Below are 57,260 nucleotides of genomic sequence, written 5' to 3'. Positions count from 1 at the left end.
CGAGCCGGGGGCCGGCGCGGCCCTGGAGAAGTATCTCGACTCGGCCCGCATGACCTACGATCTCGCACTGCGGCGGTTCCTCTACACGAACTTCACCTCGTACCCGGCCCTGGTGCGGCGGGAGGTCGTGGCCCGCGCGGGGACGCTTCTCGCGCGGCTCGCCCAGCCGCTGCAGTCGTACGTGGCCCGCCGCTTCCGGGACCGCCGCATCCAGCAGATCCTCGGCTACCCGGCGGTGTTCCTGGGCTCCTCGCCGTACCTCGCGCCGTCGATCTATCACCTCATGAGTCACCTCGACCTGGCCGACGGGGTGCTCTACCCGCGCGGCGGTTTCGCCGAGCTCATCGCGGCCGTCCGGAGGGTGGCCGAGCAGCAGGGCGTGCGCATCCACACCGGCACCGAGGCGATCGCCCTCACGGTCTCCGACCCCGGCCCGGAAAGGCCCTCCGTGACGGGGGTCCGGGTACGTGACCGGGCAGGAGCCGAGCGGACGCTGCCGGCCGGCCTCGTCGTCGGCGCCGCGGACCTGCACCACCTCGAGACCCGGTGGCTGCCGGACCACCTCCGCACCTACCCGCAGTCCTACTGGGACCGGCGTATGCCGGGGCCCGGTGCGTTGCTCGTGCTGCTCGGCGTGCGCGGCGAGCTGCCGCAGCTGGCGCACCACACGCTGTTGTTCACCGAGCGCTGGGAGGAGGGGTTCGACGCCATCTTCGGCGACGAGCCGCACATCCCCGATCCCGCCTCCCTCTACGTCTGTAGGCCGAGCGCGACCGACACCGACCCGAATGCCGGGATCGCGCCGGAGGGTCACGAGAACCTCTTCGTCCTGGTGCCGATCCCCGCCGACCCCGCGTCGGGGCGTGGCGGTGTCGACGGTGCCGGTGACGCGACGATCGAGGCGGCCGCCGACCAGGCGATCGCGCAGATCGCCGACTGGACCGGCATCCCGGACCTCGCCGAGCGGATCGTCGTACGCCGCACCATCGCGCCGGCCGATCTCGAGGCGGATCTGGGCGCCTGGCGCGGTACCGCACTCGGCCCGGCACATACCCTGGCGCAGAGCGCGTTCTTCCGCACCCGCAACGTCAGCAGGCACGTCGACGGGCTGTTCTACGCGGGCGCCTCGACCATTCCGGGGATCGGGCTGCCGATGTGCCTCATCAGTGCGGAGTTGGTGCTCAAGCACGTGCGCGGCGACACCGGCACCGCCCCGGTGGCCGAGCCGGGCGGAGGCACGGTGTTCAGCGGGTGATCGGGCTGGCGTACCTGGCTGTCCAGGCCCTCTCGTTCGCGGGGATCCTCGTGATCGACCACCGCTGGCGTCTCGCCGCATTCCGCGCCCCGGCCGCCACCGCGCTGGCCGTCACCGCCGCAGTGGCGTTGTTCCTGACCTGGGACGTACTCGGCGTGCGCAGCGGTGTGTTCTTCCGCGGCACGACCGACTTCATGACCGGACTGCTCATCGCGCCGGAGATCCCTGTCGAAGAGGTGGTGTTCCTGGCGTTCCTGTCGTACCTGGCGCTGGTCTGTGCGACCGGGGTGACGGCCGCGGCCGAGCACCTCCGCGCACGGCGGACAGGGAACGACCCGGCCCGTACCGACGAAACGGGGGAGCACCCGTGACCGGTATCTACACGACCATCAACCTCACCATGTCGATCCCGGTGCTCGGCGCCGCGGCGATCGCCCTGTGGCGACTGCGCGGGGCCGAGCGACGGCGGTGGTTGCTCGGCGTCGGCGGCTCGCTGGTGGTGCTGCTCGTCCTCACCGCGATCTTCGACAATCTCATGATCGCCGCCGGTCTCGTGGCCTACGACGACGCCCTCACCAGCGGTCTGCGCCTCGGGCTGGCGCCGATCGAGGACTTCTCGTATGCGATCGCCGCCGCCGTGTTCGTGCCCTCGGTGTGGTCCGTACTCACGGCGCGGACGCCGGCGGCCGTGGCCGACGAACACACCTCTCCGCAGGACTCCGGGGCAGGCGTTCCGGACAGCGTTCGGGACAGCGTTCCGGATAGGCCGGCGCCGCCCGCACTGCTGACCACGCTGTTCTGGTCATCGCGTCCGGTGTCGTGGGTGAACACCGCCGCCCCGTTCGCGCTGGCCTACCTCCTGGCCACCGGCGGATTCGACCTCGTGGGGGTGATCGGCACGGTCTTCTTCCTGGTGCCGTACAACCTCGCGATGTACGGGATCAACGACGTCTTCGACTACGAGTCCGACCTACGCAATCCGCGCAAGGGCGGGGTCGAGGGCGCCGTGCTCGACCGGTCGCGGCACACGGCGACGCTCGTGGCCTCGGCCGTGACGACGGTGCCGTTCCTGGTCTACCTGGTCCTGGTGGGTTCGGCGGAATCATCTTTGTGGCTGGCGGCCAGCATGTTCGCCGTGATCGCCTACAGCGCCAGAGGAATGCGGTTCAAGGAAGTCCCGTTCCTGGACTCGATCACATCCGCATTCCACTTCGTCTCCCCGGCCATCATCGGGTGGACGATCGCCGGGGCCGAACTCACCGCGGGGGTGTGGGCGTGCCTGGTCGCGTTCATGCTGTGGGGCGCGGCGTCCCAGGCGTTCGGGGCCGTGCAGGATGTGCGTTTCGACCGCGAAGCCGACCTCAAGTCGGTCGCGACCGTGCTCGGGGCGCGGAGCACCGTCTGGTTCGCGCTGGCCTGTTACGTCGCCGCCGTCCTGGTGTTGCTGATCTGCGCGCCGTGGCCCGCGTCGGGTGCGGCGTTCGCGATCCTGCCGTACCTGGCGACGGTCGCCGCCTACCTACGGGTCGACGATTCGACCGCCGAGGCGACCAATGAGGGCTGGAAGCGCTTCCTCGTGCTCAACATGCTGGCCGGCTTCTGCGTGACCCAACTCGTCCTCTGGTCGGTTCTCGTCTGGGCCTGACCGCCGCCTCGCCGCCCGGCCCTTCCGCTCGGCCCGGACCGTGCACGTCTCTCAGCGCCGGGCGCGCTCCAGCCACCGCTGCGAGGGTGGGCTCGTGCGCCAGTTACGGAAGATCGTCCGGAACGCGCGGGAGAACCGTCTCCGCATGGCGGCCGGGTCGTCGAAGGGGCGCGCGGAGATCCCGACGCTCAGCGAGCGGTCCACGACCACGCGGTCGGCGGCGCCGAACTGGAACGACAGGTCGATGTCGTCGTGGAGTTCGGGGTCAGTCCGGTCGACACCATCGCGCGCCCGATCCCACGCACTGCGGCGCATCGCCAGGTTGGAACCGAACAGCACCGGGTGGGCCATCGCCGCGCCGACCGACAGGAAGAAGGCGTCCATGTAGAGCACCCGGGCCGCCGCAGCGCGCCATCCTTCGAGCCCGATGAACTCGCCGGGCCCGGAGAGGGCCGAAAGCGCCGCGTCCGTCTCAAAGGCCGTCTCGATCCGGGCGAGCCAGTCGGGGCCGGGGCGAGAGTCCGCGTCCAGCCGGGCGATCACATCGCCTGTTGCCGAGTCGTAGCCGGCCGCCGCCGCAGCCGGGATGCCCCTGACGGGCTCCTCGATCACCCGCGCGCCCGCGGCGAGGGCGACGGCCGCGCTGTCGTCGGAGCAGCCGTTGTCGACCACGACGATCTCGTCGGCCGGTCGTGACTGCCCGAGCAGTGCGGCGAGGCATCCGCGGAGTTCATCGACGTCGTCCAGGACGGGAACGACCACGGAGATGCGCATGCGAGCATTCTGCCACCCCCGACGGCGAGAAGCCGCCGCTCAGATCGGGGTAGGCCACCGTTGACCAGCCGATTTGTGTGCGCTCGAAGCCTGTGTGTAATCTGCTAAAGGCTTACGCACCGAGCCGAGGACGGACAGTCCGAGACTCGATGTGGCCCGCCCCCTTAGCTCAGTCGGCAGAGCGTTTCCATGGTAAGGAAAAGGTCGTCGGTTCGATTCCGACAGGGGGCTCGCACTGTGCGGGCGGCGCGATCGTCCGACTAGCAGAGCATGCCGGTGTAGCTCAGCTGGTTAGAGCGCACGACTCATAATCGTGAGGTCGGGGGATCGAGTCCCCCCACCGGTACTCCTGACGAAAGCCGTCCACGGATCCGTGGACGGCTTTCGTCTTCTCAGGCGCGGGCCCTTACCCCTTCAGCCCTCAGGGGTTGCGGAAATCGGGCGGCCGGTCACACCCCGAACGTCGAGCGCGGGTACATGGCCTCGACATCGGTGATCACGTTCACCAGGTACGGAACCCCGCTGGCGAACGCGCGGTCCAGGGCCGGGCCGATCTGCGCCGGATCGGTCACCATCTCGCCGGCCCCGCCGAGGGCGCGGACCACCTCGTCGTAGCGGGTTCCCGGGGCGAGGTCGGCGATCACGTCGTAGCCGTACAGCATCTGCATCGGACCCTTCTCCAGGCCCCACGCACCGTTGTTCCCCATCACCATCACCCCGGGCAGATTGTGCCGCACGAGCGTGTCCACGTCGATGAGGGAGAAGCCGGCGGCGCCGTCGCCGAGCAGGAGCACCACCTGGCTCGACGGGCGGGCGATGCGGGCCGCGATCGCCGCACCCAGCCCCGCGCCGAGGCAGCCGAAGGGCCCGGGGTCGAGCCAGTTGCCGGGCCGGGCGGGCTCGATGAACTTGCCGGCGTAGGACACGAAGTCCCCGCCGTCGCCGATCACCACCGCGTCCTCGGCCAGTCGCGGGAGCAGCTCGCCGTAGATCCGCCCCGGGTGGATCGGGTCCGCGCTCGCGGAGAACAGCTCCAGATCGGCGGCGTGGGTGGCGTCCGCCTTCTCCCGCAGCGAGGCCGTCCAGCTGCTCCGGTCGGGTCGCGTGGGGCGCTTCTCGACCGCCGCCAGCATCGCGTCGAAGATCCGGCCCAGGTCTCCGGCGGTCGCCACGGCCGGGGAGGCGTGGTGGCTGAGCTGGCTCTCGGAGTCCGCGATGTGGATCACGGTCGCGGGCGTCGCGTCGTCCTTGCCGCCGAACACCCCGTACCCGAGCCGGAAATCGAGCGGTGTCCCCACCACGATCACCAGATCGGCGGTGCCGAACGCCAGGCCGCGGGCCTTGGTCACCAGCAGCGGATGCCCCGCGGGCAGGATCCCGCGGCCCATGCCGTTGGGGATCGTCGGCAACCCGAGCGTCTCCACGCAGCGCAGCGCCGCCTCCTCGGCGCCGTCGGCCCACACGTCCGAGCCGATCACCACCACGGGCCGCTCGGCGCCCACGATCAGGTCGGCGATCCGGTCGACGGCGTCGGTGTCGGGGGAGCGGTCGGGCGCGGCGGCGGGGGAGCCGTCGTCGGCCGGGCCCGGGCCGGGCCGCACCGACTCGCTGCGATCGAAGAAGTGGTCCATGTGCACGTCGAGGAACGCCGGACCGCGGTGGGCGGTGCCCGCGGCGGTGAACGCGCGATGGGTGGCGGGGGCGATGTCGGCGGTGTCTCGGGCGGTCTCCGCTGACACGGTCACGGACTGCACGACCGGCACGTGGTCGAACTCCTGCAGACTGCCGGTGCCCCACCGCGCCGCCGGGGCCCGCCCGCCGATCATGACCATCGGAGCTCCCGAGAACGTCGCCTGCGCCAACGCGCTGACCCCGTTGGTGACGCCCGGACCGGCGGTCAACACCGCCAGGCCGGGGGAGCGGGTGAGTTTGCCGGTCGCCTCGGCCGCGAACGCCGCCGTCTGCTCGTGCCGCACGTCCAGGAGTGAGACGCCGTGGTCCTCTTTCTCGGCCGCGTCGTACATCGGGAAGACGTGAGCGCCGGACAGGGTGAACATGGTCCGCACCCCGTGCGCGGCGGCCACGGCCGTGGCGTGCGAGCCACCGTGCCCCCCGACGGGGGACGGCCCCGTTCCGGTGTCCCGGCGGCTCTGGTCGGTCGGACTGTTCTGGCGCACGGCTCTCTCCCTGGTCGACTCCCCTCCACCGTAGGAGTTGAGGGATGCGACATTCAGGGCTTCGGCGTATGCGGTGTCCGCAGGGCGACGACCACCGGGATCACGATGAGCACCACCCCGATCGCCTGCAGCCCCGGGGAGTCATCGGCCTCACCGAGGATCAGCCCGGCGATCCCGAGACCGATCACCGTGAGAAGGCCGATGAGGATCACCACGAAACGCGCTGCCGCCTTCATCGACCGACCTCGTTGTCGTCGTCGTTGTCGTCGTTCTGGTCTTCCTCGACCCACTCGAGCAGGTCTCCGGGTTGGCAGTCGAGCACCCGACACATGGCGTCGAGCGTGCTGAAGCGCACCGCCTTGGCCCGCCCGTTCTTGAGGACGGAGACGTTGGCCGGCGTCAGGCCCACCCGCTCCGCGAACTCGCCGACGCTCATCTTGCGTCGGGCCAGCTCAACGTCGATTCGCACCACGATGGGCATCAGATCACCGCGTCCATATCCGTACGCAGCCCGGTCGCCTGCCGCAGTAGCGCACGCATCACGACCATCAGCAACGCGGCCACCGCGATGATCGTCACCATCAGCAGGAGTAGGAGCGGCAGCCCGGGGTCGTCGGCGGTGAACCCCACCACCAGGAACACCCCGGCCAGCACCAGCCAGGCGGCGACGATCGCACCGAGGATCACGTCCACCCATTTCAACGAGGCCACCGTGAAGATCCGGTCGGCCACCACCATCCCGAGCAGCCTCCACGTCGCGACGATCACCACCTGGATGCACAGCACCCAGAAGACCGTCACGGCCGTCAGCGGCCAGCGCAGATGTGCGCTCTCAGGGTGCTCCGCGGCCATGTGGGCGAACTGGCCGGGCAGCGACATGGTCTGGAACACCAGCAGGATCGCGAACAGCAGGACCAGGAGCGCCCGAAGCGGTAGGACCGCACGAATGACGATGTTCATGCAATGAGTCTCGCTAAATACCTATCGAAAGTCAATAGGGGCACCCGGTTCGGAGAATCGGACGTGGTCGGGCCGCCGGCCGGGCGGTCATAAGGAAAAAGTTGTGCCGGGCCCACCCATCCGGCAGTCCATCCGTCGCGAAGCCCGAGAACCCGACGGAAAGGATCCTCCGTGAACCACCCCATCATCGACCGCCTGCACGGCGACGACCGTGTGCAACTCTTCGAGGCCATCACCGCGGCCGGCCAGAGCCCGTACTTCGCCGCGTCGCAGTCCGGCTGCGGCACCGTGACCACCTACGACGGCACCGAGCGGATCATGCTCGGGTCGAACAACTACCTGGGTCTGGCCCAGCATCCCGAGGTCGTCGAGGCGGCGGTCCGCGCGGTCCGGGAATTCGGCGCGGCCAGTACCGGAAGTCGCCTGCTCAACGGCACCATGGAGCTGCACGAGGAGTTCGAGGACGAGATCACCCGCTGGTTCGGCACCGAGCAGAGCCTGAGCTTCTCGACCGGCTACCAGACCAACCTCGGGACGCTGGCCGCCCTGTTGGGTCCCGACGACGCGGTGGTGGTGGACCAGTTCGCCCACGCCTCGATCCGCGACGGCATCCGGATGTCCCGCGCGACGCCCCACGTGTTCGCCCACAACGACCTCGGATCACTCGACAAGGCCCTGGTCGCGGCCCGCAGGTCGGGGGCCGACCAGATCCTGGTGGTCGTGGATTCGCTGTACTCGATGGAGGGCAGCCTGGCCCCGGTCCCGCAGATCGCGGCGTCGGCGCGCGAACACGGCGCGGCACTGATGGTCGACGAGGCCCACGCCCTCGGTCTCTACGGACAGAACCGTCGCGGCTGGGCAGAGGAATGTGAGTGCTCGGCCGACGTGGACGTGACCATGTCGTCGCTGTCCAAGGCCACCGCCTCCATCGGCGGCTTCATCACGGGCAGCCGCGAGCTGATCGCCGGGTTGCGGGTCAGTGCGCGACCGATGTTGTTCTCCACCGCGGCCGTGCCCGCGACGGTTGCCGGCGTGCTGGCGGCCGTGCGGATCATCCGCAGTGACGAGGGCGCACGTCGCGTGGAGGCTCTGCGGCACAAGGCCACGGGACTGCGTGCGGAACTCGAGCGCCGCGGCCACGAGTGCGGCTCGGGGCACGCCGGCGCCGACTGGTCGCCGATCGTGCCGGTACACGTGGGCGACGACATGTTGGCGTTCGAGGCATGGAACCGACTGATGGCGCGCGGCGTGTACACCGGCACCGCGGTCAGCCCGGCCGTCCCCGCGTCGGGCGCGATCCTGAGGGTGTGCGTGACCTCTGAGCACACCGAGGAGCAGCTGGCGCACGCCGCCGAGGCGATCGACGGCGTGCTCGCGGAACTCGTAGGGGCGCCGGCCTGATGCGGGTCGTGCTGACCGGTGCCTCCGGCGACTTCGGCACGGCGATCCTGCGACGGCTGATCACCGAGAGCCGGGTCGATTCGATAGTCGCGATCTCACGCTCGCCGCTGCGGGTGTCCGACCCGCGTATCGAGACGGTGGCGCTGGACCTGGCCACCGACCCCGTCGACCGGGTCATGGCCGGCGCCGACGCGGTGATCCACTGCGCGTTCGTCGTGGAGGAGCCCAGGGACAAGGCCGCGGCCCGCCGGGTCAACGTGGACGGCTCCGCCCGGATCCTCCGCGCGGCCGACGCGGCCGGGGCCGCGATCTGCGTGATGACCTCCAGCGTCAACGCCTACGGGCCCCGCGGTGGGCCCGAGGTCCTGGACGAATCGGCCCCGATCGGTGCGGGGCCCGAGCACTACTACCTGCACCACAAGGCCCTGGTCGAGGAGGACATCCGCCGCTGGCGCCACACGAGTGGTGGCCGGATGGCCGTGGCCGTCCTGCGCCCCACCTACATCGTGGGCCCGGACATGGACAACTCCGGACTGGCGTCGATGCGGGCCCGGGTCGTCGCCTACCCGACACCGTGGCGCTCGTACTACCAGTTCCTCCACCAGGACGATCTGGCCGACGCGTACGTCCGGGTGATCCGCGACCGGGTGGACGGCGAGTTCAACGTGGGAGCCGAGGACGCGGTCACCGTCGCGCAGATGTGCCGCTGGAACCGCTCGCTGTGCGTGCCCCTGCCGCTCGGACTCGCCGGCCGCCTGGCGGACCTGGGCTACCGACTCCGACTGCTGCCCTACTCGTCCCACTGGGTGACGCCCGGTGAACCCGTCACGACGTCCCGGCGCCTGCGCCACGCCACCGGCTGGAGACCGGCACGGACGAGCGCCGAGGCCGCCCGACTCATGCTCGCGGGCGGCTGACCGCCACCGAGCCCCGGCCGCAGGCGGTCTCTATCGGCCAGCGACGCCGATCAGCTCTGATCGCCACCCAACGAAAGGAACCCCATGACCCTGACCACCGAGTACGCCGTTCTGGACCACTACGCGCCGGGCCTGCGGGAACGACTGTCCACCGCGGGCCTGATGGCCAATGAGAGCCCCGATTCCAGCGCGATCGCCGAGTGGGCCGCCACCGATGCCACCGGGCTGATCGTTCCCGTCGAACTGGGAGGCCGTGGCGCAACAGCAGTAGAGGCGGTCCGGTTCCAGACCGCGGTCGGCGCACTGGCCCCGTCGCTGGCGGCGGCGACGACCATGCATCACCTGTCCTGCGCCACCCTCTTCGAGGCCGCCGAGGACGCGACGCCGGACGAGCGCGAGCTCATCCGCTCCCTGGTTGAGCAGCGCACCGTGATGGCGTCCGGGTTCTCCGAGGGCAAGCCCGGCGGGTCCGTGTTCCGTCCCACGATGACCGCGCGCAGGGAGGGCGACGACTACGTGCTCTCCGGTCGCAAGATGCCCTGCAGTCTGTCCCGGTCCATGTCGCTGCTCGTGGCCAGCGCTCTGGTCGACGACTCCGAGCGGGCTGTCGTCCTGGTGTTCAACGGCTCCGACGGCCTGACCCGCGAGGACTTCTGGAAGGCGCCCGTCCTGGCCGCGGCCGAGAGCGACGCGCTGGTGCTGGACGAGGTGCGGGTCGAGTCCGACATGGTGTTCCTCACCTCGGAGAACGACCCCGACGACGTCCATGAGATGACCGGCTACCTGTGGTTCGGACTGCTCATCAGCGCCGGCTACCTCGGCGTGGCCGCACGCCTGGTGGAAGCCCTCGCGGCCAGGGACACGGTGGACCCGAAGCTGTTCGCGACCGTGCTGGCCGAGGTGGAGACGATGCGCACCGCGCTGCTGGCCGTGGCGGCCGCGTTCGACTCCGGCGAGCGCGGGAGTGATCTGTCCGCCCGCCTCGCGCTCGTCCGTTGGTCGATGCGCGAGGCCCTGGTCCGCGTCCAGTCCGGGGTCCGCGAGGCCGTGGGCGGGTTCGCCTATATGCAGGATCCCGAGCTGGCGTACGCCTTCGAGGCCGTCCAGGTGTTCGGCTACCACCCGCCGTCGCGGCGTGAGACCGCCGACAAGCTCCTCGCGTGGGCGCAGGGCGAGGACTTCCGATACGTGTGACTCCGATACGTGTGACCCGGCCTCGGGCCGGTGGTAGGCCGGGCCGGCGGCGGGCCGGGGGCGGCGGCCACCCGGGCGGGACCGGCGGGACGGGCACCGATGCTCGGGTAGCGTCGCCGGGTGTGAGCACAGATAACGCTGATGACCCCGTCGTCGTCGTCGGGGATCCCGTCACGGTCACCGACGCGGTGGTCGCGCGCTTCGCCGAGGCGGTCTCCGCACCGCCCGGACAGCTTCCGGCGACCCTCGCCGCCGCGCTGACCGCCCCGGTCCAGCGCGCAGTGATGGACCACCCCGCGCTGCGCATCGACCTCTCGCGCACCCTCCACACCGCGCAATCCAGCGAGCACCACCGACCGATCCGGGTCGGCGACGTCCTCACCGCCACCGCGACGGTCACCGGCGTGCGATCGGCGCGCGGCGGGCGGATGATCGGCTTCGACACCGTCCTGCGCGACGCCCGCGGCGCGGCCGTCCAGACCCTGACCAGTGCACTGCTCACCGCGGAGGTGGAGGGATGACGACGCCGCACGACCCGACGACGACCCCGACGACGACCCCGCCCGTCGCCCCGTCCGTCGGCGACGCGTTGCCTTCCCGCGACGTGGAGATCACCCGTGCCGACCTGCGTCGCTACGCCGAGGCCTCGGGCGACCACAACCCGATCCACCTCGAGGACGGGGCGGCGCAGGCGCTCGGCCTGCCCGGCGTGGTGGCGCACGGGATGCTCACCTCCGCGCTGGCGATCGGGGTCGTGGCCGGGTGGGCCGGGGGAGCGGACCGCGTCCTGGCCACATCGATCCGGTTCGCCGGGCCCGTGGTGGTGCCGGCCGAGGAGCCCGCGGTGCTGCAGGTGTCCGGCACGGTGCGCAGAGTGGCCGAGGACGGGGCGAGCGCCGACGTCGCGCTGGCGGTGACGTGTGGCGGCGCGAAGGTGTTCGGCAAGGCGATCGTCACGGTCGCGGTGGGGGTGTGATTTCGGCGGATGGCCGCCGCTGTCGTACAGTGGGACGCCCGACCGAACGCGGTCGCGGACCACGCTGCCCGAGGCAGTAGCCGACACTGTAGAGTCGAGGCGTTCGTGCGGACCGCAGACGCGGAAGGCACGGGTGGCCGGGAGACCGGCCGAAGGGGCGTAGCTCAATTGGCAGAGCAGCGGTCTCCAAAACCGCAGGTTGCAGGTTCAAGTCCTGTCGCCCCTGCACTTCCCCGCAAGCCAGACGACCCGGAGGTAGGCGCGTGAGCAAGGATCGCGACGACGACGTCGACACCAGCGGCGCCCGCGACTCCGATGCCGCCGTCCCCACCGGGAAGGCCGGTCGTGGCGACACGACCGTCGCGAGCCGCGTCCGGACCGATGCGGACAAGCCGGAGGACACGCGGGCATCCCGCGCCAATCCGTTCCAGTACATCGCGCAGGTGGCCGAGGAACTGCGTAAGGTCATCTGGCCTACGCGCAATCAGATGGTCACCTACACCATCGTGGTGTTCCTGTTCCTCATCTTCATGACGGCGCTGGTCTCTGGCGTCGACTTCGGTGCGGGCAAGCTCGTCGAGCTCGTCTTCGACCGCTGACGACCCGCCGCACCAGGTCCGGGGCGAGAACCGGACCGACGAAACTCGAGAGGACCGCATTTCCGTGAGCGACATCGACCAGAGCCCTGAGGCCGACGGCGTCGAGGAGACCCCCGCTGCCGCCGAGCAGGCCGAGATCGAGGCCGACGCGGTGCTCGGTGACACGGGTGCGGATCCGTCGGACGCCGAGGTCCCCCCGGCTGCCGACGACGAGACCGCCGGTGACGACGCGATCGACGAGACCGCCGGTGACGAGGGGATCGTCGAGGAGATCGTCGACGGCGACGAGGCTGACCTCGAGGGCGGCGACGAGGCCGAGGCGGAGGCTGCCGCCGAGCCGGCCGCGCCGACGATCGACCCGATCATCGCGTTCAAGCGCCAGCTGCGGAAGCTGCCCGGTGACTGGTTCGTCATCCACTCTTACGCCGGGTACGAGAACAAGGTGAAGGCCAACCTCGAGACCCGCGCCGTCACCCTCGGCGCCGAGGACAAGATCTTCCAGGTCGAGGTCCCGATCGAGGAGTACACCGAGGTCAAGAACGGTCAGAAGAAGACCGCCAACCGCAAGGTCCTGCCCGGCTACGTGCTGGTGCGCATGGAGCTCGACGACGAGTCGTGGGGCGTCGTGCGCAACACCCCCGGTGTGACCGGCTTCGTCAGCGCGACCGGTGGTGCCACGGGCGCCCCGACCCCGCTGTCGCTGAGCGACGTCGCCAAGTTCCTGGCCCCCAAGCCGGAGAAGAAGGCCGCCGCCGGCGCCGCCGAGGGCGAGGGCGGTCTGGTCGCACCGGCCATCGAGGTCGAGTTCGAGGTCGGCGAGTCCGTCACCGTCATGGACGGTCCGTTCGCCACCCTCCCCGCGAGCATCTCCGAGGTCGACCCGGCCGCGCAGAAGCTCAAGGTGCTGGTGTCGATCTTCGGGCGCGAGACCCCGGTCGAGCTCGGTTTCAACCAGGTCGAGAAGATCGACTGACGCCCACGGGCTTGTCGGCGAACCCGCCCCGCGCAACACGCGCCGGGCGGGTTCGCCGTTTCCGGGGCCGGGTGCCGATTGGGTGTTGGGGCCTGATTGGACGTAGACTCTCTCAGGTTGCGCCTGTATTCCCGCATGCCCGCCAGGTGGCTGGACGTCGCGGGGGAGGCGCACACGACAGTCGGTCCCCCGCGTGTACAGCGCGGCACCGAGATCCAGTCGAAGAATCAGGAAGACGATGCCTCCGAAGAAGAAGAAGGTCTCAGGGCTCATCAAGCTCCAGATCCAGGCCGGCGCTGCAAACCCGGCCCCGCCGGTCGGCCCGGCTCTGGGTGCCCATGGTGTCAACATCATGGAGTTCTGCAAGGCCTACAACGCAGCAACCGAGAACCAGCGCGGGAACGTCGTGCCGGTCGAGATCACGGTCTACGAGGACCGGTCGTTCGACTTCAAGCTGAAGACGCCCCCGGCCGCCAAGCTCCTGCTCAAGGCCGCCGGCCTGCAGAAGGGCTCCGGCACCCCGCACTCCGACAAGGTCGGCAAGGTCTCCATGGACCAGGTCCGCGAGATCGCGCAGACCAAGATGGAGGACCTCAACGCCAACGACATCGACCAGGCGGCCAAGATCGTCGCCGGCACCGCCCGTTCCATGGGCATCACGGTCGACGGCTGACCTCCACCCCGATAGCACCTGTGGAAGGGCAGCTCAGGCCCGCACCACACCCAACCGCTGCGCAACAGGCGTGGCAGGAATGGAACTGACATGAGCAAGAACAGCAAGGCCTTCAAGGCCGCCGCAGAGAAGGTCGACCGCACCAAGCTGTACTCGCCTCTGGATGCCCTGGCCCTGGCCAAGGACACCTCCTCGACGAAGATGGATGCCACCGTCGAGGTCGCCATGCGACTTGGCGTCGACTCCCGCAAGGCGGACCAGATGGTCCGCGGCACCGTGAACCTTCCGAACGGTACCGGTAAGAACGCCCGCGTCATCGTCTTCGCCGCGGGCGAGAAGGCCACCGAGGCCGAGGCCGCCGGTGCCGACGCCGTGGGCTCCGAGGAGCTCATCGAGAAGATCCAGGGCGGCTGGCTCGACTTCGACGCCGCGATCGCCACCCCGGACCAGATGGCCAAGGTCGGCCGTGTGGCCCGCGTGCTCGGCCCGCGCGGCCTCATGCCGAACCCCAAGACCGGCACCGTCACCATGGACGTGACCAAGGCCGTGTCCGACATCAAGGGCGGCAAGGTCACCTTCCGCACCGACAAGGCCAACAACCTGCACTTCATCGTGGGTAAGGCGTCGTTCTCCACCGAGCAGCTCACGGAGAACTACCAGGCCGCGATCGACGAGGTCATGCGTCTCAAGCCGTCCTCCTCGAAGGGCCGCTACCTGCAGAAGATCACCATCTCCACCACGACCGGCCCCGGCATCCCGGTCGACACCTCCGCCGTGTCCAAGCTGCTCGAGGGCGGCTCCGGAGACGAGTGAGCTGATCCTCGACTGAGGTGAGCCCCGGCAGGGGCGAGGGCCCCGCGACCAGAATCCGGTCGCGGGGCCCTCTCGCATTTCCGCTTCCTCGCAGACGGATACGGGAGGATGTCCACATGACCACTTCGCCGAACAGCTCGACCGCCGGGTCGCCCTCGCCCGTGCACCCCGTCGCAGTGCGGGATGTGGCCCTGCGGGACGGCCTGCAGCTCACCGAGGGACGACTGAGCACCGACTCGAAGGTCGAGCTCGTCCGCACCCTCCTCCGGCTCGGGGTGCCGGAGTTGGAGGTGGGGTCGATGGCCCGCCCCGATCTCGTACCGGCGCTGGCCGACACCCTCGAGGTGATCGGCGCGCTGGACGAGGCCGAACGCGACCGCTGCTGGGTCTGGGTGGCCACCCCGGGGCACGTCCGTCGGGCCGCGGACGCCGGCGTGCGCCGCTTCCAGTACTGCCTGTCCGTGACCGACGAGCACAACACCGCGAACATCGGCCGCGACACCGAGACGTCCATGGCCGGACTGCCCGAGGCGCTCGAGGCCGCCGCGGAGGTGGATGGCACGGTCCAGCTGTGCCTGGCCACCACCTTCACGTGCCCGATCACCGGGCAGGTCGACCCGGACCGGGTCCTGGGGCTCGTCGGCGACCCGCGCGGGACGGGGACGGTCGACGTGGTCCTGGCCGACACCCTCGGCCAGGCGCACCCGCGTCAGGTGTCCGAGCTGGTCGCGGCCGCACAGGAGGCCGCTGGCGACCGCCGGATCGTCTTCCACGGACACGACACCTGGGGGATGGGCGTGGCCAACACGCTGGCCGCCGTCAGCGCGGGCGCCACCATGGTGGATGCGGCCCTCGGCGGACTCGGCGGCTGCCCTTTCGCCCCGGGTGCCTCGGGGAACACGGCCACCGAGGACGTGCTGTTCGCGCTGCGACCCGACTGGCTGGATCCGCAGCGTTTCCACGAGTTGATCGCCGCCGGTGACCGCATGCTCGCCGAGTTGGGGGAGGCCTCGCGGTCGCGGGCCTCGGCGGGAGCACACGGCAACGGCCGCGAGTTCGCCTGGACCCTGCCGCAGGGACCGCGGGCCCCGGTCGTCAGATGACGCCACGCGCGGCCAGATCGGACATGCGTGTGTCGTCCATCCCGAGCAGGTCGCGGTAGACCGCATCATTGTCGAACCCGGGCTCCGGCGCGCCGCCGCGGCCGACCTGTCCAGGGGTGTCGGTCAGGACCGGCACGACGCCGGGGCCGAGGACGGTGTCGTCCACGCCGGGTACCGCGTGCGGCACCAGCATCCCGCGGGCCCGGAACTGCTCGTCGCGCACCACGTCGGCCACTGTGTTGACCGGACCGGCCACGACGCCCGCACGGTCGAGCGTCTCGCGGATCTGCTCGGCGGTGCGGCCGGCGGCCCAGTCGGCGATGATCTCGTCGATCTCGTCCTGGTGGATGCCGCGCGCCTGATGGTCCACGAACCGGGGATCATCGGCGAGCCCGGGGCGTTCCATCGCCGAGCACAGGCGGCGGAACACGGTGTCCTGGTTGGCGGCGATGATCACCCAGAGGCCGTCCGAGGCCCGGTACAGGTTGGACGGGGCGATCCCCTCGAGCCGGGTGCCGGACGGTCCGCGGACCACCCCGGCCGCGTCGTAGTCGGGGATCACCGACTCCTGGACCGCCAGGCAGGACTCGGTGAGCGCGACGTCCACCACCTGGCCGCGGCCGCTGGTGGCGCGGGCGAGCAGCGCCGCGAGGATGCCCTGCACGGCGAACATTCCGCCCAGGGTGTCGCCGATCGACAACGCCATGCGCGGCGGCGGTTGGTCGGGGAAGCCGTTGAGGTGACGCAGGCCCGACACGCCCTCGGCGACGGAGGCGTATCCGGCGCGCTTCGCCTGCGGACCGGTCTGGCCATACCCCGAGACACGGCCGATCACCAGGCCCGGGTTGATCTCGTGCAGCTCATCAGGTCCCAGACCCCACTTCTCGAGGGTGCCGGGGCGGAAGTTCTCCACCACCACGTCCGCGCGGGACACCAGGTCGCGGAAGATCGCCGCGCCGTCGTCCGAGCGCAGATCGAGCGTGACGGATTCCTTGTTGCGGGCGTGCACCGTCCAGAAGTGTCGGCGCCCGTCCCGCTCGCCCTGCCCCCAGGTGCGCAAGGGGTCGGGGCGGCCGGGGTCCTCGATCTTGATCACGCGGGCGCCCATGTCGCCGAGCAGGCGGCCGGCGAAGGGGCCGGCTATGAGGGTGCCGAGCTCCAGCACGAGTATCCCCGCCAGCGGTCCGGTCCGGTCCTGCGTCGTCGACTCCACGTCCTGCTCCCTCCCCGCCGCGCGCCGCCCGGCTCGTGGCTCCTACATCTCTACTCAGAACCCTAGGTGGACGGTCTCGCCCTCGGCGTGGAGGAGATCCACGATGTGTTGGCGCTTCTCGTGCGCGACGACTGACCTGAGGGGTCAGTTCGGGACGCGGACCATCAACCCCCGGTGCTTGATCCGTGCCGAGAAGCCCGAAACCGTACCGCAGTCCTCCCCGTCGATCTGGAACGACGCCGGCTTCTCGAGGATCCGGGTGTGTACTCGCACGCCCTGCCGGAAGTCCACCGGGGGCGTCCGGCGCTGTTCTCGCTCGTCCGCCGGCGCCCTCGTCCCCGGGAGCGACCGGACCCGGTGTCGGACGGTGTGTTGGGCGAGAACGGCACCGGCCTCGGCCCACTCGAGCACGCCCTTGGCGCGAAGCGCCATCACGTCCAGTTGGCCGTCATCGATCACGGCGGCGGGCAGGAGCACCATCCCACCCTGCAGCATCCCGCAGTTCGCGACGAGGAGCGTCCGCGCCCTCGTCTGCACGAGTGGACCGTCGTCCAGTGAATACTCGACCTTGATCCGGTGGCCGCGCACCAGGGTGTTGGCGAACGCCCCGACGTAGGCGAGCCACCCCACGCGGGCCTTGAGATCGTCGTCGGTGCCGGCGATCATGTCGGCGTCCATGCCGGCGCCGAGCATGACGAGAAAGACATCGTCGTGCGAGGTGCCGTCGCCGTCGGTGTACCGGACCTCGCCCAGATCGATCGGGCGCGTCCGCCCGCCCATGGCCACATGCAGCGCGCGGTCGACGGCGTCGCGAGGGACGTCGAGATTGCGGGCCAACAGGTTGCCGGTACCGAGGGGGACCACGCCCATCGGTACGGAACTGCCGATGAGCCCCCGGGCGACGGAACGCACCGTTCCGTCACCACCGCAGGCGATCACCAGGCCGACGCCCTCCGCCACAGCCGCGGCGGCCTGCCCGGTTCCCGGATCGGCTTCCGTGGTCTCGTGGAACAGGGGATCGGTCCACCCGTGGCGCGCTGCCCGGATCTCGGTGCGTCGACGGATCTCGTCGCCACTGACTTTGATCGGGTTATAGACGACGGCGACACGGGACGAGGATGGGGCCACGGCACCAATCTGTCAGAATCCCGACCGGCCCGCCATTCCACCCGGCCAGGAGATTTGGTCTGTTCCTCCGATTGCCTATACTCTGGAGCAGAAGTTTGAACGCCTGGTCGCCTCGTGCAGCCGGGCAACTGATCAAGTTTCACCGAAGACCGCAGGTCGCCACTCCCGCCGGGGGTGGTCGAAGGGTCCGGGAGCGCCCGGACGGCCCGCGCAGGAGAACACCGGTCAGCGTCGGACGTGTCAGTGAACCCCCGGGTTCGCGGCCATTCCTCCACGCCCCGTGCCCCCTGCGCACGGGGCGTTCGTGTTTCTCTCGGGCGAGACGAAGCAGAAAGGAGGCGAAACATGGCAAAGCCCGCCAAGGTCCAGGCCGTCGCGGAGATCACGGAGCATTTCCAGAACTCCACGACCGCTGTGGTCACCGAGTACCGCGGACTCTCCGTTCCGCAGGTCACCGAGCTGCGTAAGGCGCTGGGTGAAGGTTCCACGTACACCGTGGCCAAGAACACCCTGGTGAAGCGCGCGGCGCAGGAAGCCGGCGTCGAGGGTCTCGACGACCTCCTGTCCGGCCCCACCGCCATCGCGTTCGTCACCGGTGAGGTCGTGGACGCCGCCAAGGCGCTCAAGAACTTCGCCAAGGACAACAAGGCGCTCGTCATCAAGGGCGGTGTCATGGACGGCCAGCCGCTGTCCGCCACCGACTTCGAGAAGATCGCCGAGCTCGAGTCCCGCGAGGTCCTGCTCGCGAAGCTCGCTGGTGCGCTCAAGGGCAACCAGACGAAGGCCGCCGGCCTGTTCAACGCGCCCGCCTCGCAGCTGGCGCGTCTGTTCGGCGCCCTCCAGGACAAGAAGAACTGACCTACCCCACATGCTTCCGGGCCGCATGACGGCGCCGGGACACAACGAAAGGACGCCACCATGGCGAAGCTCAGCAACGACGAGCTCCTTGATGCCTTCAAGGAGATGACCCTTCTCGAGCTCTCGGAGTTCGTGAAGCTGTTCGAGGACACCTTCGAGGTCACCGCCGCCGCTCCGGTCGCCGTCGCGGCCGCCGGCGCCCCGGCTGCCGGTGGCGAGGCTGCCACCGAGCAGGACGAGTTCGACGTCGTCCTCGAGTCGGCCGGCGACAAGAAGATCGGCGTGATCAAGGTCGTTCGCGAGATCGTCTCGGGCCTGGGCCTCAAGGAGGCCAAGGACCTCGTCGAGTCCGCTCCCAAGGCGCTGCTGGAGAAGGTCGACAAGGAGGCCGCCGAGGCCGCCAAGACCAAGCTCGAGGAGGCCGGTGCCTCCGTCTCGCTCAAGTGAGCTGACGCACCACCGCTCGTCAGGGGCGGTCCGGCATTCGTGCCGGGCCGCCCCTGCGGCATTTCCGGGCGACGGGCGGCAGGGGATCGACCGGGCCCGATCAGGCGCTCCACAGCGTCCGGCAAGCCACCCGGGCGGCGTGCCTTGGCGGCCGTCCACCGGTCTCGCACTACCGGTTCGATCTGATCCCGTAACGGAATCGGTGGGCATGTAACAAAGCAGTTCCTCCGAGCGGTAGTTTACAGTGACCGTGGCCACAAACGTGGGCTGAAGTGAGGAGTGCTGACGTGGGTGTCGAGGTTTCCGTCGAAGGGCTGACCAAGTCGTTCGGTTCGCAGAAGATCTGGGAGGACGTGACGTTCACCCTCCCCGAGGGAGAGGTCAGCGCGCTACTGGGCCCGTCGGGCACCGGTAAGTCCGTGTTCCTCAAGTCGCTGATCGGTCTCCTGCGGCCTGAGCGCGGCAAGATCATCATCGACGGCACGGACATCCTCCAGTGCACCGCCAAGGAGCTCTACGAGGTCCGCAAATTGTTCGGCGTCCTCTTCCAGGACGGTGCGCTGTTCGGCTCGATGGACCTCTACGACAATGTGGCGTTCCCGTTGCGGGAGCACACGCGCAAGTCGGAATCAGAGATCCGGAACATCGTCATGGAGAAGCTGGAGCTCACCGGTCTCACCGGCGCCGAGGGCAAGCTTCCCGGGGAGATCTCCGGCGGTATGCGCAAACGCGCCGGCCTGGCCCGCGCCCTCGTGTTGGACCCGGAGATCATCCTCGTCGACGAGCCCGACTCGGGACTCGACCCGGTGCGTACGACCTACCTCGCACAGCTGCTCATCGACATCAACGCGCAGATCGACGCCACGATCCTCATCGTGACGCACAACATCAACCTCGCCCGTACGGTTCCCGACAACCTCGGGATGCTGTACCGCAAGAACCTCGTCATGTTCGGCCCGCGCGAGGTGCTCCTTACAAGTGAGGAGCCGTCCGTGCGTCAGTTCCTGCGCGGATCCAAACTCGGCCCCATCGGGATGTCCGAGGAGAAGGACGACGCGCAGATGCGTGCGGAGATGGAGCAGGCCGAGGCCGGGCACAACGACGGCTCCCCGGGCGAGGACGAGCTCCGAGGCGTGCCGTCGCAGATGCAGCCGACGCCGGGTAGCCCGGTGCGACAGGGCGAGCTGCGTCGTGAGAAGCGCGTGTCGGAGATGCTCGACACCCTGCCCGCGGGCGCCCAGAACGCCATCCGCGAGGAGTGGGCCGCGCGAGGCCACGGCAACGGCAACACCGCCGGGGCCGTCCCGGCGGGTGCCGTCGCGCCGGCTTCCGGAGGTGACTCCGCCTCCGGAAGCGGCCTGGACGACCATTATGGTTCTGCTGAGAACTGAATCGGCGACGAGTCCGGAGGGAGGGTAGATGGCGGAGGGAGCAACCCAGCAGCCAGGCGAGAAGGCCGGGGTCTCGGCCGCCGAGGTCGGCGGTGGGATCCGGGACGCGGTCGGCGCGGCTGGTTCGGTGTTCCGACTCTTCCTCGAGGTGCTTCGGGGAATCTTCAGAAGGCCGTTCCAGTTCCGTGAGTTCATCGAGCAGTCCTGGTTCATCGCCTCGGTGACCATCCTGCCGTCGGCATTGGTCGCGATCCCGTTCGGTGCGGTCGTGGCGATGCAGACCGGATCGCTGGTCCAGCAGCTGGGTGCGGAGGCGTACACCGGTGCGACCGGTGTCCTCGCCGTCGTCCAGCAGGGCGCGCCCCTGGTGACCTCTCTGCTCATCGCCGGCGCCGCGGGATCCGCGGTCGCCGCCGACCTGGGGGCCCGCAGTATCCGCGAGGAACTCGACGCGATGCGGGTACTGGGAATCGACCCTGTGCAGCGCCTCGTCGTCCCCCGCGTGCTGGGGATGATGCTGGTGGCGGTCCTGCTCAACGGCTTGGTCTCGATCGTCGGGATCTCCGGTGGCTACGTGTTCAACATCCTGCTGCAGGGCGGTACCCCCGGTGCCTACCTCATGTCGTTCGGTGCGCTCGCGCAGTTGCCGGACTTCATCATGTCCTCGTTCAAGGCCCTGGTCTTCGGGCTCATCGCCGGAGTCGTGGCCTCGTACTGCGGCATGAACCCCAAGGGTGGGCCCAAGGGTGTCGGCGATGCCGTGAACCTGGGCGTGGTCCTGACCTTCCTCCTGCTGTTCTTCGCCAATCTCATCCTCACGGCGATGTACCTGCAGATCGTTCCCCCGAAGGGCTCGTAGATGGCGATCCATACCGACGTCGGGCCCACGCGGGCACGACTGCGGGCCATGATCCGTGGCCCCATTGCGTCATTCGACTCGCTGGGCGACCAGCTGGCGTTCCACCTCCGGGCCATCCGCTGGATCCCGCAGACGATCGTGCACTACCGACACGAGGTGCTGCGCCTCATCGCCGAGGTCACGTTCGGAGTGGGCGTGCTGGCGGTCCTCGGCGGCACCATCGGCGTCATCGTCATGATGAGCGGTTTCACCGGCGTGGTGGTCGGCCTGCAGGGCTACGCGGCGCTCGACCAGATCGGCAGCTCCGTCCTCACCGGCTTCCTGTCGGCCTATGTCAACACCCGCGAGGTGGCGCCGGTCGTGGCGGCGCTCGCGCTCTCGGCCACGGTGGGCTGCGGGTTCACCGCCCAGCTCGGTGCCATGCGGATCTCCGAGGAGATCGACGCCCTCGAGGTCATGGCTATCCCGAGTGTCCCGTACCTGGTCACCACCCGGATCATCGCCGGCTTCATCGCGGTGATCCCGCTCTACGTGGTCGGTCTGCTGGCGTCGTATCTGGCCACACGGGGGGTCAACACCCTGATCCAAGGCCAGTCCACAGGCTCATTCGACCACTATTTCCACCTCTTCCTGCCACCAGAAGACGTCATATATTCCTTCATCAAGGTCATCATCTTCGCGTTCGTCCTCGTGATGATCCACTGCTTCTACGGGTTCACCGCCACCGGCGGCCCGGCCGGTGTCGGCGTGGCCGTGGGGCGCGCCGTCCGGACGACGATCGTCGTGGTGGCAATCCTCAACTTCTTCGTCGGCCTCGCCCTGTGGGGCACGACCACGACTGTGCGGGTGGCCGGATGAACGAGATGTCCTCGACGAGGAAGCGACTGCTCGCAGCCCTGTTCATCGTCATCGTCATGGCCTTCGTCGCTGTCACCGTCGCCATCTACAACCGGGCGTTCACATCGTCGGACAGCGTCACCATGTACACCGACGACATGGCCTTCGCCCTGCCGAACGACGCGGACGTCAAGGCCCGGGGTGTACTGGTCGGTCGCGTCGCAGGCGTTGAGCTGGAGGGCGACCGGGTGCGCGTCGACATGGAGTTCGACCCGGCCTATATGGATCAGCTGCCCGCGAACATCAGCGGCCGGTTGCTGCCCAAGACGCTGTTCGGCGAGCGCTACGTCTCACTGGCGTTCCCCGAGCAGCCGGTCGGCACGATCGAGGCGGGTGCGACCATCGAGCAGGATTCCCGCGGTAACGCGACCGAGCTCGGTCGCGTCCTCGACGGACTGCTCCCGGTGCTGGAGGCCGTCCCGCCGGAGAAGCTCGCCGGCACGCTCGGTGCCATCAACCAGGCGCTGGCCGGCAGGGGAGACGAGATCGGCGCGGGCCTGGTCGACATCGGACAGGTCTTCGACGGCATCACCCAGGAGATGCCCGCTCTGGAGGCCGGGCTCGAGGACCTGGCGACCTTCTCACAGACCTATTCCGAGGCGCTGCCCGACCTCATCCACGCTCTCGACGCGCTCCGGACCACCGGCGACACGGTGATCCAGCGGCGCACCGACATCGCGGACGGGTTGGAGCGGATCAGCTCGGGCACCGAGGCGGCCACCGGCTTCCTCGCTGACAACCGCGACGACCTCATCGCGCTGACCATCAACTCGCGACGTTCGCTGGAGGCGCTCGCCGAGTACACGCCGGCGCTTCCCTGCACGGCCGAACTGTTCATGACCGCTCTCGAGCGTTCTGACGACATTCTCGGCGTGGGGACCTCGACCCCCGGCATCCGGGTGACCATCGAGGTCGTCAACCCCAAGGGCCGGTACGTCCCCAACCAGGACGAGCCCCGGTTCTTCGACACGCGCGGACCGCGCTGCTACGAGCCCGCCCAGGCACCGCAGAACTTCCCGATGGCACCCGGCGGTGCGATCGCGGACGGCTCCTATCAGCCGCCGTCACGTAACCCCGGGCCGGAGTTCATGCCCACCCTGCCGAATCCCCTGTTGGAAGACGGTCCCGTGCCCCCCATGCGCACTCGGGGTTCAGTTCCCGCGGCCCCCGGCCGCGCCGTCGCGGAGCAGCCGAACATGCCGTTCCCGTCGACCGTCACCGCGGGACAGGGAGCAGACGTGATGGCCATGGCCTACGCCGGATCTCCACTGGAGGCCGACACCGTCCGAACCGTGTACGGAGTCGCCACCTCGCGTAATGCCGACGAGGTCCCGGGGTGGATAGGCGCCGTCGGCGCTCCCGCGCTTCGCGGAACGGAGGTGGCCTTCAAGTGAACGCGAAACTCAGGGCATTGTTCCGCGGCGGCCTGCTGGGATCGTTCGTCAAGCTCACCGTCTTCGTGGTGGTGACGGTCCTGCTCAGTGCGGTTCTCGCCACCACGATCCGCGGTGGCACCCGTGAGGACGGGACCAAGTACTCGGCGATCTTCTCCGACGCGACCATGGTCGAGGAGGGGGACGACGTCCGTATCGCCGGTGTCGTGGTGGGGCACGTGACCGACTTCGAGGTCTACGACCGGGACAAGGCGAAGGTCTACTTCACCATGGTCGGCGACCGCACCCTTCCGGAGAACGTCCACCTGACGCTGCGTTTCCGCAACATGATCGGTCAGCGGTACATGAACATCGCCCGGGTGCCGGGCCCCGCCCAGCCGGCGATGCCGGCGGGGACGACGATCCCGCTGGACAAGACCTCGCCGGCCGTTGACCTCACCGCGCTGTTCAACGGGTTCCAACCCTTGTTCACCACGCTGCAGCCCGACGACGTCAACGCGTTGGCGGACTCGCTGGTCAAGGTCCTCCAGGGTGAGGGCGGGACCGTCGCCAACCTGGTCCAGCAGACAGGTCAGCTGACCAACCATCTGGCCGATCGCGACCAGGTGATCGGCGAGGTCATCGACAACCTCACCCAGGTGCTGCAGACCATCAACGATCGTGATGTGCAGTTCCAGCAGCTCGTGGTGACCACCCGCCAGCTCGTCGAGGGCCTGGCCCAGGAGCGTGACGCGATCGGTAGCTCGCTCGATTCGATGGCTGACCTGACCTCGTCCGCGGAGAACATCGTCACCGCGACCAGGCCCAGCGTCACCGAGTCGCTCGACCATCTCAAGAAGGTCACGGACGACGTGGTCGCGAATGAGGACAAGGTCAGCGAGGTGCTGCACAACATGCCGCTCAAGACCGACAACCTCATCCGGATGGGATCGTTCGGGTCCTGGTTCCAGTTCTATCTGTGTGGCGCGGACATCGTGTCGGGGCCGGGCAACAACGTGCCCAGCCTCCTGCCCTCCGGCGGTCCGACACTCAACCACGTGCTGTACACCAACTCCGCACCTCGGTGCCACGAAGGGGGGATCCCGTGAGCAAGCGCAAGCCGGGGGAGCCCCGGTTCTCCAACGCGATGGTCGGCGCCGTGGGCGTGCTGGTGATCCTCGTGCTCACGGCGGGATCGTTCATGCTGGACGCTCTGCCGTTTGTGGGTGCCGGGCCGAAGTACAAGGCCTATTTCTCGGAGGCCGCCGGCCTCACCGACGGCAACGAGGTGCGGGTCGCCGGCGTCAAGGTCGGGGTCGTCACCGACGTCGAACTCGAGGGCGACAAGGTCGCCGTGGGGTTCCGGGCGAAGGATGCCTGGCTCGGCGACGACACCCGCGCGAGCATCCAGATCAAGACGGTGCTGGGGCAGAAGTACCTCGCCCTCACTCCCGCGGGCAACAGTGAGCTGGACCGGTCCGAGCCCATCCCGCTCGAGCGGACGGTGGCGCCGTACGACGTCGTGACCGCGTTCTCGTCGGCCGCCGAGACCCTCGACAAGATCGACGACACCAAGCTGGCGACAAGCCTCGACACCCTCACCGACGCGATGCAGGCCTCTCCCGAGGAGTTCCGCGGCGCCGTCGACGGCGTGGCCCGCCTGTCCCAGACCATCTCCAGCCGCGACGACGAACTCCGTGCACTCCTCGAGGCCACCAAGACGAGCTCGGAGATCCTGGCCGAGCGTAACGACGACTTCCGGCGGCTCATCATCGGCACCGGGCAGCTCCTCGGAGAGCTGAACGCACGGTCGGAGAGCCTCAAGTTGGTCCTGGCGTCGACCCGCGGACTGTCCGCCGAACTCCGGCTCTTCGTGGCCGAGAACGAGGCGGAGTTCGCTCCCACCCTGGAGAGTCTGGATTCCGCGCTCGGGGTCCTGACCGACCACGAGGAGGAGCTGAAGAAGTCGATCCACAACCTCGCCCCGTTCTACCGGTTGTACGCCAACATGCTGGGCACCGGACGGTGGTTCGATTCGGTGGTCACCAACCTGATACCGCCGGGCGCGCCTGAGCCGCCGTTCTACCCGGGCGCCCGTGGCCCCGCACGACTGAGTGGGATCAACTGATGACCAAGAAACTGCCGTACTGGCTGCTCGCGCTGATCCTCGTCGTCGTCGTCGCGATCGTCGCCGTCACCTACCTGGCCGTGTCCCGCATGGGGCGGACCACCATCACCGCGACGTTCCCGTCGGCGGTCGGTATCTCCCAGGGCACCGACGTGAGGATCCTCGGCATCACCGTGGGCTCGGTGGACAAGGTGGTCCCGATGGGCGAGACGGTCGAGGTGGAGCTCCACGTCCGGCGGGGTGTCGAGGTCCCGGCCGACGCCAAGGCCGTCCAGGTGACCCCGTCGGTCATCCCGGACCGCAACATCCAGTTGGTCCCGGCCTACGCGGGTGGCCCGACCATGGAGTCAGGCGCGCACATCCCGCTGGACCGGACCGCGACACCGGTCGAGGTGGACAAGCTCTACGCCTCGGTCCAGGAGCTCACCGAGGCGCTCGGCCCCGACGGGGCCAACAAGGACGGCTCGCTCGACCGCTTCCTGGCCACGTCCGCGGACACGCTCGGCGGCAACGGCGCCGCCCTCGGACGGTCGATAGACGAGCTGTCCACGGCGGCCACGACGCTCGCCGACTCCAGCCAGGACATCAGCGACACCGTGGTCAACCTGCAGTCCTTCGTCACCATGCTGGCGGAGAACGACGCACAGGTCCGCAACTTCAACACGCAGATGGCGACCTTCAACTCGACGGTCGCCGGGCAGCGGGAGGACCTGCAGGGCGCGCTGGCCGAGCTGAGCTATGCGCTGGCCGACGTGGCCCGTCTCGTCCGGGACAACCAGGACGTGATCCGTAGCAACGCCGACCGGCTGGCCTCCCTCAGCCAGATCACGGCGGACCAGCGCGGCGACATCGAGGAGATCCTCAAGACCGCCCCGCTGGCGCTGGCCAACCTCATCAACGCCTACGACGCGGAGTCCGGGACCCTGTCGATGCGCGCGAACATCCCGGAGAAACAGAACCCCGCCGGCGTTCTCTGCACGCTCATGAAGCTGGGCCGGCTCAATCCGGGCAATGAGATGTTCCAGGAGCTCGACAACCTGCGGCGCGCCGACATCCAGGCGTGCGAGGCGCTCGCTCCGGAGCGCAACCAGGAACTCCGTGCGTCCAACCCGAACCTGCCGCTGGGCATCCTCGAGGGCGAGATGAAGCAGTCCATTCCGGTGCCCGGCACCGTTCCGGGGATCCGCGGCTGGCCGATGACCCCCGCATCCGAAGGGGGGCAGTGATGAGACACGACAGTCACGACGCCGCGACCGGGCCGACTGCAGCCGGTCGCGCCCGATCGGGTCTCGGGTTGCCCGGGATCGGCCGCGCCGGACGGGTTCTGGGCGCCACGGCGCTCGTCTCGGCGCTCGCGGCCGGGTGTTCAATGAACCTCGAGGACTACACCCTGCCCGGTGGTGCCGACGTGGGGGAGAACCCCCTGAACGTGGCGATCCAGTTCGACGACGTCCTGGACCTGGTCCTGCAGTCCTCGGTCAAGATCAACGGTCTCGACGCCGGCCGGGTCACCGGGATCTCGCTCGCCGAGGACGGGTGGACCGCCCAGGTCGAGGTGCTGATCAACGACGACGTGGACCTCCCGGAGAACGTCGAGGCGTCGATCCAGCAGACAAACCTCCTCGGTGAGAAGTTCGTCCAGCTCACCCCGCCGGAGGACGCCGAGCCCGTCGGCCAGCTCGAGTCCGGTGACGTCATCCGCACCTCCAACACGCGCACGGCCACCGATATCGAGCAGGTGCTCGGCGCCCTGTCGCTGTTGCTGAACGGCGGCGGCGTGGACCAACTGCAGCCGATCGTGGCGGAGATGCGCAAGGTCACCGACGGCCGGGAGGAGGGGCTCACCGAAACCCTGCGGTCGGCCGACGAACTCATCTCGGGTCTCAACCGGCAGCGCGACAGCATCACCGCTGCGCTCGAGGGGGTCAACCTGATGTCCGCCCGGGCGAACGACCAGCGCGCGCAGATCCAGGCGGCCCTGGACGAGTTGCCCGCGGGTGTGGCGGTGCTCGAGGAGCAGCGGCCGCAGTTCGTGGAGATGCTGCGTCGGGTGGACGCCCTGGGGCAGGTCGGTTCCGACATCCTGCTGACCAGCCGTGAGGACCTCATCGCGGATCTGCGGGCGCTGCGGCCGGTACTGCAGTACCTCGGTGAATCCACGCCGGAACTCATCGAGCTGACCGGGTTCGTCCCGACGTTCCCGTTCCCGGACGCCTCGATCCAGTCGACGATCGGTGGTTCGGCCAACGTGTTCCTGTCGATCGACGCCACGATCTCCGAGACCCTCCGTAACCTCGGCGCCAACCAGGGCAACCCTGTTCCGCTCTGGCCCACCACGACCAGCGGTCCGTACAACGTCGATCCGGGCAACCCCTGGATCGGGGACAACGGACCCGACAGGCGCACGACCATCGTGCTGCCGTTGCTTCCCGTCCCGCCGATCATGGACCGGGCAGTGAACCCCCCGCCCGCGCCCGGTACCTCGGAGTTCTCCGAGAACTACCTGCCCGAACCAGGGGAGCCCGGATACCAGTGAACAAGACCCTGAGAACGCAGCTCATCGTCTTCTGCGTGATCGCCGCAGTGGGGATCACGTATGTCGGCGCCAACTACGTGCGCCTGCCGTCGCTGTTCGGCATCGGCCAGTACAAGGTCTATCTCGACCTGCCCGACACCGGCGGCGTGTTCACCAACGCGGCCGTCAGCTACCGGGGCACCCCGGTCGGCCGCATCGGGGACCTCTCGCTCACCGAGGACGGCGTCAGGGTGGAACTGGATCTGGACTCCAGCGCGCCCGACATCCCGGCCGACACGGTCGCCGTGGTGGCCAACCGGTCGGCGATCGGTGAGCAGTTCGTCGACCTGCGACCTAACAGTCTCTCCGAGCCCTATCTGGAGGAGGGCGATGTGATCTCGGCGGGCGACGAGGCGCTGCCCGTCCGCGTGGAGGACCTGCTGCTGTCGGTCGACGAGCTGTCGCGGTCGGTTCCGCTCGACGAGCTCGAGGTGACGGTCGACGAACTAGGGAAGGCCTTCGAGGGGCGGGGTCCCCAGCTCCAGCGGCTGTCCGATTCGTTGATCACGATCTCGGACTCCGGAATCCGGACCATGCCCCAGCTTCAGGCGCTCATCCGCGACGGCGCCACGGTCCTGGACACGCAGGCGGACCAGTCGGGTGAGATCATCAGCTTCTCCAGCGACCTGCGGACTGTCACCGAGGCACTGCGTGACTCGGACTCGGATCTCGAGCGGCTGATCTCCACCGCGCCGGAGTTCGCCGACGAGACCCGCCGCCTGGTGGAGAACTCGGGCGAGCCCCTGACGCGTTCGGTGACCAATCTGTCGAACACCATGAAGACGGTCGACCCGCTGGCGCCGTCGTTCAAGGTGCTGCTGCAACTGTTGCCCGCCCTGGCCGCCGGCGGTCTGTCAGTGGCCCCGGGCGACGGGACGATCCACTTCGGTCTCGTTCTCGAGATGGACAACCCGACCCCCTGCACCATGGGCTACGAGGGGACGCAGCAGATCATCGACGAGATGAAGGCACAGGATCCCTCGTTCGACCCGCAGGAGCAGAACTTCCCGCCCAACTACGACGCGCACTGCTCGGTGCCGTTCGGCAGCCCGACCAACGTGCGTGGCGCGGAGCGGGTCGAGTACGCGTACCCGGGTGTCGTGCAGCCGTGGGACAACAAGCCCAAGATCGATCCGGACAAGCTCAACCTCTCGGTGGCCGCCGAGCAGCTCGCGGTGCTGCAGGGACTGATCCCGCGGTGACGCGGCGACCGCCCGGTGATCCGGCGCGCCGCCCGTCCGGTACCGTCGCCGCCATGAGTTCGCAGGAGACGAGCGAGAGCACGGACACCACTGCCGCTGCCGCCGGGGTGCCGCGGTGGCTGACGGCCGTGTCCCTGGTGGTGCTGGTGGTGGGGCTGTCGATCCTGGGCGTATTCGGCTGGCGCTACGCCGAGGCACGTTCGGCGCAGACCGCGGCCACGCAGCGGGACGAGGTCGCGGACGTCGCCTCGCAGGTGATCATCAACGCGTTCAGCTTCGATCATCAGAAGGTGGACGAGTCGCTCGAGCAGCTCTCCTCCATGTCGACCGGGGACTTCCTCACCGAGCAGGAGCAGTGGTCGGAGGACGTCCGCAACCGGGTCATCGAGCAGAAGGCCGTCACCACGGCCACCGTCTCGAACGCCGCGGTCGAGGAGTTGAACGTCGACGAGGGTGACGCCGCCGTGCTGGTCGTGTTCACCGCCCACTCTGAGCGCGAGGGCCAGGAGGACATCACGGGCCGTCAGGCGATGCGGGTGGACCTGACCCGGGTCGACGGCCAGTGGAAGGCCGACGCGGTCAACCAGGTGGGCGTGACGGTGCCGGTCGGCCAGTCCAGCCAGTCCGTGCAGGACCTCGAACTCCCGGACCCCGAGGACGTCGAGGACGAGGACAGCTCCGCCGGCACCGCGGGGGAGGGGTCGGCCTCCGCGCCGGCTCCCACCACCACCGCCGGACGATGAGGAAGGGCGAGGAGAGCTAGATGCCACCCATCAAGAGGAACCAGAAGCCGGCCCAGGCCCCCGCCACGCGTCGACTCGCCGGCCACTCCGGCCCCCGCCAGGGATCGACCGGGTCGCCCGAGGCAGGTACCGGACCGGTGACCACGCCCCGGGGTGTGAACAAGGTCGACGACGACAAGGCCGCCACCCGCTCCACGGCCACCGACCCGCGGACGGATGCGGGGGAGGCGGCGTCTCGTCGTCGTCCCTCCGGGCGGGCCGTCGCCTATGCCGCTCTCGCCGTGGGCGTGGTGGCCGGGGCGGCGGGCGCCTATCTCGCCACCGAGCCGGGCATCTCGGTGCCCAATCAGGCGTTCGTGGACAGGGCGGAGACCGACGAGGTCCTCACCGCGGCGTCGACCAACGTGCAGCGGCTGGTGTCGATCGATCACGAGAGCCTCGACGAGTACCACGACTCGCTGGGCGAGTTCCTCACGCCGAACCTCGTCGAGGAACTCGACGCGAACTGGCCGGCGCTTCGTGACAGCTACGAGCAGTCCGCGACCACCGTCGACGCGCAGGTCCGCGAGGCCGGCCTGTCCTACCTCGAGGGCGACCGCGCGGAGGTCCTGCTGGTCCAGGACGTCTCGATGGAGCGCGACGGCGCCGCCGCGGGCAGCACCAGCGGCACCTACCTCGTCGGTCTGGACAGGGTCGACGGCGTCTGGAAGCTGTCGAAGATCCCGGATCTGCCGTCCTGACACGCCTCGGCCGGCCGCGGATCGGACATTCTCCGGCCGGGGATCGGGGACAAGCGGCGTCAGATCCTTGACGAACGGGCTTCGACCCGTCACTCTTTAGGGGCATCGGGCGTAGAGGACTCCGCTCGGGTGCGACGTCCCGACCGGGGGCCGATGAGGCGAGAGCCACGAGGGCAACCAGCGCAGGGACGGTCGTCGCACCACGCGTGCCACAGCCTCCGGGGCTCTTCCCGTCGAGGGCTGGACTTCAGCGCCGCTATAGGCTAGATTAGGTCGTTGCGCTGGCTGCTATTTGCCTCTTGTTCCGTCATCGACGGCCCGTTCCCGGTCTGACCGGGTATTTCCGGGCCTTGAAGTTCAGTGACGGCACACGGGTGGATACCCGTCGGCGGACCGCTCGCAGATACATCTGTGGTCACCGCCCGTGGTGATCACGTGAGGTGCTGGAAGGACCCATCTTGGCAGTCTCCCGCCAGACCACGTCAGTCTCCACCGTTCCCGGTGCGCCCCGGAGAGTCTCGTTCGCGAAGCTCACCGAGCCGTTGCCGGTCCCGGGGCTGCTCGACCTCCAGACGGAGTCGTTCGAGTGGTTCATCGGTTCGGAGGAGTGGCAAGAGAGGGCCGCCTCGCGCGGCACCACGAACCTCGAGGGAGGCCTGGAGTCCATCCTCAAGGAGATCTCCCCGATCGAGGACTTCTCCGGCTCCATGTCGCTCTCGTTCTCGGAGCCGTATTTTGAAGAGGTCAAGGCGTCCCTCGAGGACTGCCGTGAGAAGGACCGCACCTACGAGGCGCCGCTCTTCGTCACCGCCGAGTTCGAGAACACCGAAACCGGTGAGATCAAGTCCCAGACCGTCTTCATGGGTGATTTCCCCATGATGACCGACAAGGGCACCTTCATCATCAACGGCACCGAGCGGGTCGTCGTCTCGCAGCTCGTCCGTTCGCCGGGCGTCTACTTCGACCGGTCGCGCGACAAGTCGACCGAGCGTGACGTCCACGCGGTCAAGGTCATCCCGTCGCGCGGTGCGTGGCTCGAGTTCGACGTGGACAAGCGCGACACGGTCGGTGTCCGCATCGACCGCAAGCGTCGCCAGTCCGTCACCGTGCTGCTGAAGGCGCTCGGCTGGACCACCACCGAGATCAAGGAGCGCTACGGCTTCTCCGAGATCATGATGTCGACCCTCGAGAAGGACACCGTCGAGGACACCGACCAGGCGCTGCTCGAGATCTACCGCAAGCTGCGTCCGGGCGAGCCCCCGACCCGCGAGTCGGCCGAGGCGCTGCTGGAGAACCTGTTCTTCAAGGAGAAGCGCTACGACCTGGCCCGCGTCGGCCGCTACAAGGTCAACCGCAAGCTCGGTCTGCCGGACCCGGAGGGCGACGCCACCACGACGCTCACCCGCGAGGACATCGCGGCCACCATCGAGTACCTGGTGCGCCTGCACGCCGGCGACGCGTCGATGCAGGTCGAGGGCGGCCGCGAGGTGCCGGTCGAGGTGGACGACATCGACCACTTCGGTAACCGTCGTCTCCGCACGGTCGGTGAGCTGATCCAGAACCAGGTCCGCGTCGGACTGTCCCGCATGGAGCGCGTCGTCCGCGAGCGCATGACCACGCAGGACTCCGAGGCGATCACCCCGCAGTCGCTGATCAACATCCGGCCCATCACCGCTGCGCTCAAGGAGTTCTTCGGAACCTCCCAGATGTCGCAGTTCATGGACCAGAACAACCCGCTGTCGGGCCTGACCCACAAGCGTCGTCTCTCCGCGCTCGGCCCCGGCGGTCTGTCGCGTGAGCGTGCCGGCCTCGAGGTGCGAGACGTCCACGCCTCGCACTACGGGCGCATGTGCCCCATCGAGACCCCCGAGGGGCCGAACATCGGCCTCATCGGATCTCTCTCGGTGTACGCGCGGGTCAACCCGTTCGGCTTCATCGAGACCCCGTACCGCCGTGTCGTCGACGGCGTCGTCACCGACCAGGTGGACTACCTGACGGCCGACGAGGAGGACCGCTACGTCGTGGCGCAGGCCAACTCCGAGCTCTCGCCGGAGATGACCTTCGTCAGCGACCGGGTGCTGGTGCGCAAGAAGCACGGCGACGTCGAGGTCGTCGAGGCCGCGGATGTCGACTACATGGACGTCTCGCCGCGTCAGATGGTCTCCGTGGCCACCGCGATGATCCCGTTCCTCGAGCATGACGACGCCAACCGTGCCCTCATGGGCGCGAACATGCAGCGTCAGGCCGTGCCGCTGGTGCGTTCCGAGGCGCCGCTCGTCGGTACCGGCATGGAGCTGCGTGCCGCCGTCGACGCCGGTGACGTGATCGTCAACACCACCCCGGGCATGGTCGAGGAGGTCTCCGCCGACTTCATCACCGTGATGGACGACGACGGGGGTCGCCAGACCTACCGCCTGTCGAAGTTCGCGCGCTCCAACCAGGGCACGTGTTCCAACCAAAAGCCGATCGTCGACGAGGGTGACCGCGTCGAGGCCGGCCAGGTTCTCGCCGACGGACCCTGCACCGAGGACGGTGAGATGGCCCTGGGCAAGAACCTGCTCGTGGCGATCATGCCGTGGGAGGGCCACAACTACGAGGACGCGATCATCCTCTCGCAGCGCCTGGTGGAGGAGGACGTCCTGACGTCCATCCACATCGAGGAGCACGAGATCGACGCCCGCGACACGAAGCTGGGCGCCGAGGAGATCACCCGCGACATCCCGAACGTCTCCGACGAGGTCCTCGCGGACCTGGACGACCGTGGCATCGTGCGCATCGGCGCCGAGGTCCGCGACGGCGACGTCCTGGTCGGCAAGGTCACGCCGAAGGGCGAGACCGAGCTCACCCCCGAGGAGCGCCTGCTGCGCGCCATCTTCGGCGAGAAGGCCCGCGAGGTCCGCGACACCTCACTCAAGGTGCCGCACGGCGAGTCCGGCAAGGTCATCGGCGTCCGCGTCTTCTCGCGTGACGACGAGGACGATCTTCCCCCCGGTGTCAACGAGCTCGTCCGCGTGTACGTGGCGCAGAAGCGCAAGATCCAGGACGGCGACAAGCTCGCCGGCCGCCACGGCAACAAGGGCGTCATCGGCAAGATCCTCCCCGCGGAGGACATGCCGTTCATGCCCGACGGCACGCCGGTGGACATCATCCTCAACACCCACGGTGTCCCGCGTCGTATGAACATCGGTCAGATCATGGAGACCCACCTGGGCTGGCTGGCCAAGGCCGGCTGGGAGGTGCCGCGTGAGGCGGACGGTTCCCTGCCCGAGTGGGCGGCCAAGCTGCCGGAGCAGATCCACCGCGTCGAGCCCGACACGAACACCGCCACCCCGGTGTTCGACGGTGCCGCGGACACGGAGATCACCGGCCTGCTCGGTCACACCCTCCCGAACCGTGACGGCGAGCGGATGGTCCAGGGCGACGGCAAGGCGACCCTCATCGATGGTCGTTCGGGTGAGCCGTTCCCGTACCCGGTGTCCGTCGGCTACATGTACATCCTGAAGCTGCACCATCTGGTGGACGACAAGATCCACGCCCGGTCGACCGGTCCGTACTCGATGATCACCCAGCAGCCGCTCGGCGGTAAGGCCCAGTTCGGTGGCCAGCGCTTCGGTGAGATGGAGTGCTGGGCCATGCAGGCCTACGGCGCGGCGTACACGCTGCAGGAGCTGCTGACCATCAAGTCCGATGACGTCGTGGGCCGCGTGAAGGTCTACGAGGCGATCGTCAAGGGCGAGAACATCCCGGAGCCCGGCATCCCGGAGTCCTTCAAGGTTCTTCTGAAGGAGCTGCAGTCGCTGTGCCTCAACGTCGAGGTGCTCTCCAGTGACGGGCAGGCCGTCTCCCTCGGCGAGGGGGACGACGACGACCTCGACCGCACCGCCGCGAACCTGGGGATCAACCTCTCGCGCGACGAGTCCTCCGCGGCCGACGAGCTGGCGCAGTAAGTAGGCGGGCGGTGCCGCCGAGAGGTCGCACCGCACCGCACCCGAAGAATTCAGTTCCACCACGGCGGGCCCCGCAAGCGGCCCCACCCCGAGCGGGGCCCGCCATCATCCCACCCGGGAAAGGACGCCTACGTGCAGGACGTCAACTACTTCGACGAGCTGGTCATCAGCCTCGCCACCGCCGAGGACATCCGTAACTGGTCCTACGGCGAGGTCAAGAAGCCGGAGACCATCAACTACCGCACCCTCAAGCCGGAGAAGGAGGGCCTGTTCTGCGAGAAGATCTTCGGCCCCACCCGGGACTGGGAGTGCTACTGCGGTAAGTACAAGCGCGTCCGCTTCAAGGGCATCATCTGTGAGCGCTGTGGCGTCGAGGTGACCCGCGCCAAGGTGCGTCGTGAGCGGATGGGCCACATCGAGCTGGCCGCGCCGGTCACGCACATCTGGTACTTCAAGGGCGTTCCGTCGCGCCTGGGCTACCTGCTCGACCTGGCGCCCAAGGATCTCGACAAGATCATCTACTTCGCCGCGTACGTCATCACCGATGTCGACACCGAGCTGCGCCACAACGAGCTCAGCACCCTCGAGGCCCAGGTCGTCGAGGAGCGCAAGATCATCGAGGACGAGCGTGACTCCGACATCGAGGCGCGCGCCAAGAAGCTCGAGGCCGACCTGGCCGAGCTCGAGGCCGAGGGCGCCAAGGCCGACCAGCGCCGCAAGGTGAAGGACGGCGGCGAGAAGGAGATGAAGAAGATCCGCGAAGCGGCCCAGCGTGAGCTGGACCGTCTCGAGGAGATCTGGACCACCTTCACCAAGCTCGACGTCAACCAGATCATCGTCGACGAGGGCATCTACCGCGAGCTCGACGACCGCTTCGGCGAGTACTTCGAGGGCGGCATGGGCGCCGAGGCGATCCAGTCGCTGCTGGAGAACTTCGACCTCGAGGCCGAGGCCGAGTCGCTCCGCGACGTCATCCGCAACGGCAAGGGGCAGAAGAAGATCCGGGCGCTCAAGCGCCTCAAGGTCGTCTCGGCGTTCCTGCAGTCGGGCAACCACCCGGCCGCGATGGTGCTCGGTGCCGTCCCGGTGATCCCGCCGGAGCTGCGCCCGATGGTCCAGCTCGACGGTGGCCGCTTCGCCACGTCGGACCTCAACGACCTGTACCGCCGTGTGATCAACCGCAACAACCGCCTCAAGCGACTGATGGACCTCGGCGCGCCCGAGATCATCGTCAACAACGAGAAGCGGATGCTGCAGGAGTCCGTCGACGCACTGTTCGACAACGGTCGTCGCGGCCGCCCCGTCACGGGCCCGGGCAACCGTCCGCTCAAGTCGCTGTCCGACCTGCTCAAGGGCAAGCAGGGCCGCTTCCGTCAGAACCTGCTCGGTAAGCGCGTCGACTACTCGGGTCGTTCCGTGATCGTCGTGGGCCCGCAGTTGCAGCTGCACCAGTGTGGTCTGCCCAAGCTCATGGCACTCGAGCTGTTCAAGCCGTTCGTCATGAAGCGTCTGGTGGACCTCAACCACGCGCAGAACATCAAGTCCGCCAAGCGGATGGTCGAGCGTCAGCGCGACCAGGTGTGGGACGTGCTCGAAGAGGTCATCGCCGAGCACCCGGTGATGCTCAACCGTGCGCCCACGCTGCACCGTCTCGGCATCCAGGCGTTCGAGCCGCAGCTCGTCGAGGGTAAGGCGATCCAGCTGCACCCGCTGGTGTGTGAGGCCTTCAACGCCGACTTCGACGGTGACCAGATGGCCGTCCACCTCCCGCTGTCCGCGGAGGCCCAGGCCGAGGCCCGCATCCTCATGCTCGCCTCGAACAACATCCTGTCGCCGGCGTCCGGCCGTCCGCTCGCCATGCCGCGACTGGACATGGTCACGGGCCTGTACTACCTGACCCGTCTCGACGAGGGGGCGACCGGCTCCCACGTGCCGGCCACCGAGAACGAGCCGGCCCAGGGTGTGTACTCGACCCCGGCCGAGGCCATCATGGCCGTCGACCTCGGTGTGCTCGACATCCACGCGCCGGTCCAGATGCGTCTGACGCATCAGCGTCCGTCCGCCGAGATCGAGGCCGAGAAGTTCCCCGAGGGCTGGGCCCCCGGCCAGGAGTGGATCACCGAGACCACGCTCGGCCGCGTCCTGTTCAACGAGCTGCTCCCGACGGACTACCCGTTCGTCAACGAGCAGATGCCGAAGAAGCGTCAGGCCGTCATCATCAACGACCTGGCCGAGCGCTACCCGATGATCGTCGTGGCGCAGACGGTGGACAAGCTCAAGGACACCGGCTTCTACTGGGCCACCCGCTCGGGTGTCACCATCGCCATGTCCGACGTGCTCGTGCCGCCGGCCAAGAAGGAGATCCTCGCCTCCTACGACGCCAAGGCCGCGCGCCTCGAGTCGCAGTTCGACCTGGGCAAGATCACCGACGAGGAGCGCAAGAGCGACCTCGTCAAGCTCTGGCAGGAAGCCACCGACGAGATCGGCCAGGCCATGGAGGCGAACTACCCGGACACCAACCCGATCCCGACGATCGTCAAGTCGGGCGCGGCGGGCAACATGACCCAGATCCGAGCGCTCGCGGGCATGAAGGGTCTGGTGACGCGTCCGAACGGCGAGTTCATCCCGCAGCCCATCAAGTCCTCGTTCCGCGAGGGCCTGACGGTGCTCGAGTACTTCATGAACACGCACGGTGCCCGTAAGGGTCTGGCCGATACCGCCCTGCGTACCGCCGACTCGGGCTACCTCACCCGGCGTCTGGTCGACGTGTCGCAGGACGTCATCGTCCGCGAGACCGACTGTGGCACCAACAAGGGTGTCGAGACGGTCATCGCCCGTCCGGTCATGGACGTCCAGGGCAACCCGACCGGTGACCTCGAGCGGGACGAGCACGTCGAGACCTCGACGTTCGCCCGGACGCTCGCAGAGGACGCCACGGACGCCTCGGGCAACGTCATTGTCGCCGCGGGCACCGACCTGGGTGACCCGACCATCGAGGCGCTCATCGCTGCAGGCGTGCAGAACGTCAAGGTCCGTTCGGTCCTGACCTGCACCACCGGCACCGGTGTGTGTGCGACCTGCTACGGCCGCTCGATGGCCACCGGCCAGCTGGTGGACATCGGCGAGGCCGTCGGCATCGTCGCCGCGCAGTCGATCGGTGAGCCCGGTACGCAGCTGACCATGCGTACGTTCCACCAGGGTGGCGTCGGTGACGACATCACCGGTGGTCTGCCGCGAGTCCAGGAGCTCTTCGAGGCCCGTGTCCCCAAGGGCAAGGCCCCGATCGCCGAGGAAGCCGGCCGAATCCGCCTCGACGAGGAGGAGCGTTTCTACACGATCACGATCGTCCCGGACAACGGGGCGGACGAGATCGTCTACGAGAAGCTCTCCAAGCGTCAGGGCCTCGCGCACATCGACCTCGACGACGGCTCGTCGCGGCCGATCGCCGACGGCGACCACCTCGACCGCGGTCAGCCGCTCCTCGAGGGCCCCGCCGACCCGCACGAGGTGCTGGCGATCCTCGGTACGAACGGCGTCCAGAAGCACCTCGTCGACGAGGTGCAGAAGGTCTACCGCTCGCAGGGTGTGTCGATCCACGACAAGCACATCGAGGTCATCGTCCGCCAGATGATGCGCCGCGTGGCCATCAGCGAGTCGAACAGCACCGAGTTCCTGCCCGGGGCCCTGGTCGAGCGTGCGGAGCTCACGGCGGAGAACCGTCGCGTGCTCACCGAGGGAGGCTCGCCCGCCTCGGCGCGCCCGGTGCTCATGGGTATCACCAAGGCCTCGCTCGCCACCGACTCGTGGCTCTCGGCGGCCTCCTTCCAGGAGACCACCCGCGTGCTCACCGACGCCGCCATCAACAAGCGGTCGGACAAGCTCGTGGGCCTCAAGGAGAACGTCATCATCGGTAAACTCATCCCGGCGGGTACCGGTATCAACCGCTACCGGAATTCGACGGTCGAGCCCACCGAGGAAGCCCGCGCAGCGGCGTACTCCATCCCGGATTACGGCGACGGCTTCTACGGTCCCGAGGACGGTTTCGGCGACGCCACCGGCGCGTCGGTCCGCCTGGACGACCTGGGCTACTGACGCCGTCGGTGGGCGCGCGTAAGCCGTTCACCAGCGATATCGCCATAATCGGACCCCCGAGCACACACTGTGCCCGGGGGTCCGGTGCGTCAGCCCGGCCGCGTTCTGGCCAGGGGCGAACGTGTTCTAGACTTGACCGACGTGCCCTGGGCCGCCTCGCCTGTGGCGAGTGGCCCGCGGCGTCCGATGACCGGAGGGAGACGATCGACCGTGCGGATCGCACTGCTTTCGTACAGGAGTAAGCCACACGGCGGAGGGCAGGGCGTCTACGTCCGTCACCTCAGTCGTGAGCTGGCGGCACTCGGGCACACCGTCGAGGTGTTCTCCGGTCAGCCGTACCCCGAGCTGGACCCGGGGCCGTCGCTGTCGAAGATCCCGAGCCTGGATCTCTACAACGACGCCAATCCGTTCCGCACCCCGCACCCGCGGGAGATCCGCGACTGGATCGACGTGCTCGAGGTCGTCACCATGTGGACCGCCGGATTCCCGGAGCCGCGGACCTTCAGCCTCCGCGCCGCCCGCACCCTCAAAGACAGGCTCGCGGATTTCGATGTGGTGCACGACAACCAGTGCCTCGGTACCGGCCTCCTCGAGATGGAGGAGGCCGGATTCCCGGTGGTGGCCACGGTGCATCACCCGATCACACGGGACCGCGCGTTGGCCATGAAAGAGGCGCCGCTGCGTAAGAAGCTCACCACGTGGCGGTGGTTCGGATTCCTGGGCATGCAGATCAAGGTCTCCCGCCGGCTGCACGAGATCATCACGGTGTCGTCCAACTCGGCAGACGACATCGCCTCCGACTTCGGTGTGGACCCGCAGCGGATAGTCACCATTCCGCTCGGCGTGGACACGGACCGTTTCCACGACCGCCGCGACCGCGAGCCGGGTCGCCTGGTCTGTGTGGCCAGCGCCGATCAGCCGCTCAAAGGCGTGCCGATCCTCCTGCGCGCCCTGGCGAAGGTCCGCGAGGAACACCCGGGAGTGCGCCTGACGCTGATCTCCAAGCTCAAGCGCAAGGGTGAGGCCGCCAAGCTCCTCGATTCACTCGGGTTGCGGGATGCGGTGGACCTGGTCTCCGGGGTCGACGACGACGAGCTCGCCGAGCTCGTGGGTACGGCCGAGATCGCTGTCGTCCCGAGCATGTACGAGGGCTTCTCGTTGCCCGCGGTGGAGGCCATGTCCAGTGGTTGTGCACTCGTCGCGACCCGGGCCGGGGCGCTACCGGAGGTCGTGGGCACCGACGACTGCGCGGCCCGGCTGGTCGAGCCCGGCAACGTGGACGAGTTGGCGCAGCAGATCAGCGCGCTACTGGCGGACCCCGCCGAGCGCAGCCGCCTCTCGGAGGGTGGCCGGGAACGGGTCATGGAGCGTTACAGTTGGGCGGCTGTGGCGCGCCGGACCGTCGAGGTCTACCAGGCGGCCATCGCGCGGGTCCGCGGCGAGACGCCGCCGGACTTCACCGCCGGGCCGGTCATCGGACCGGATCAGGCCGAGATCGACGAGCACGTCACCGCTGACGTGCCCGAGGTACTGCCGGACGCCGGCACGTACGACATCCGTGAGCAGGAGGACGCCGCATGCTGACCGCTGACTTCGACCGTCTGGGGGTCACCCCGGGCATGCGAGCCATCGACGTGGGGGCCGGCCTGGGCCGGCACACCTTCGAGCTCTACCGGCGTGGAGCCGACGTGACCGCGTTCGACCAGAACGCGGACGAGATGCAGCAGGTCGCCGACATGCTCGCGGCCATGGAGGCGGAGGGGCACGGGCTCCCGGAATCCAAGGGTGAGGCCATCACCGGTGACGCGCTCGCGATGCCGTACGACGACGCGACCTTCGATCTGGTCCTCATCTCCGAGGTGCTCGAGCACGTGCCGGAGGACACCAAGGCGATCGCCGAACTGGTCCGCATCCTCAAGCCGGGCGGCGTCGCCGCGGTGACCGTCCCGCGGGAGTGGCCGGAGAAGCTGTGCTGGAAGCTCTCGGACGACTACCACTCCAACCCGGGTGGCCACTGCCGCATCTACACGGCTGAGGAGCTCGGCTACAAGCTTCGTGCCGCGGGCCTCGAGGTCACCGGGACCGGATTCGCCCACGCGCTGCACGCCCCGTACTGGTGGCTCAAGTGCGCGGTGGGTACGGACAAGGACGACCATCCGCTGCCGAAGGCGTACCACAAGCTTCTCGTGTGGGACCTGATGAAGGGGCCGTGGGTCACGCGGACCGCCGAGAAGTTGCTCAACCCGGTGATGGGCAAGTCCATCGTGTTCTACCTTCGTAAGCCCGTGGAGGCCTGATCGCCCGTGCAGCCCCAGAACATCGGTTCCCGTAACGGCGCGACGCAGGGCGCACCGGTAGGCGGTGACGCCCCCGCCGGTTCGCGGCTCGTGCCCGGCGTCCCGGGCGTTCTGGACGAGGACGCGGTCCGCGCCACCGGGGAGTGGATCGCCTCCGTCCAGAAGTCGAGCGGGGAGATCCCGTGGTTCACCGGTGGGCACACCGACCCCTGGGATCATGTCGAGTCCGCGATGGGGCTGACGGTCGCCGGACAGTGGGAGGCCGCCCGGCGCGCGTTCGGATTCCTCCGGGACACCCAGCGTGCCGACGGCTCCTGGCCGATCAAGTGGCAGGACGGCGAGATCGCCGATGCCGACACGGACACCAACTTCTGCGCCTACATCGCGGTGGGACTGTGGCATCACCACCTGGTCACCGGTGCTCGTGGCTTCCTGGAGTCGATGTGGCCGACCGTGCGTCGCGCCCTCGATCTCGTGTTGACCCATCAGGGCCCGCAGGGACAGATGTGGTGGGGCTCCAGCCCGCGCGGCTTCTGCGACGAGGCGCTGATCACCGGATCCTCGAGCATCCACCACGCCCTGCGGTGCGGAGTCGCGATCGCCGAGGAGCTCGGTGAGAGCGCCCCGGAATGGGATCTGGCCGCCGACCGGCTGGGGCACGCGCTGCGCGCGCACCCGGAGCTGTTCACGCCCAAACCCGAGTTCTCGATGGACTGGTTCTACCCGGTGCTGACCGGCGTGATGGTGGGCGAACAGGCACAGCAACGGATCGACGCCCGGTGGGGCGATTTCGTGGTGGACGGCCTGGGGATCCGGTGCGTCGACCACCGACCGTGGGTGACCGGCGCCGAGACGTGTGAGTTCGTGCTCGCGCTCGAGGCCGCCGGCCGTCACGAGCAGGCACTGGAGCAGTTCGCGAACATGCAGCACCTGCGCGAGGCGGACGGTTCCTACTGGACCGGCCTGGTCTTCGCGGACGGCAAGCGCTGGCCGGTCGAGCTGAGCACGTGGACCGGCGCGGTGGTGCTGCTGGCCGCGGATGCGCTCTCGCGCACCACGCCGGGCAACGAGATCTTCCGCTACGTTGCCGATCACACGATGCAGCGGCTGCGGTCGCGGCCGGGCGACCCGGCCACCTGCGAGAGCGACACCGCGGCCGACTGCGCGTCGGCCGCATCGCCGAACGGGGAGCCCGTCAACGGGGCATCGCGCAACGGGGCATCGCGCGAGGCGGCCGAGGGTGCGGTCGGCGAAGCCCGCCCGTCCGAGTACTCCGTGCGATAGCCTTTCGGCAGCCGTCGATGGACACCTGTCTGGTCGGGTGTCTTTCAAGGCGGGCGCCGCACACGAGGGAGCACGCATGGAGTTCGGACTGACCCTGTTCACCAGTGACCGGGGGATTCGGCCGACCACCGCGGCCGTCGCGGCCGAGCGGGCCGGTTTCTCCGCGTTCTACGTGCCCGAACACACCCATATCCCGGTCCGCCGCGACGCGGCCCACCCCGGCACCGGCGGTGCCGAGCTGCCCGATGAGCGCTACTGCCGGACCCTGGACCCGTGGGTCGCACTGGGGGCGGTCGCGGCCGTCACCCGGACGATCCGGCTGGGCACCGCCGTGTCGATCCCGGTCGAGAGCGATCCCATCACGCTGGCCAAGTCCATCGCCACCGTCGACAATCTCTCAGACGGCCGCACCGTCCTCGGCGTGGGCTACGGCTGGAACCTGGACGAGATGGCCGACCACAACGTGCCACCCGGGCGCCGCCGCACCATGCTCCGCGAGTACCTCGAGGCGATGCGCGAGCTGTGGACCCACGACGAGGCCGAGTACCACGGCGAGTTCGTGGACTTCGGGCCCAGCTGGGCCTGGCCCAAGACCGCGCGCAAGCCGGGCCCGCTCACCCTGGTGGGGGCGGCGGGCACCGAGAAGAACTTCAAGTGGATCTGCCGCAGCGCCGACGGGTGGATGACCACGCCGATCTCGCAGGACATCTCCGGGAGCGTCCGACTGCTCCGGGAACTGTGGGCCGAGGCGGGTCGTGACGGTGAGCCGTACATCGTCGTCCTGGACGGGAAACCAGAGCCCGGGAAGATCGAGATGTATCGCGAGCTCGGCGTCCACGAACTCGTCTACGGCACGCCGGACCGCTCCGAGGACGAGGTGCTCGGCTACATCGACCGCCTCGCCGGGAAGCTGGGAATCGGCGCCGGCGTCTGAGCCCGACGCTTGAGCCCGGCTTCGGAGACAGACGCCCGGCCCGGCGCCCAGTCCGTTACGGTGACGCCCTGCGCCCGCACCCGGGCCGCGTGAGGCGTCACCCGGGGACGGGCGCCCGACGGTAACGTCGGGTCATGGACACCGCGGAATCCGGTAACCCCGTCGTCGTCGTCACAGGTGCCGGGGGCGGCCTCGGGGCCGCCACGGCCGCGCTCTACGCCGAGCGCGGCTGGCAGGTCGTGGCCGTCGACCTCAGGGCGCCCGCCGGCGGCGCAGGCATCACCGGGCTGGCCGCCGACGTCACCGATTCGGCCTCGTTGGAGACGGTCGCCGACCGCGTGCGCGCCGAGCACGGCCGCATCGACGTGCTGATCACCTTCGCGGGAGTCCTCGGGATCGGGCCGCTCACCGAGTCCGACCCCGAGAAGACCCAGCGCGTGCTGGACGTCAACGTCATGGGCACCGTCCGCACCGTTCACGCGCTGTGGGATCTGCTGCGCGAGAGCGGCGGGCGCGTGGTGCTCATCAGCTCCGAGACCGGCCCGCAGCACGCCATGCCGATGAACGGCCCCTACGCCATGAGCAAGCACGCCGTGGAGGCCTACGGCGACGCGCTCCGCCGCGAGCTGATGTTCCTCGGGATGGACGTCGTGCTGGTGCAGCCCGGCCCGTTCCGGACCGGGATGACCGCCGCCATCCTGCGCAACTTCCAGGAGTCGACCCGGCCGGGCTCGCCGTTCGCCGCCATGGCATCGGTGATGGGGGAGATGGCCGCCGGGCAGGACGAGGTCGCCGGGGACCCGTCGGTGCTGGCGGAGACGGTATGGGCTGCCGGGACCGCCCGCCGTCCTCGACACCGCTACGCGGTGAAGTGGGACCTCGGACGTCGCCTGCTCGACCTCCTGCCCGTGCCGGTCGTCGACAAGGCGCTCACCCTCGCGCTCGCCGGAAAGATCAACGCCCGCAAGCTCGAGCTCCGGCGCGAGGCCGCCGACGGCCGGCGGGCGATGAGCGAGGTGGCCGACTGACGCACCCTGCCATGACCGACCCGACCAGTTGTACCGACGTGACGATCAGGAGCGCGACCCATGACCAACCTCGACCCGCGACCGGACGAGATCGAGTGCGAGGCCGGCGGGGCGGCCAACGGCCGTGAGCCCGGCGGCGCCCGCGTGGAGATCATCACCTCCCGCGACGTCCCGCTCGGCGGCCCACGCGCGATGACCGTCAAGCGGACCCTGCCGCAGCGGCAGCGTTCCCTCATCGGGGCGTGGTGCTTCGTCGACCACTACGGGCCCGACGATGTCTCGGCGAGCGGCGGGATGGACGTGCCCTCCCACCCGCACACCGGGCTGCAGACCGTGAGCTGGCTGTTCGAGGGCAACGTCACGCACCACGACTCCGGGGACAACCACGCGGTGGTCCGGCCCGGAGAGGTCAATCTCATGACCTCCGGCGCCGGCATCTGCCACACCGAGGTGTCGACCCAGGACACGACGGTGTTGCACGGGGTGCAGCTGTGGACCGTGCTCCCCGACGAGCACCGCGAGACCAGCGGCCGCCGCTTCGATCACCACGTGCCCGAGCCGGTGGCATTCGACGGCGGTTCGGCCCTGGTGTTCATGGGCTCGTTGCTGGGGTCGTCGTCGCCGGTCTCCACGTTCTCCCCGCTGCTCGGGGCGGAGATCCGCCTGGACCCCGGTGCGGAGCTGACCATCGACGTCGACCGGGACTTCGAACACGGGCTCCTCGTCGACGCCGGGGACCTCACGCTCGAGGGCGTGAGCGTCGAGCCGGCCCAGCTGGCCTACACGGGCGTCGGTGAGACCACGCTGACCGTCCGTAACGTCGGCGATTCCCCGGGCCGCGCCGTCCTGATCGGTGGCACGCCGTTCGAGGAGGAGATCATCATGTGGTGGAACTTCATCGGCCGCACCCATGATGAGATCGCCCGCTACCGGCAGGAATGGGAGGAGCACTCGGAGCGCTTCGGACGCGTCCACGGCTACGTCGGCCACGACCCGGAGGGGCTGACCCGCCTGCCCGCGCCCACCCTGCCCACCACGACCCTCACACCGCGCGTCAACCCGGCGGGGCGAGCCCGGACCGACCGGCCCGGGACCGACTGACCCGCTGCGGCCCCGCACCGTGGCGCCGCCGAACCCGAAGGAAAGGACGACGACGATGACAGATCGCCAGTACACCGACAAGACCGGAGAGACCGTCACCGTGCGGCGCGACCCGCAGCAGGAGGCCTTCGAGATCAGAACGGCCGACGACGAGGTGGCCGGTCACGCCCACTTCCGCACTCGCGGCGACGATCGGATCTTCCACCACACGGTCGTCGACGAGCGATTCGGCGGCCGCGGGATCGGGACCGCGCTCGTCCGCGGCGCCGTCGAGGCCACGATCGCCGAGAACGTGCCGATCGTGGCCGTGTGCCCGATGGTCAAGGGATTCCTGGAGAAGAACGCCGAGGAGTTCGCGGACTCGTATCGACTCCCGACACCCGACGACATGGCATGGCTGCGCGAACAGGAGGACTGACGTGGCGATCCCACAGCTCGACCGGGTCCACCGGGAGGTCTACAAGCAGCTCGTCCGCTCGGCGGTCGCCTCGCGAGAGGCATCGACCGAGGCCGGGCTCGACGAGGGGCTGCTCGAGCTGGTCAACGTGCGGGTCTCGCAGATCAACGGGTGCGCGGCCTGTCTGGCCACCCACGTGCCGGCCGCACGCGATGCCGGGGTATCCCAACGGCGACTCGACCTGTTGCCCGCGTGGCGTGAGCTCGACGCGTTCGGGGAGCGGGAGCGGGCCGCGCTGCGGCTGGCCGAGACCCTCACACGGCTGGACGATGTGGATGAGCGGGCCGCCGCCATCACGGCCGCGTCGGAACATTTCGACGACGAGCAGCTCGCCGCACTGGAGTGGGCGATCGTGCTGATCAACTCGTTCAACCGCGTGTCGATCGCGAGCCACCACCAGCCACGTCTCGAGGACTGAGGACGGGCGCCGAGGGGGCCCGGTGGCCAGCCACCGGGCCCCCGGATCGCCCGACGACCGGGGCCTCGCGTCAGCGGCCGGTCACCGGGATCATGCGCGCCCGGTCCGACGGGACGATCTCCTTGCCGAACGGGAAGCACGTCACGGGGATGAGCTTGAGGTTGGCCCACGCCAGCGGCAGCCCGATGATGGTGATGGCCTGGGCGATGGCGGTGCCGATGTGGCCGATCGCGAGCCACAGGCCGGCGATGAGGAACCAGACGACGTTGGCGACGGTGCTCGCACCCCCCGACCGGCCGGTGTCGACGACCTCCCGGCCGAACGGCCACAGCACGTAGAGCCCGATCCGGAAGCTCGCCACGGCGAACGGGATGGTGACGATGAAGATGACGGCCAGGATCCCGGCCGCGAGGTAGCCGAGGAACAGCCAGAACCCGGCGGTCACGAGCCAGATGATGTTGAGGACCAGAGTCAGCACTTCGCGCATGACACCCGAGTCTAGGCCGGAAGCGGCGGTGCGCCGGCGGGGCTACGGTGGGCAGCGTGAGCAACAAACCGGACATCAGGACCCTCGGCGAGTTGCGCGCCGCCGGGTACACCAGCCGCACTCTCCGAGAGGAGTTGCGGCACAACCTGCTCGGGGCACTCGCCGCTGGCCGGGATCCGTGGCCGGGCATGCACGGCTTCGCCACGACCGTCATCCCGCAACTCGAACGGGCGATCATCGCCGGCCACGACATCGTGCTGCTCGGCGAGCGCGGGCAGGGCAAGACACGCCTACTGCGCACCCTGGTCGGACTGCTGGACGAGTGGTCGCCGGTGGTGGCCGACACCGAGCTGTGGGAGGACCCGCTCGCCCCGATCACCGGCCCCACCCGGGAGCGGATCGCCCGCGAGGGTGACGCCCTGCCGATCGAGTGGCGCCACCGCAGCGAGCGGTACGTCGAGAAGCTCTCCACGCCGGACACCTCGGTGGCGGACATGATCGGCGACGTGGACCCGATGCGGGTCGCGGAGGGCCGCCGGATGGGGGATCCCGAGACCATCCACTACGGCCTGGTGCCCCGCGCCAACCGCGGGATCGTGGCGCTCAACGAGCTCCCGGATCTGGCAGAGCGGATCCAGGTGGCGCTGCTCAACGTCATGGAGGAGCGGGACATCCAGATCCGCGGGTATGTGCTGCGCCTGCCGCTGGATGTGTTGGTGCTGGCCTCGGCCAACCCGGAGGACTACACCAACCGCGGCCGGATCATCACCCCGCTCAAGGACCGGTTCGGCGCCGAGATCCGCACCCACTACCCGCTCGAGCTCGTCGACGAGATCGAGGTCGTGCGGCAGGAGTCCGACCTGACCGCAGACGTTCCGCAGCCACTCATGGAGCTGTTGGCGCGGTTCACCCGCGAACTGCGCGCCTCCGACGCGGTCAACCAGGCGTCCGGGGTGTCGGCGCGTGTCGCGATCGCCGGCGCCGAGACCGTCGCCGCGGCCGCGCGGCGTCGGGTGGCGGTGCGAGGTCTGGATGACGACGACGGCGGCGAAGCCGTGGCCCGCCTGGTCGATGTCGACGCCGCGGTGGACGTTCTGCGCGGCAAGATCGAGTTCGAGCCCGGGGAGGAGGGGCGGGAGTCGGAGATCCTCCGATACCTGCTGCGGAGCGCCACGATCGATGTCGTCCGGGACCTGTTCCGAGGGGTCGACATGGCGCCCCTCGTCGAGGCCTTCGACGGCGATCTGACGCTGACCACCGGCGCCGACGTGACGGCGGCGGAGTTCCTGGAGGCGCTGCCCGAGCTGTCCGAGCCCGGGTTGTACGACGAGATCGCCGAGCGGGCCGGCGCGCGGACCGCGGGTCAGCGGGCCGGCGCGATCGAGTTGGCGTTGGAGGGGCTGTACCTGTCGCGCCGGTTGTCCAAGGAGACCGGGGACGGCGCCGCGGTATACGGCTGACCCGGCACGGCCGCGAACGCCGGACCAGCGCTGCACGCCGGCGCGGAGGAGAGAGGTGCACGATGGCGCGAGCCGAACGCAATGCCCGCTATGGACGGTATGTCGGCGGGCCGGACCCGCTCGACCCACCGCTGGACCTGTCGGAGGCGCTCGAGGCCGTGTCGGAGGGCGTGATGGCCGGCTACTCGCCGCAGCAGTCGATGCGGGAGTTCCTGCGCAGCGGTGGTCGGGACCTGACCGGGCTGGACGAACTCGCGGGCGACCTGAACCGTTGGCGGCGCGAACTGTTGGAGAAGCACCACCTCGGGGGCACGCTGGACGAGGTCGCTCGATTGCTCGAGCAGGCCGTGCTGGCCGAGCGGGGGCAGCTCGCCCGGGACACCCGGATGGACGCGATGGACCGCACCATGCGGGAGATGACCCTCGAGAATCTCCCGGGCTCCCCGGCCGCGGCGGTGGGGGAGCTGGCGGAATATGACTGGGCATCCACCGACGCCCGCGAGTCGTTCCGGCAGATCCAGGATCTTCTCGGCAGGGAGGCGCTGGACGCCCGGTTCTCCGGGATGAGGCAGGCGCTCGAGAACGCCACCGACGCCGACCGGGCCGCCGTCTCGGAGATGTTGTCCGACCTGACCGACCTGCTGGACAAGCACTCGCGCGGGGAGGATACGCGCGAGGACTTCGAGCGCTTCATGGACACGCACGGGGACTCGTTCCCGGAGCAGCCGCGCGATGTCGAGGAACTCATCGACACGCTGGCGGCCCGATCGGCCGCGGCGCAGCGGATGATGAACTCGATGACCCCCGAGCAACGGGAGGAGCTGATGGCCCTGTCGCAGCAGGCATTCGGTTCGCCCGAGCTCTCCGATCAGCTCGGTCGGCTCGACGGGCTGCTCCAGACCCTGCGACCCGGCGAGGACTGGGGTGGTTCCAGCGACTTCGAGGGCTCGGACGGACTCGGTATGTCCGAGGGGGCGGCGGTGATGGCCGAGCTCGGTGATCTGGATCGGCTGGCCGAGCAGCTCGCGCACTCCGACGGATCGCCATTGTCCGAGCTGGACCTCGAGGCCGTGGCCCGGCACCTCGGTCACAGTGCGGCGGTCTCCGTACAGACCCTCGCCCGGATCGAGCGGGAGATGCGGGAGTCCGGCTACCTCAGTCGCCGTCCGGACGGTGACCTCAGGCTGTCCCCGGCCGCACTGCGGAAGCTGGGCCGTTCGCTCCTGCGGGACGCGGCCCGCCGGTTGTCCGGGAGGTCGGGCGCGCGGGAGACCCGGGCCTCGGGAGCCGCCGGGGAGCAGACCGGGGCGAGTCGCCGGTGGCAGTTCGGTGACGTGGCGTCCTGGGATGTGCCGAGGACGGTCACCAACGCGATCACCAGGTCGGCGGCGGAGGGCCGCCCGACCGGGCAGCGGATCCGGCTGCTGCCCGAGGACATCGAGGTCCGTGAGAGCGAGGCCCGCACCCGGGCGGCGGTCGCGCTGCTGGTGGACACCTCGTTCTCCATGGCGATGGAGGGCCGCTGGGTCCCGATGAAACGCACGGCGCTGGCCCTGCACCACCTGATCACCACGCGGTTCCGGCAGGACCGCATGCAACTCATCTCGTTCGGCAGTCTCGCGCAGACGAGGACCATCGAGAGCCTTCTCTCCCTGGACGCCCGATACGAGCCGGGGACGAACCTGCACCATGCGCTGCTGTTGGCGGGACGCTTCTTCCGCGAGCACCCCACGATGCAGCCGGTGCTGCTCATCGTCACCGACGGCGAACCCACCTCGCACCTGCTCGCCGGTGGGGAGCCGTGGTTCGCCTATCCGCCGGATCCCGAGACGATCCGCACGACCGTCGACGAGTTGGACCGGGTGGCGCGGTTCGGGGCCCGGACGACGTTCTTCCGGCTGGGGGACGACCCCGGACTGTCGCGGTTTCTCGACGCGCTGGCCCGGCGGGTGGACGGCACGGTGGTCGCGCCGGAGGTCGACGACCTCGGCGCCGCGGTGGTCGGCCGATTCCTGCACGCCCGGCGCGGTGGGCCCGGTGCCGGCGACCCTTGGAGTGCCGGCGGCCGCTGGGCCGTCTGATCCGGCGTCCCGGAGGGTGTGGCCGGCGGCCCGGCTCAGGGCATCGGGGCGCCGACCTCGCCGGCGTCGCGGCGCAGCACGCGCAGCGAGTCCACGGCGCGGACCTCGGTGAACTGGCCGGACTCGATCGCACGGCAGTAGATCTCGTACGGGGGGCGCCCGCCGTCCTCGGGGTTCGGGAAGACGTCGTGGATGAGCAGTGCTCCGCCGATCTCGACCCACGGGGCCCACCCCTCGTAGTCGGCCTGCGCGGCCTCGGAGGAGTGCCCACCGTCGATGAACACGAACGAGGCGGGTTTGCCCCACACGCGGGCGACCTGACGGGAGCTGCCGACGGCCGCGGTCACCACGTCGTCGAGGCCGGCGTCCCACACGGTGTGCCGGAACCGGCCGAGCGTCTCGAGCCGACCGGTGTGCGGGTCGACGAGGTCGGCGTCGTGGTACTCCCAGCCCGGCTGGTGCTCTTCGGAACCCCGGTGGTGGTCGACGGTGACGATGCTGCCGCCGGTCACCCGGGCCGCTGCGCCGAGGAACACCGTCGAACGGCCGCAGTAGGTGCCGATCTCCACGCCCACACCGTCGCCCAGGTACTCGCAGGCGATCTCGTACAGGGTGGTGCCCTCTTCGAGGGGCATGAAGCCGGGGGCGGCGAGCGCGACGGCCAGCAGCGACGGTTCGATCTCGGGTGCGGTCATGGGCACCAACCTAGTAGGCACCCCTCAGCTCTCGGCGCGGCGGGCGGCCTTGCGGGCCCGGGCCACGTGCGGCCCCACGACGTTGCCGAGCTTGGTCCCGTTGGGCCAGCCCGCGTAGTAGCAGAGGAACAGCACGATCTCCTCGAGCTCGTCCGCCGTCAGTTCGCCGTTGCCCAGCGCCGCGCCCACCTGGATATCGGCGATGTCCGAGTTCCCCTGGGCGGTGAGGGCGCCGAGCAGCAACAGCCGGCGGTCGCGGTGGGTCAGTCCGGGACGGGACCAGATCCGACCGAAGAGATGGTCGGCGGTCTCGGCGAAGTAGTCACCCGGCCCGTCCGACATCTCGAATCCGTACGCCTCGGTCATCATGGCCAGTCCGTGTGCGCGTTCCGGGCTCAACCCGGCGTCCGCCTCGTTGCTCATCCGTGTACCTCGTCGTTGTCGTCGTCGTTGTCGTTGGTCTCGTCGGCACCCGCGCCGACACGCGCTCCGGCGCCGGCCCCGGTGCCCGCATCGGCGGCCAGGGCGATCTCGCCCGGCCCCACACCGAAACCGGCGCCCAGATCGCGCAGGGCGATCGCACCGAGCGGCAGGTCCACGCCCAGGCGATCGGCCAGGCCCAGGGCGAGCGACAGGTCCTTCTCTCCCAGGCCGCGGACATGGGTGAACACGCCGTGCCAGAAGTCCTCGGGGTCGATCGGCGCGGTGGTGTCGCGGAGCATCACCGCGCCGGCGCCGCCCGTGATCGCGTCGGTGTGCCGCACCACGCGGCCTAGCCCCGCGATGTCAATGCCGGCGGCCTCGGCCAGACGCGAGGCCTCGGCCGTCGCCGTGAAGGAGATGAAGTGCAGTAGGTTCCGCGCCAGCTTCATCCGGGTGCCCGCGCCCACCTCGCCGGCGTGGACAGGCATGCCGGCCCAGAGCCTGAACGCCGGCCTGCAGGCGTCGTAGACCTCGCGCGGGCCGCCGACCATCACCGCGAGTTCGCCGGCCTCCGCGCCCTGCGCGCCGCCCGAGACGGGGGCGTCGATCAGATGTACGCCGGACGCAGAACACACCTCGGCCAGCTCTACGGCCGTCGAGTCGGAGATGGTCGAGTGGACGGCGATCACCGTCCCGGGGGCGGCGGTGCGCAGGATGCCGTGCGGGCCGTCGACCACGTCGCGGACCTGGGCGTCGTCGAGCACCGTCACCGAGATCAGTTTCGCCGTCCGGGCCACGTCCTCCGCGCGCGCCGCGGCGGTCGCGCCCTCGGCGACGAACGGCTCGGTGGCCTCGGCGCGCACATCACACACCACGAGCCCGCCGGGCCAGGCGAGCAGTCGCCTGGCGATGGGCGCGCCCATGTTGCCCAGTCCGATGAAGCCGACCGGGGCCGGCGCGTCGTCCGGGGAGCCGGGGCCGATCGGCGCGGCGGCCGGGTCGGTGGGGTCCACGTCGTCTGCGCCACTCATGGCCGGATGCTCGCTCACGATCTGATGACCTGTCCGCCGTCGACGTTGAAGATCTGGCCGGTGATCCAGCTGGCCTCGTCCGACAGCAGGAACAACAGCATCCCCACGAGGTCCTCCGGCTGGCCCATCCGCTTGATCGGCAGCTTGTCCACCATCTCGCTGACGATCGATTGCGGGGTGGTGGTGAGGTTGGCCTCGGTGGCGATCGGGCCGGGGGCGATCGCGTTGATGCGGATGTTCGAGCCGCCCAGCTCGGTGGCCAGCTGCTGGGTGAGGCCGTTGACGCCCACCTTGGCCAGGCCGTAGAAGCCCGAGTACAGCCACGCCGCGGTGGAGGACTGGTTGACGATCGCGCCGCCGCCGGCGGCCGCCATCTTCTCCCAGCAGGCCCGCACCATGAGCAGCTGGCCGTTGAGGTTCACCGACATGAACTTCTCGTAGTAGTCCCACGGCACGGTGATGAGGAAGTCCAGCTTCATTCCGCCGAAGATCGCGGCGTTGTTGACCAGCATGTCGAGCCCGCCGAATCGCTCCACCGCGGCCTCGGCGCACGCGTTCGCCGAGGACTCGTCGGAGACGTCGGTGTGCTGGAAGAAGGCGTGGCCGCCGGCTTCGATGATCTCGGTGGCCACGCGCTCGCCCTGCTCGGTGGAGACGTCAGCCACTACCACCTTGGCGCCCTCGGCGGCGAGCGCCTTGGCGTACTCCTCGCCGATGCCGCCGGCCGCGCCGGTCACGATCACTGTCTTACCGTCGAAACGTCCCATGGTCTGACTGCCTTCTGTTGATGGATGCTGGTGTGGTGCCGGTCATCGGCGTGCGGGCGGCGCGGGTCAGGCCGGGGTCGCGACGGACTTGATCTCGAGGTATTCCTCGAAGCCCTCGCGGCCCATCTCCCGGCCGATGCCGGACTGCTTGTAGCCGCCGAACGGCACGTCGGCGCCGTACCACTGGCCGCCGTTGACGCCGAGCGTGCCGGTGCGGATCCCGGCCACGACCTTCTCGATCCGCTCCGGGTCGGTACCCCATACCGCGCCGGACAGGCCGTAGGGCGAATCGTTGGCGATCCGGATGGCGTCGGAGTCGCCGTCGTGCGGGATGATCACCAGCACGGGGCCGAAGATCTCCTCTCGGGCGACGCGCGCGGAGTTGTCGAGCCCGGAGATGAGAGTGGGCTCGACCCAGAAGCCGCGGCCGAAGCCCTCGCCGGTCGGGCGGGTGCCACCGATCTCGATCGTGCCGCCCTCGGCGCGGGCGAGCTCGATGTAGCCCTCGATGCGCTCGCGCTGGACGGCGGAGATCACCGGGCCGCAGAACGCGCCGGGGTCGGTGGGGTCGGTGGGGGCGAACGAGGCCATGGCGCCCTTGGCGGCCTCGATCGCCTCGGCGTACTTCTCGCGGGGCACCACGAGCCGGGTGGTCAGCGCGCAGCCCTGGCCGGCGTGGGTGCAGGTGTTGAGGGCGGTCATGAAGCAGGCGGTGCCGAGGTCGGCGTCGTCGAGCACGACCGAGGCGGACTTGCCGCCCAGCTCCAGGAACACCTTCTTCAGCGATTCGGCTGCCGCGACCATGATCTTCTTGCCGGTCGAGGTGGAGCCGGTGAAGGAGACCAGGTCGACCCGGGGATCGGTGGTCAACTGCGCGCCGATCCCGTGGTCGGAGGAGGAGATCACGTTGAGCACTCCCGCGGGCAGGTCCGTCTCCTCGGCGGCGATCCGGGCCACGGCGGCGGCGATGAGCGGGGTGTCGGGCGCGGGCTTGAGCACCACGGTGCAGCCGGCGGCCAGTGCGGGGCCGATCTTGGCCAGGTTGATCTGGTTGGGGAAGTTCCACGGCGTGATGGCGCCGACGACCCCGATCGCCTCGCGCCGGGTGGTGCGGTGCGAGCGCACGCCCATGATCTCGGACTCGCCCAGGTCCTCGGTCCACTGGTAGGCCTCGACGAGATCGGCGAGCCAGCCCAGGTCCGCGACGGGCCCCTCGAGCTGTGGGCCGGTCGTGAACATGTGGGGCGCCCCGACCTCGGCGATGGTCAGCGCGCGTAGCTCCTCCGTATGCGACTGCAGCGCGTCGCGGAGTTGGCGCAGGCACGTCGCGCGGAATGCGTGGTCGGTGGACCAGTCGGTGGTGTCGAAGGCGGCGCGGGCCGCCGCGATCGCGGCGTCCATGTCCTCGGAGGTGGCGTCGGCGGCGGAGCCGAGGACCTCCTCTGTGGCCGGGTTGAGCACGTCGAACGTGGCGCCCGAAGCGGACTGCCGGAGTTCGCCGCCGATGAGCAGCGGTGCGGTGTCGGTGATGCTCGTCGTCACGGGGGGCCTTCCGTCGGTCTGGATGGACATCGGTTGAATGGACAGCTGTCTAGACGATAGTCCGGCATTGGTGTACTGTCCAGACACATGTCCACTGCAGCCCGTTTCGAATCCACCCGGCGGCGGCTCAACGGCCAGCAGGCCGAGACCGTCGACCGCCTGACCAGCGCTGCTGTCGAAGTACTTCGGGAGAAGGGCGCCGGAGGCCTAGCGGTCCGGGCCGTGGCGGCCAGGGCGGGCGTCGCCCCCGCGACCGCCTACACCTATTTCTCCTCCAAGGGGCACCTCATCGCCGAGGTGTTCTGGCGTCGTCTCGATGACCATGCGACCGCACCCGTCGCAGGTGGCTCCACGGTCGACCGGGTGGTCGCGGTGCTGCGCGATGTCGCCCTGTTGATCGCCGACGAGCCCGAGTTGTCCTCGGCGGTCACCGGCGCGCTCCTGGGCGACGATCCGGAGGTGTCCCACCTGCGCGTGCGGATCGGCGCCGACATTCGTCGCCGCCTGGTGGCGGCCCTGGGCGATCAGAACGACGACGACGTGGTGTCCGCGCTGGAGATGGTCTATGCCGGGGCGCTCGTCAGAGCAGGCATGGGCTACGGCTCCTACGCGGACATGGCGGACGCGATCGAATCCGCCGCACGACTGATCCTGAGGTGACATCGGATATGACCACCGCAACCCCCGCTCCGCTCGTGTTCAGTCCGTATGACTACGCGGTACACGAGGATCCGTATCCCTTCTACGCCCGTCTCCGGAACGAGGCGCCCGTCTACCGCAACGCGGAGCTCGATTTCTGGGCGCTGAGCAAGTACTCCGATGTGCGCGAGGCGTTCCGCGATCCCGAGGTCTTCTCCAGCGGCAGGGGGGTCTCGCTCGACCCTGCCGCGTACGGACCGCACGCCTACAAGACCATGTCGTTCCTCGCCATGGACGATCCCCGCCACGCCCGCCTGCGCCGGCTGGTCAGCAAGGGCTTCACCTCCCGGCGGGTGGACGCGCTGCGCGAGGGGATCGAGAAGATCTCCCGCGAGTACTGGGACGAGTGCCTCGAGCGCTCCCGCGACGGCGAATCGTTCGATTTCGTCGACGACTACGCGGGCAAGCTCCCGATGGACGTCATCTCCGACCTCATGGGCGTGCCCGAGGCGGACCGCGCCGAACTGCGACGGCTGGCGGACCTGGTGATGCACCGAGAGGAGGGCGTCCAGGACGTCCCCCAGGAGTCGATGGTCGCGGCGCTGGATCTCATCACCTACTACCAGGGCATGGTCGCCGAGCGGCGAAGGTCACGCACCGAGGACCTCACGTCGGCGCTGATCGACGCGGAGATCGACGGCGAGAAGCTGGACGAGGACGAGATCCTGTCCTTCCTGTTCCTCATGGTCGTGGCCGGCAACGAGACCACCACCAAGCTTTTGGCGAACGCCCTGTTCTGGGGCCACGAGTACCCGGCGCAGTCCCGGCTCGTCCTCACCGACCCGGAGATGGCCCCGCAGTGGGTGGAGGAAACCCTGCGTTTCGACACCTCGAGCCAGATGATCCTGCGCACCACCACGACCGAGACCACGATCCGCGGGGTGACGATTCCCGCGGACCAGAAGGTCCTGCTGCTCATCGGATCGGCGAACCGGGACGAGGACGTGTTCCCCGGCGGGGACGTCTTCGACCTGACCCGCGACACCTCGGCCAGCCTGAGCTTCGGCCAGGGCCCCCACTTCTGCCTGGGCGCCCATCTCGCCCGGCTGGAGGGCCGCGTCGCCCTTGACATGATCTCCACCTCCATCACCGGGTACGAACTGCTGCCCGGCGCGGAGCGCGTGCACTCCTCCAACGTGCGCGGGTTCGCACACCTGCCCATGCGGGTCGAGGTGCGAGACCGATGAGTCTTCGTTTCCCGCCCCAGCTGGACAACGCGGTCCGGCCGGCCCTGGTCACCGGGGCCTCGTCGGGCATCGGCCGCGCCAGCGCCGAAGCGCTCGCGGCACTGGGCCACCCCGTCGTCGTGGGCGCCCGCCGTGCCGCCCGCCTCGACGAGCTCGTCGCCACGATCCGTGAGGCGGGCGGCGAGGCCACGGCATGCGCGGTCGACGTCACCGACGCCCGATCGGTGGCGGCCTTCGTCGCCGCCGCGACCGAGGCCTACGGCGATCCCGAGGTGCTGGTCTCCAGCGCGGGAACGCTCAAGATGGCGAGGGTCTG

54 protein-coding genes and 3 tRNA genes (2 of these 57 cut by a window edge) are annotated in these 57,260 nt (G+C 69.3%); 44 read left to right on the top strand and 13 right to left on the bottom strand.

Annotation, left to right across the window (positions count from 1 at the left end):
- The 3 genes in view from crtI to ACWIFB_RS06140 are tightly spaced (each overlapping or abutting the next) and all read left to right on the top strand, a layout consistent with a single transcriptional unit that may run on beyond the window.
- Positions 1-1,255, top strand: partial view of a phytoene desaturase family protein gene (gene crtI / locus ACWIFB_RS06150; protein WP_452098528.1) — the 3' portion only. Its footprint begins 401 nt before the window's first position; 1,255 of the gene's 1,656 nt are visible here — the last part of the coding sequence; its start codon lies beyond the left edge, outside the window; its stop codon occupies positions 1,253-1,255.
- Entirely contained in the window at positions 1,252-1,626 is a 375-nt protein-coding gene (locus ACWIFB_RS06145; RefSeq protein WP_452098529.1) for a lycopene cyclase domain-containing protein, read from the top strand. The genes crtI and ACWIFB_RS06145 overlap by 4 nt, the downstream gene beginning before the upstream one ends.
- Entirely contained in the window at positions 1,623-2,900 is a 1,278-nt protein-coding gene (locus ACWIFB_RS06140) for a prenyltransferase (protein WP_454057643.1), read from the top strand. The genes ACWIFB_RS06145 and ACWIFB_RS06140 overlap by 4 nt, the downstream gene beginning before the upstream one ends.
- A gap of 51 nt (positions 2,901-2,951) precedes the next feature.
- Here the strand turns inward: ACWIFB_RS06140 and ACWIFB_RS06135 are convergent, their stop codons facing one another.
- Positions 2,952-3,674, bottom strand: a complete 723-nt coding sequence (locus ACWIFB_RS06135) for a glycosyltransferase family 2 protein (RefSeq protein ID WP_452098531.1) — start codon at positions 3,672-3,674, stop codon at positions 2,952-2,954.
- A 158-nt stretch (positions 3,675-3,832) separates the two neighbouring features.
- Here ACWIFB_RS06135 and ACWIFB_RS06130 point away from each other — a divergent pair.
- Positions 3,833-3,905 (top strand) — tRNA-Thr (locus ACWIFB_RS06130).
- 41 nt (positions 3,906-3,946) lie between these two features.
- Positions 3,947-4,020 (top strand) — tRNA-Met (locus tag ACWIFB_RS06125).
- Between the two features lie 103 nt (positions 4,021-4,123).
- Here the strand turns inward: ACWIFB_RS06125 and ACWIFB_RS06120 are convergent.
- Genes ACWIFB_RS06120 through ACWIFB_RS06105 form a run of 4 tightly spaced genes read right to left on the bottom strand, consistent with a single transcriptional unit; the run spans position 4,124 to position 6,811 of the window.
- Positions 4,124-5,851 (bottom strand): acetolactate synthase, encoded by a 1,728-nt coding sequence (locus ACWIFB_RS06120; RefSeq protein ID WP_454057642.1) that lies wholly within the window; start codon positions 5,849-5,851, stop codon positions 4,124-4,126.
- Between the two features lie 53 nt (positions 5,852-5,904).
- Positions 5,905-6,087: a hypothetical protein gene (locus ACWIFB_RS06115; RefSeq protein ID WP_452098533.1), complete on the bottom strand. Its 183-nt coding sequence runs from the start codon at positions 6,085-6,087 to the stop codon at positions 5,905-5,907.
- Positions 6,084-6,332, bottom strand: coding sequence for a helix-turn-helix domain-containing protein (locus ACWIFB_RS06110; protein ID WP_452098534.1), 249 nt, complete (start codon positions 6,330-6,332; stop codon positions 6,084-6,086). Before ACWIFB_RS06110 ends, ACWIFB_RS06115 begins: the two co-directional genes overlap by 4 nt.
- Complete coding sequence (locus ACWIFB_RS06105) at positions 6,332-6,811, bottom strand: DUF2975 domain-containing protein (protein ID WP_230928315.1); 480 nt, start codon at positions 6,809-6,811, stop codon at positions 6,332-6,334. The genes ACWIFB_RS06110 and ACWIFB_RS06105 overlap by 1 nt, the downstream gene beginning before the upstream one ends.
- Positions 6,812-6,982: 171 nt before the next feature.
- Between ACWIFB_RS06105 and ACWIFB_RS06100 the strand changes: the two genes are divergently transcribed.
- The 11 genes from ACWIFB_RS06100 to ACWIFB_RS06050 all read left to right on the top strand — a co-directional run bounded on the left by ACWIFB_RS06100 (position 6,983) and on the right by ACWIFB_RS06050 (position 15,460).
- The gene (locus ACWIFB_RS06100) at positions 6,983-8,212 is read left to right on the top strand and encodes an aminotransferase class I/II-fold pyridoxal phosphate-dependent enzyme (protein WP_454057641.1); all 1,230 of its coding nucleotides are present in this window, start codon (positions 6,983-6,985) and stop codon (positions 8,210-8,212) included.
- Positions 8,212-9,129 carry an NAD-dependent epimerase/dehydratase family protein gene (locus tag ACWIFB_RS06095; RefSeq protein ID WP_452098536.1) on the top strand — a complete coding sequence of 306 codons (918 nt, stop codon included), beginning with the start codon at positions 8,212-8,214 and terminating at the stop codon, positions 9,127-9,129. The genes ACWIFB_RS06100 and ACWIFB_RS06095 overlap by 1 nt, the downstream gene beginning before the upstream one ends.
- Positions 9,130-9,213: 84 nt before the next feature.
- On the top strand, positions 9,214-10,323 hold the full coding sequence (locus tag ACWIFB_RS06090; protein WP_454057640.1) for an acyl-CoA dehydrogenase family protein: 1,110 nt from the start codon (positions 9,214-9,216) through the stop codon (positions 10,321-10,323).
- A gap of 122 nt (positions 10,324-10,445) precedes the next feature.
- Entirely contained in the window at positions 10,446-10,844 is a 399-nt protein-coding gene (hadA, locus tag ACWIFB_RS06085; RefSeq protein ID WP_452098538.1) for a (3R)-hydroxyacyl-ACP dehydratase subunit HadA, read from the top strand.
- On the top strand, positions 10,841-11,299 hold the full coding sequence (locus ACWIFB_RS06080; protein WP_452098539.1) for a MaoC/PaaZ C-terminal domain-containing protein: 459 nt from the start codon (positions 10,841-10,843) through the stop codon (positions 11,297-11,299). The genes hadA and ACWIFB_RS06080 overlap by 4 nt, the downstream gene beginning before the upstream one ends.
- Before the next feature lie 153 nt (positions 11,300-11,452).
- Positions 11,453-11,525: transfer RNA gene (locus ACWIFB_RS06075), tRNA-Trp, on the top strand.
- Positions 11,526-11,562: 37 nt separating this feature from the next.
- Entirely contained in the window at positions 11,563-11,898 is a 336-nt protein-coding gene (gene secE, locus ACWIFB_RS06070) for a preprotein translocase subunit SecE (RefSeq protein ID WP_230928309.1), read from the top strand.
- Positions 11,899-11,962: 64 nt separating this feature from the next.
- Positions 11,963-12,871, top strand: a complete 909-nt coding sequence (nusG, locus tag ACWIFB_RS06065; protein ID WP_454057639.1) for a transcription termination/antitermination protein NusG — start codon at positions 11,963-11,965, stop codon at positions 12,869-12,871.
- A gap of 238 nt (positions 12,872-13,109) precedes the next feature.
- Entirely contained in the window at positions 13,110-13,544 is a 435-nt protein-coding gene (gene rplK, locus ACWIFB_RS06060) for a 50S ribosomal protein L11 (RefSeq protein WP_230928307.1), read from the top strand.
- Between the two features lie 90 nt (positions 13,545-13,634).
- Entirely contained in the window at positions 13,635-14,357 is a 723-nt protein-coding gene (gene rplA, locus ACWIFB_RS06055; RefSeq protein ID WP_454057638.1) for a 50S ribosomal protein L1, read from the top strand.
- A gap of 116 nt (positions 14,358-14,473) precedes the next feature.
- Positions 14,474-15,460: a hydroxymethylglutaryl-CoA lyase gene (locus ACWIFB_RS06050; RefSeq protein WP_454057637.1), complete on the top strand. Its 987-nt coding sequence runs from the start codon at positions 14,474-14,476 to the stop codon at positions 15,458-15,460.
- Here ACWIFB_RS06050 and ACWIFB_RS06045 read toward each other — a convergent pair.
- The gene (locus ACWIFB_RS06045; protein ID WP_452098543.1) at positions 15,453-16,673 is read right to left on the bottom strand and encodes a CaiB/BaiF CoA transferase family protein; all 1,221 of its coding nucleotides are present in this window, start codon (positions 16,671-16,673) and stop codon (positions 15,453-15,455) included. The two genes, ACWIFB_RS06050 and ACWIFB_RS06045, sit on opposite strands and share 8 nt — an antisense overlap.
- Before the next feature lie 144 nt (positions 16,674-16,817).
- Positions 16,818-17,801: a diacylglycerol/lipid kinase family protein gene (locus ACWIFB_RS06040; RefSeq protein ID WP_454057636.1), complete on the bottom strand. Its 984-nt coding sequence runs from the start codon at positions 17,799-17,801 to the stop codon at positions 16,818-16,820.
- A 345-nt stretch (positions 17,802-18,146) separates the two neighbouring features.
- On the opposite strand from ACWIFB_RS06040, the gene rplJ reads away from it, so the two are divergent.
- The 23 genes from rplJ to ACWIFB_RS05925 all read left to right on the top strand — a co-directional run bounded on the left by rplJ (position 18,147) and on the right by ACWIFB_RS05925 (position 46,572).
- Complete coding sequence (gene rplJ, locus ACWIFB_RS06035; RefSeq protein WP_230928303.1) at positions 18,147-18,659, top strand: 50S ribosomal protein L10; 513 nt, start codon at positions 18,147-18,149, stop codon at positions 18,657-18,659.
- A 60-nt stretch (positions 18,660-18,719) separates the two neighbouring features.
- A complete protein-coding gene (gene rplL / locus ACWIFB_RS06030; protein WP_454057635.1) occupies positions 18,720-19,106 on the top strand; it encodes a 50S ribosomal protein L7/L12 in 387 nt (128 codons plus the stop codon).
- A gap of 287 nt (positions 19,107-19,393) precedes the next feature.
- Positions 19,394-20,497, top strand: a complete 1,104-nt coding sequence (locus ACWIFB_RS06025; RefSeq protein WP_452098546.1) for an ABC transporter ATP-binding protein — start codon at positions 19,394-19,396, stop codon at positions 20,495-20,497.
- Positions 20,498-20,525: 28 nt separating this feature from the next.
- On the top strand, positions 20,526-21,356 hold the full coding sequence (locus ACWIFB_RS06020; RefSeq protein WP_452098547.1) for an MlaE family ABC transporter permease: 831 nt from the start codon (positions 20,526-20,528) through the stop codon (positions 21,354-21,356).
- A gap of 48 nt (positions 21,357-21,404) precedes the next feature.
- Positions 21,405-22,214 carry an MlaE family ABC transporter permease gene (locus tag ACWIFB_RS06015; protein ID WP_452098736.1) on the top strand — a complete coding sequence of 270 codons (810 nt, stop codon included), beginning with the start codon at positions 21,405-21,407 and terminating at the stop codon, positions 22,212-22,214.
- Positions 22,211-23,647 carry an MCE family protein gene (locus tag ACWIFB_RS06010; RefSeq protein ID WP_454057634.1) on the top strand — a complete coding sequence of 479 codons (1,437 nt, stop codon included), beginning with the start codon at positions 22,211-22,213 and terminating at the stop codon, positions 23,645-23,647. The genes ACWIFB_RS06015 and ACWIFB_RS06010 overlap by 4 nt, the downstream gene beginning before the upstream one ends.
- Positions 23,644-24,735 carry an MCE family protein gene (locus ACWIFB_RS06005; RefSeq protein ID WP_454057633.1) on the top strand — a complete coding sequence of 364 codons (1,092 nt, stop codon included), beginning with the start codon at positions 23,644-23,646 and terminating at the stop codon, positions 24,733-24,735. Before ACWIFB_RS06010 ends, ACWIFB_RS06005 begins: the two co-directional genes overlap by 4 nt.
- A complete protein-coding gene (locus tag ACWIFB_RS06000; RefSeq protein WP_295647650.1) occupies positions 24,732-25,754 on the top strand; it encodes an MCE family protein in 1,023 nt (340 codons plus the stop codon). Before ACWIFB_RS06005 ends, ACWIFB_RS06000 begins: the two co-directional genes overlap by 4 nt.
- Positions 25,754-26,980 (top strand): MCE family protein, encoded by a 1,227-nt coding sequence (locus ACWIFB_RS05995; RefSeq protein ID WP_452098550.1) that lies wholly within the window; start codon positions 25,754-25,756, stop codon positions 26,978-26,980. Before ACWIFB_RS06000 ends, ACWIFB_RS05995 begins: the two co-directional genes overlap by 1 nt.
- On the top strand, positions 26,980-28,290 hold the full coding sequence (locus ACWIFB_RS05990; RefSeq protein ID WP_452098551.1) for an MCE family protein: 1,311 nt from the start codon (positions 26,980-26,982) through the stop codon (positions 28,288-28,290). The genes ACWIFB_RS05995 and ACWIFB_RS05990 overlap by 1 nt, the downstream gene beginning before the upstream one ends.
- Positions 28,287-29,531: an MCE family protein gene (locus tag ACWIFB_RS05985; protein ID WP_452098552.1), complete on the top strand. Its 1,245-nt coding sequence runs from the start codon at positions 28,287-28,289 to the stop codon at positions 29,529-29,531. Before ACWIFB_RS05990 ends, ACWIFB_RS05985 begins: the two co-directional genes overlap by 4 nt.
- A 53-nt stretch (positions 29,532-29,584) precedes the next feature.
- Positions 29,585-30,274 (top strand): hypothetical protein, encoded by a 690-nt coding sequence (locus ACWIFB_RS05980; RefSeq protein ID WP_454057632.1) that lies wholly within the window; start codon positions 29,585-29,587, stop codon positions 30,272-30,274.
- A gap of 20 nt (positions 30,275-30,294) precedes the next feature.
- The gene (locus ACWIFB_RS05975; protein WP_452098554.1) at positions 30,295-31,014 is read left to right on the top strand and encodes a hypothetical protein; all 720 of its coding nucleotides are present in this window, start codon (positions 30,295-30,297) and stop codon (positions 31,012-31,014) included.
- A 440-nt stretch (positions 31,015-31,454) separates the two neighbouring features.
- A complete protein-coding gene (gene rpoB, locus ACWIFB_RS05970; protein WP_452098555.1) occupies positions 31,455-34,961 on the top strand; it encodes a DNA-directed RNA polymerase subunit beta in 3,507 nt (1,168 codons plus the stop codon).
- A gap of 132 nt (positions 34,962-35,093) precedes the next feature.
- Positions 35,094-39,053: a DNA-directed RNA polymerase subunit beta' gene (locus ACWIFB_RS05965; RefSeq protein WP_452098556.1), complete on the top strand. Its 3,960-nt coding sequence runs from the start codon at positions 35,094-35,096 to the stop codon at positions 39,051-39,053.
- 210 nt (positions 39,054-39,263) lie between these two features.
- Complete coding sequence (locus ACWIFB_RS05960) at positions 39,264-40,637, top strand: glycosyltransferase family 4 protein (protein WP_454057631.1); 1,374 nt, start codon at positions 39,264-39,266, stop codon at positions 40,635-40,637.
- Entirely contained in the window at positions 40,631-41,350 is a 720-nt protein-coding gene (locus ACWIFB_RS05955) for a class I SAM-dependent methyltransferase (RefSeq protein ID WP_454057630.1), read from the top strand. Before ACWIFB_RS05960 ends, ACWIFB_RS05955 begins: the two co-directional genes overlap by 7 nt.
- A 90-nt stretch (positions 41,351-41,440) precedes the next feature.
- Complete coding sequence (locus tag ACWIFB_RS05950) at positions 41,441-42,634, top strand: prenyltransferase (protein ID WP_454057701.1); 1,194 nt, start codon at positions 41,441-41,443, stop codon at positions 42,632-42,634.
- Between the two features lie 76 nt (positions 42,635-42,710).
- Positions 42,711-43,568, top strand: coding sequence for an LLM class F420-dependent oxidoreductase (locus tag ACWIFB_RS05945; protein ID WP_454057629.1), 858 nt, complete (start codon positions 42,711-42,713; stop codon positions 43,566-43,568).
- A 134-nt stretch (positions 43,569-43,702) separates the two neighbouring features.
- Positions 43,703-44,596, top strand: a complete 894-nt coding sequence (locus ACWIFB_RS05940; protein WP_454057628.1) for an SDR family NAD(P)-dependent oxidoreductase — start codon at positions 43,703-43,705, stop codon at positions 44,594-44,596.
- A 60-nt stretch (positions 44,597-44,656) separates the two neighbouring features.
- Complete coding sequence (locus ACWIFB_RS05935; RefSeq protein WP_454057627.1) at positions 44,657-45,697, top strand: pirin family protein; 1,041 nt, start codon at positions 44,657-44,659, stop codon at positions 45,695-45,697.
- A gap of 55 nt (positions 45,698-45,752) precedes the next feature.
- Positions 45,753-46,115 (top strand): GNAT family N-acetyltransferase, encoded by a 363-nt coding sequence (locus ACWIFB_RS05930; protein WP_452098561.1) that lies wholly within the window; start codon positions 45,753-45,755, stop codon positions 46,113-46,115.
- A 1-nt stretch (position 46,116) separates the two neighbouring features.
- On the top strand, positions 46,117-46,572 hold the full coding sequence (locus ACWIFB_RS05925) for a carboxymuconolactone decarboxylase family protein (RefSeq protein ID WP_452098562.1): 456 nt from the start codon (positions 46,117-46,119) through the stop codon (positions 46,570-46,572).
- Between the two features lie 70 nt (positions 46,573-46,642).
- Here ACWIFB_RS05925 and ACWIFB_RS05920 read toward each other — a convergent pair whose 3' ends face one another.
- The gene (locus ACWIFB_RS05920; RefSeq protein WP_452098563.1) at positions 46,643-47,059 is read right to left on the bottom strand and encodes a YccF domain-containing protein; all 417 of its coding nucleotides are present in this window, start codon (positions 47,057-47,059) and stop codon (positions 46,643-46,645) included.
- A gap of 56 nt (positions 47,060-47,115) precedes the next feature.
- Between ACWIFB_RS05920 and ACWIFB_RS05915 the strand changes: the two genes are divergently transcribed.
- Positions 47,116-48,519, top strand: a complete 1,404-nt coding sequence (locus ACWIFB_RS05915) for a sigma 54-interacting transcriptional regulator (protein WP_454057626.1) — start codon at positions 47,116-47,118, stop codon at positions 48,517-48,519.
- A gap of 62 nt (positions 48,520-48,581) precedes the next feature.
- Positions 48,582-50,600 (top strand): vWA domain-containing protein, encoded by a 2,019-nt coding sequence (locus tag ACWIFB_RS05910; RefSeq protein ID WP_454057625.1) that lies wholly within the window; start codon positions 48,582-48,584, stop codon positions 50,598-50,600.
- A gap of 35 nt (positions 50,601-50,635) precedes the next feature.
- Here ACWIFB_RS05910 and ACWIFB_RS05905 read toward each other — a convergent pair whose 3' ends face one another.
- The 5 genes from ACWIFB_RS05905 to ACWIFB_RS05885 all read right to left on the bottom strand — a co-directional run bounded on the left by ACWIFB_RS05905 (position 50,636) and on the right by ACWIFB_RS05885 (position 55,058).
- Entirely contained in the window at positions 50,636-51,295 is a 660-nt protein-coding gene (locus ACWIFB_RS05905) for a class I SAM-dependent methyltransferase (protein ID WP_452098566.1), read from the bottom strand.
- A gap of 24 nt (positions 51,296-51,319) precedes the next feature.
- Positions 51,320-51,718 carry a carboxymuconolactone decarboxylase family protein gene (locus ACWIFB_RS05900; protein ID WP_452098567.1) on the bottom strand — a complete coding sequence of 133 codons (399 nt, stop codon included), beginning with the start codon at positions 51,716-51,718 and terminating at the stop codon, positions 51,320-51,322.
- Positions 51,715-52,749, bottom strand: coding sequence for an NAD(P)-dependent oxidoreductase (locus tag ACWIFB_RS05895; RefSeq protein WP_454057624.1), 1,035 nt, complete (start codon positions 52,747-52,749; stop codon positions 51,715-51,717). The genes ACWIFB_RS05900 and ACWIFB_RS05895 overlap by 4 nt, the downstream gene beginning before the upstream one ends.
- A gap of 14 nt (positions 52,750-52,763) precedes the next feature.
- Complete coding sequence (locus tag ACWIFB_RS05890) at positions 52,764-53,516, bottom strand: SDR family oxidoreductase (RefSeq protein WP_344988411.1); 753 nt, start codon at positions 53,514-53,516, stop codon at positions 52,764-52,766.
- 66 nt (positions 53,517-53,582) lie between these two features.
- On the bottom strand, positions 53,583-55,058 hold the full coding sequence (locus ACWIFB_RS05885; protein ID WP_454057623.1) for an aldehyde dehydrogenase: 1,476 nt from the start codon (positions 55,056-55,058) through the stop codon (positions 53,583-53,585).
- Positions 55,059-55,145: 87 nt separating this feature from the next.
- On the opposite strand from ACWIFB_RS05885, the gene ACWIFB_RS05880 reads away from it, so the two are divergent.
- The 3 genes in view from ACWIFB_RS05880 to ACWIFB_RS05870 are tightly spaced (at most 8 nt apart) and all read left to right on the top strand, a layout consistent with a single transcriptional unit that may run on beyond the window.
- Positions 55,146-55,718: a TetR family transcriptional regulator gene (locus tag ACWIFB_RS05880; RefSeq protein ID WP_344988407.1), complete on the top strand. Its 573-nt coding sequence runs from the start codon at positions 55,146-55,148 to the stop codon at positions 55,716-55,718.
- A gap of 8 nt (positions 55,719-55,726) precedes the next feature.
- Positions 55,727-56,944 carry a cytochrome P450 gene (locus ACWIFB_RS05875; protein ID WP_344988404.1) on the top strand — a complete coding sequence of 406 codons (1,218 nt, stop codon included), beginning with the start codon at positions 55,727-55,729 and terminating at the stop codon, positions 56,942-56,944.
- A protein-coding gene (locus ACWIFB_RS05870; RefSeq protein WP_454057622.1) for an SDR family oxidoreductase crosses the window boundary here: on the top strand, positions 56,941-57,260 show its start. 475 nt of this gene lie beyond the right edge of the window; 320 of the gene's 795 nt are visible here — the first part of the coding sequence; it begins with the start codon at positions 56,941-56,943; the stop codon falls past the right edge of the window. The genes ACWIFB_RS05875 and ACWIFB_RS05870 overlap by 4 nt, the downstream gene beginning before the upstream one ends.

Source organism: Dietzia sp. NPDC055340, assembly GCF_053645335.1.
Note: the sequence above shows the minus strand (reverse complement) of the source record. Positions and strands in the feature narration are given on the sequence as shown.

Excerpts from the sequence above, each read along its gene's own strand:
- ACWIFB_RS06135 (WP_452098531.1), bottom strand. The coding sequence starts at position 3,674 with ATGCGCATCTCCGTGGTCGTTCCCGTCCTGGACGACGTCGATGAACTC.
- ACWIFB_RS06115 (WP_452098533.1), bottom strand. The coding sequence starts at position 6,087 with ATGAAGGCGGCAGCGCGTTTCGTGGTGATCCTCATCGGCCTTCTCACG.
- ACWIFB_RS06110 (WP_452098534.1), bottom strand. The coding sequence starts at position 6,332 with ATGCCCATCGTGGTGCGAATCGACGTTGAGCTGGCCCGACGCAAGATG.
- ACWIFB_RS06105 (WP_230928315.1), bottom strand. The coding sequence starts at position 6,811 with ATGAACATCGTCATTCGTGCGGTCCTACCGCTTCGGGCGCTCCTGGTC.
- ACWIFB_RS06095 (WP_452098536.1), top strand. The coding sequence starts at position 8,212 with ATGCGGGTCGTGCTGACCGGTGCCTCCGGCGACTTCGGCACGGCGATC.
- ACWIFB_RS06090 (WP_454057640.1), top strand. The coding sequence starts at position 9,214 with ATGACCCTGACCACCGAGTACGCCGTTCTGGACCACTACGCGCCGGGC.
- ACWIFB_RS06080 (WP_452098539.1), top strand. The coding sequence starts at position 10,841 with ATGACGACGCCGCACGACCCGACGACGACCCCGACGACGACCCCGCCC.
- rplK (WP_230928307.1), top strand. The coding sequence starts at position 13,110 with ATGCCTCCGAAGAAGAAGAAGGTCTCAGGGCTCATCAAGCTCCAGATC.
- rplA (WP_454057638.1), top strand. The coding sequence starts at position 13,635 with ATGAGCAAGAACAGCAAGGCCTTCAAGGCCGCCGCAGAGAAGGTCGAC.
- ACWIFB_RS06050 (WP_454057637.1), top strand. The coding sequence starts at position 14,474 with ATGACCACTTCGCCGAACAGCTCGACCGCCGGGTCGCCCTCGCCCGTG.
- rplJ (WP_230928303.1), top strand. The coding sequence starts at position 18,147 with ATGGCAAAGCCCGCCAAGGTCCAGGCCGTCGCGGAGATCACGGAGCAT.
- rplL (WP_454057635.1), top strand. The coding sequence starts at position 18,720 with ATGGCGAAGCTCAGCAACGACGAGCTCCTTGATGCCTTCAAGGAGATG.
- ACWIFB_RS06020 (WP_452098547.1), top strand. The coding sequence starts at position 20,526 with ATGGCGGAGGGAGCAACCCAGCAGCCAGGCGAGAAGGCCGGGGTCTCG.
- ACWIFB_RS06015 (WP_452098736.1), top strand. The coding sequence starts at position 21,405 with ATGATCCGTGGCCCCATTGCGTCATTCGACTCGCTGGGCGACCAGCTG.
- ACWIFB_RS06010 (WP_454057634.1), top strand. The coding sequence starts at position 22,211 with ATGAACGAGATGTCCTCGACGAGGAAGCGACTGCTCGCAGCCCTGTTC.
- ACWIFB_RS05995 (WP_452098550.1), top strand. The coding sequence starts at position 25,754 with ATGACCAAGAAACTGCCGTACTGGCTGCTCGCGCTGATCCTCGTCGTC.
- ACWIFB_RS05990 (WP_452098551.1), top strand. The coding sequence starts at position 26,980 with ATGAGACACGACAGTCACGACGCCGCGACCGGGCCGACTGCAGCCGGT.
- ACWIFB_RS05980 (WP_454057632.1), top strand. The coding sequence starts at position 29,585 with ATGAGTTCGCAGGAGACGAGCGAGAGCACGGACACCACTGCCGCTGCC.
- ACWIFB_RS05975 (WP_452098554.1), top strand. The coding sequence starts at position 30,295 with ATGCCACCCATCAAGAGGAACCAGAAGCCGGCCCAGGCCCCCGCCACG.
- ACWIFB_RS05955 (WP_454057630.1), top strand. The coding sequence starts at position 40,631 with ATGCTGACCGCTGACTTCGACCGTCTGGGGGTCACCCCGGGCATGCGA.
- ACWIFB_RS05945 (WP_454057629.1), top strand. The coding sequence starts at position 42,711 with ATGGAGTTCGGACTGACCCTGTTCACCAGTGACCGGGGGATTCGGCCG.
- ACWIFB_RS05940 (WP_454057628.1), top strand. The coding sequence starts at position 43,703 with ATGGACACCGCGGAATCCGGTAACCCCGTCGTCGTCGTCACAGGTGCC.
- ACWIFB_RS05935 (WP_454057627.1), top strand. The coding sequence starts at position 44,657 with ATGACCAACCTCGACCCGCGACCGGACGAGATCGAGTGCGAGGCCGGC.
- ACWIFB_RS05930 (WP_452098561.1), top strand. The coding sequence starts at position 45,753 with ATGACAGATCGCCAGTACACCGACAAGACCGGAGAGACCGTCACCGTG.
- ACWIFB_RS05920 (WP_452098563.1), bottom strand. The coding sequence starts at position 47,059 with ATGCGCGAAGTGCTGACTCTGGTCCTCAACATCATCTGGCTCGTGACC.
- ACWIFB_RS05910 (WP_454057625.1), top strand. The coding sequence starts at position 48,582 with ATGGCGCGAGCCGAACGCAATGCCCGCTATGGACGGTATGTCGGCGGG.
- ACWIFB_RS05905 (WP_452098566.1), bottom strand. The coding sequence starts at position 51,295 with ATGACCGCACCCGAGATCGAACCGTCGCTGCTGGCCGTCGCGCTCGCC.
- ACWIFB_RS05900 (WP_452098567.1), bottom strand. The coding sequence starts at position 51,718 with ATGAGCAACGAGGCGGACGCCGGGTTGAGCCCGGAACGCGCACACGGA.
- ACWIFB_RS05895 (WP_454057624.1), bottom strand. The coding sequence starts at position 52,749 with ATGAGTGGCGCAGACGACGTGGACCCCACCGACCCGGCCGCCGCGCCG.
- ACWIFB_RS05890 (WP_344988411.1), bottom strand. The coding sequence starts at position 53,516 with ATGGGACGTTTCGACGGTAAGACAGTGATCGTGACCGGCGCGGCCGGC.
- ACWIFB_RS05880 (WP_344988407.1), top strand. The coding sequence starts at position 55,146 with ATGTCCACTGCAGCCCGTTTCGAATCCACCCGGCGGCGGCTCAACGGC.
- ACWIFB_RS05875 (WP_344988404.1), top strand. The coding sequence starts at position 55,727 with ATGACCACCGCAACCCCCGCTCCGCTCGTGTTCAGTCCGTATGACTAC.